This is a genomic window from Paractinoplanes pyxinae (genome assembly GCF_026626335.1).
Taxonomy (GTDB): domain Bacteria; phylum Actinomycetota; class Actinomycetes; order Mycobacteriales; family Micromonosporaceae; genus Actinoplanes; species Actinoplanes pyxinae.
In genome coordinates this window covers 167,527-224,250 of record NZ_JAPNTZ010000005.1, presented here as the reverse complement: position 1 = coordinate 224,250, position 56,724 = coordinate 167,527, and the positions used below count along the sequence as shown (strand labels likewise).

The following is a 56,724-nucleotide window of genomic DNA, read 5'->3' as shown; positions in this document are numbered from 1 at the left end:
GGGCAGGAAAGACTCACGGTTGTCAGCGGGGTGGCGGTGCTGCGGCTGGGGGAGCAGCGGATCGAGCTCGGGCCGGGCGAGGTGGCCCGGTTCGCCACGTCGACGCCGCACTTCGTAAGCGCCCTCGGGGACGCGGTGGACCTCATCTCGGTCCATGACGGTGAACCTTGCAGTTCTGGCAAGGCCTGATGCCGTACGCGCAAAACGCAGTTAGCTTTTCGGGCATGTCTCAGTCACCACGGCAGCTACGCGCGATCCTGATCGCCGTCTGCGTCGCCCTCATGGCGGTCGGCGTCTGGACCGGCGTGGCGGGCGGGGGCGGTCTGCTCGGCATGTACCTGTCGGCGCTGCTGGTCGACGTGGCCAGCTGGCGCTGGCTCTTCGCGCTTCCGGTTGCGCTGGTCGTGGTGGCCGGCATTTTGGCCGTACGGTCGGTCCCGAACTCGCGCGAGGGGCAGGGGTTCGACGTCGTCGGGTCGCTGACCTCGGCCGTGGCCGCCGTTTCGTTGATCTACGCGCTGCACGAGGGGCTTGACCGCGGTCGGCCGTTCGCGGTGGTGGGCGTGCTCAGTGCCGCCGCCTTCGTGTGGTGGGAGCTGCGCCATCCCGCACCCCTGCTCGACGTCCGCCTGTTCCGTGACCGGCGGCTGGCCGGCGGTTCCGTGGCGCTGCTGGTCGTCTTCGGTGTGCAGGCCGGCATCTTCGTGGTGCTGTTCCCGTACTTCCAGGCGGTTCTCGGCTGGTCGGGGCTGCGCTCCACGCTGGCTCTGATGCCGATGGCGCTGCTCATGATGGCCGGTTCCGGCCTCACGCCGCGCCTGCGGTCGCGTGCCACGATGCCCGCCGGCATCGCCCTGAGCGGCGCCGGTCTGGCCCTCCTGGCGGTTCTGGTCTCGGTCGACGGCGGCTATCTCTCGGTGCTGCCCGGCATGCTGGCCATGGGGCTCGGCATGGGCCTGGCCATGACCCCGGCCACCGAGGCCATCACGGCCGCCCTGCCCACCGAGCGGCAGGGTGTCGCCTCGGCCCTCAACGACGTGACCCGGGAACTGGGCACCGCGCTGGGCGTCGCTCTGCTGGGCGCGATCGTGTCCGCCGGCTACCGGTCCGCCATCGACTCCCGGCTCGACGGGGTCGCGGCGGGCACGGCCGAGGCCGCCCGCGCCGGCATCGCCAACGCCCTGGCCGCCGCACCCGGGAACCAGTCTCTGGTGCGGGCGGCTCAGGAGTCGTTCGTCGACGGCTGGCAGCGGGCTATGTGGGCCGGAGTCGCCGTCATGGCCGTCTTGTTCGTCTTCGTTCTGGCCCAGGGGCCCCGGCGGGTCTCTCGGCCGAGGGTGCGCTCCAGTTCGGACTGAAAGCGCTCGAGCTCCCACTCGACAGCGCCCAGGCGCTGGACGTGCGGGGTCATCATCTGGCAGTCGACCAGGTCGAAGTCCCAGGCCTCGAGCTGGTCGAGCAGGGTGAGCAGCGCGACCTTGGACGCCTCGGACTCGAGCCGGAACATCGACTCGCCGAAGAACGCCGCGCCCAGCGACACCCCGTACAGGCCGCCGACCAGCCGGTCGCCGTTCCAGGCCTCGACCGAGTGGGCGAAACCCAGCTCGTGCAGCCGGATGTAGCCGTCGATCATCGCCTCGGTGATCCAGGTGCCGCCGTCGTCGCGGGGCACGGTGGCGCAGGCCCGGATCACCTCGGCGAAGGCGCGGTCGTAGGTCATGGTGAACGGGTTGCGGCGCATGGTCTTGCGGGCGCTGCGGCTCACCGAGATGCGGCCGGGGATCAGGACCGTACGCGGGCTGGGACAGAACCACGGCAGCAGCGGCGTGTGCCGGCTGGGCCAGGGGAAAATCCCGTTCGCGTACGCCACCAGCAACCGCTCGGGGCTGAGATCGCCGCCGACGGCGAGCAGGCCGTCATCGTTCGCCTTCTCGACCGGCGGGAACCCGAGGGCCTGGCGCGCCCGGCGCAGCTCGAGCCCGATCACACCGGGAGCGTACTACCGCACCGGCCGGCGTCCGTCCGGGCACACTGCGGTTCGCGAAAATGTCTGTACCTGTTTCATTCTGTTGACATCACACATGTGAATGCCTGAATGTGATCGCAATGCGTCGTTGATCGAAGGGAAACACTCGATGCCGCGATCTCCCCTGCGACCACTCCTGCTGGCTGTGCTGCTCGTCCTGTCCGTCCTCGTCGCGCCCGCGAGCGCCGCCACCGCCGCCGTGACTGTCCACGGCCTCAAGGGCGAGTACTTCCGCATGTCGGCGCCCGGAGCGCGCGATTTCGCGGAACTGGGCGGCGTCGCGCTCGACCCCAACGTCGACCTGCCCGGGCTGGCCGGCACGTTCGAGTCGCTGACCGGGCGGACCGAGCACACGACGGCCCGCTGGACCGGCAAGCTCACGGCCCCGGCCACCGGCGACTACACGTTCTCGATGATCGGCGACAACGGGTTCCGCTTCTTCCTCGACGAGCAGCCGGTGATCGACCATTGGGTCGGCGACTGGGACGTCGAGCAGACCAGCGCCCCGGTGCACCTGGTCGCCGGGGAGGCCTACACCGTACGCATCGAGATGTTCCAGGACGTGGGTGGCGCGAACCTGTTCCTGCGGTGGGCCGGCGCCGGGCTCGAGAAGCAGATCGTCCCGGAGTCGGCGTTCACCCCGCCGGACGGCTTCCAGGTCTTCCCGGTCGCCTTCACGGTCGACAAGAGCGGCACGACGCTGACCGCCGAGTTCGACGCCCGGGTGACCACACTCGCGCAATTCGCTCAGAAAACGACGGTCGAGGTGGACACCACGCCGTTCCCCATCGAGTCGGTGCGCCGGGACGGCAAGAAGATCGTGGTCAAGCTGGGCGCGACCGTGCAGCAGAACCAGCGCGTACGGGTCAACTACGACGGCACCGGCGGCCTGGTCGTCGGTGGCGAGACGGTTCCGCAGGTCATTCACTCAGCAACGAACAACTCCACGCATCGCCTGACCACTCCGTGGGGCGACAAGGTCGACAAGAAGCACCCGCTGCCCGAGTACCCGCGCCCGCAGCTGATCCGTAAGGACTGGCTCAACCTGAACGGCCAGTGGGAGTTCGCCGGCGCCGAGGCGGGGGAGCAGCCGGTCTTCGGTAAGAAGCTCGCCGAGAAGATCACGGTCCCGTTCCCGGTCGAGTCGCAGCTGTCCGGTCTCGAGCGGCGCGAGGACCACATGTTCTACCGCAAGCTCGTGACTGTGCCCGGCGGCTGGAAGAACAAGCGGATCAAGCTGAACTTCGGCGCCGTCGACTACCAGGCCAAGGTGTGGGTCAACGGCAAGCTGGTCACCGAGCACACCGGCGGCTACAACGCCTTCACGGCCGACATCACCGACGCGCTCACGAGGAGCGGCCGGCAAGAGATCATCGTCGGCGTCACCGACGTGACCGGGCCGAACCAGCCCAAGGGCAAGCAGTCGCTCAACCCGGGCGGCATCGTCTACGAGCCGTCGTCGGGCATCTGGCAGACCGTCTGGCTCGAGCCGGTGGCGCCGGTCTCGATCGACCAGGTGGTCGTCACGCCGACGCTGCACTCGGCCACCGTCCGGGTCCAGTCCTCGGCCGCCGCGACTGCGACGATCGTGGCGCGGGACAAGAAGGGCAAGAAGGTCGGCGAGGTGAAGGGGGCGGCCAACGCCGATCTTGAACTGAAGATCAGCAACCCGCACCTGTGGAGCCCCGACGACCCGTACCTGTACGACCTGGACGTCAAGCTCGGCAGCGATTCCGTCCGCAGCTACTTCGGGCTGCGCACGGTCGAGGTCAAGAACGTCGGCGGATTCCCGAAGCTCGCGCTCAACGGCAAGCCGATCTTCTCGCTGGCCACGCTCGATCAGGGCTTCTGGCCGGACGGGCTCTACACCCAGCCCAGCGACGCCGCGCTCAAGTTCGATCTGGTCGAGACGAAGAAGCTCGGCTTCAACGCGGTCCGCAAGCACATCAAGGTCGAGTCGGCCCGCTGGTACCGGCACGCCGACGAGCTCGGCCTGCTGGTCTGGCAGGACTTCGTCAGCTCCGACATCAACAGCACGGCCGGCCAGGACGCGTTCCTCAGCCAGGGCCGCGAGATGATGAAACAGCTGCACAGCTACCCGTCGATCATCGGCTGGATCGTCTTCAACGAGGGCTGGGGCGAGTGGGACCGGGCCGCCACCGGCCGCATCGCCGACGAGATGAAGGCGGCCGATCCGTCGCGCATCCTCAACGCGCACAGCGGCGTCAATTGCTGCGCGTCCAAGGGCGACTCCGGCCGGGGCGAGGTGATCGACCATCACGACTACAACAACACCGATCCGGCCTACCCGGACGCCACCCGCATCGCGATGGACGGCGAGCACGGCGGTTTCACCCTGCGGACCCCTGGTCACATGTGGCCCGGGCCGCCGGCCGTGATCTACAGCGGGGTCGCCGACAAGGCCGCGCTGACCGCCAAGTACGTCGACAACACCGACCGGTTCTACCGCGAGGCGGCCGGGGCGGAGCTGTCCGGCTCGGTCTACACCCAGATCACCGACCTCGAGACCGAGCTCAACGGGCTGTGGACGTACGACCGGCGGCAGATCAAGGTCAACCCCGGTCCCGTACGCGAGATCAATGCCGCCGTCATCAAGGCGGGCGCCGAAGCGGCCTCCGACGCCACGTTCCCCGGGCGGGGCGACTGGAATCTCGACGAGGGCAGCGGCACGACCGCCCGCGACGGCAACGGCGGCCCGTCGCTGGGGCTCACCGGCGACACCGCGTGGGTGGACGGCGTACAGGGAAAGGGTTTGAAGTTCGACGGTGACGGCGACTCGGCCGACACTGCGGCGCCCGTGCTCGACACCACCAAGGACTACTCGGTGGCGGCGTGGGTGACGCTCGACAAGCTGCCCGGCAACTACGCGAGCGCGGTCAGCCAGGACGGGCGGACCCGCGAGAACCCGTTCTATCTGCAGTACGGGCAGGGCGCGTTCGCCTTCAGCACGCCCGGCGGCAACCGGGCCCGGCTGGAGATCACGCCTTCGCTCAACCGTTGGTACCACCTGGTCGGCGTGCGGAACCACGCCACCGGCGAGGCCCGCCTCTACGTCGACGGCAAGCGGGCGGCGGCGGTCCCGGCCGGCCCGGACGTGATCAGCACCGGGGCGTTCGCGGTCGGGCGGGCCAAGTACGCGGGCAACCCGACCGACTTCTGGTCGGGCTCGGTCGACCAGGTGCACGCCTACAACCGATCACTGACCGATGAGGAGGTCGCGGCGCTTTACACGGCCGAGGCGCCCTGACGGTCTGGTGAAGAGGGCCCACCCGCCTGGGTGGGCCCTTTTGCGTGTGGTGCTGCTCGGCGCCGTCGAGGGCTCTACCGAGTTCCTGCCCGTGTCAGGTCGTCGCGACGTCGTCGAACCACACCGTGCCGGTGTTGTCGCCCGACTTCAGGTGCAGTTGGACGCTGGCCGCCCCGGCCGGGACGGTGGCGTCGACGAACAGCTTCGTCCAACCGGTCGTGCCGGTGGGCAGGCGGTTGGACGTGTTCTGGCCGACCCACGTGCCGTTGATGTCGAACCAGCTGAGCGCGATCTCGGTGATGCCCGTGGCCGCGGTTCCCTTCGCGTACGCCTCCGCGTGCCACGCCAGCCCGGGCTGCACGGGCGTGATGGGCGAGGTGAGCAGCGAGGGGAGTCCGCTCGACGTGCGGGTGGTGCCGGAGAACCGGGCCGACTGACTGCCCGTACGAGCCGTGTCGTTGACGATGACGGCGGCCCCGGCCTGGGGAAGGTACTGCCGCCAGGGCGAATCATTAGCCGTGGTTTCAAAACCAAGGTTGAGTATCGAGCTGGAAATGTTTCCGGTCGTCCACGCAGCGCCAACCACGGAGGCGGCGAGCTTCGGGGTGCCGTCGGTGCGGTGGAGGCCGAACTTGTACTGGGCGGGCTGGGTCGAGACCGAGGAGTTGGACGGGATGGCGCCGGGCGCGAAGTCGTTGAGGATCCACGGCGCCACCGAGCCGACGTTCGCCTCCTGGGCGGCGCGGAAGACGCGGGCCAGATAGGCGGCCTGCTCGCCCTCGGTGGCCGACACGGTGCTCAGGCCGGTCTCGCCGATGACCATCGGGTCGGGCGCCACCGCGGCCTGGGCGCGGCGGATCTCGGCCAGGGACCGCTCCGACGCGCCGTAGAAGTGGAAGTCGTAGAAGTCCAGCGGCGTGGTGGTGAGCTGCGCCTTGAGGTTGGCCATCCCGGCGGCGCCGCTCGTGCCGTCGACGGTCAGGGTGAGCGGCATGGTGGGCGCGGTGGCCCGGATGGCCGGGATCAGCTCACGGGCCCAGGCGATCGCGGTGGCGTTGGCTGGCGGGATCTCGTTCTTCAACTCGACGGCGATCACCCGCGGGTCGTTCACGTAGGGCGACAGCAGTGTGAGGGCCCAGATGACACTGTTGTCCACGTCGGAATAGTTGGACCACCAGTCGAACAGGGTGAGCTTGACGTCCAGCCCGTTCTCGTCGGCGATGTCGACGACCATGTCGAGCTTCGTGGCGTAGGCGGCTGTCGGCTCGGGATAGCCGAACGTCTGCGGGAAGACGATGAGCCGCACGGTGTTCGCGCCCAGTGCGGCCGCCTTGGCCAGGTCGGCGTTGATGCGTACGGGATCGAAATTGACCCACATGTTCGTCCAGCCCGCGTTCGCCGGGTAGTAGTTGATCGTCTTGGCGGCCCGCACATCGGCCATCCGGCTGGCCAGAGTGGGTGCCGCCGCCTGAGCCGGCAGGCCGGTCAAGACCGTGCTCAGCAGCAGAAAAACGGCGAGAACAAGGGCACGTACGCTGATTTTGCGCATGCGAAACCCAGCCTTCATGAGGTGGGAAAAGGACACCGCCGTGGTGCCAATGAATGCCGATCGGCATCTATTGACGACGGTAAGTTCCCCCGCGCGAGATCGCCATGACTGCCGTGTGCCAAGGCGTGCGACCGGCCATCGGCTAATGATCTATGTAGATGGAACTGTTGTATTCCGGAACCAGCCGATCGAACGACGGGCGGGTACGGTCCACAGGCGATCGGACGGGTGATATCCGGTGAAGTCCGGCCGGACGGATGAGGTTGCCCGCGTCCTGTCCGTCTAGCGTCGCTGTCGTCGTTGACGGGTACTTCTGACCGAATTGGCCCCTGCATGAAAATGATCACGACATCGGTTCTGGTGCACTGCCCGGCCACCGATGACGAAGGGTTGACCGAGCTGACGAAGGACCTGCAGAAGGTCGTTCTCGACGAGTCGGATGTCGACGACGTGCGGCCGGCTTCCGCCGGTCCGGTGCCCGTGGGCGGCAAGTCCGGCGAGGTCGTCGCCGTCGGGGCGCTCGTCGTGACGCTCGCGCCGATTGTGCTCGAAGGGCTGGTGAGCGTGCTGGCGTCGTGGCTGAGCCGCCAGCCGTCGGACGTCGAGATCGAGGTGGACGGTCAGCGGTTCAAGGGCCGGGTCACCCGGGCGCAGCGGGACGCATTGGTGGCGGCGTTCACGCGCCGCCTGGGCGAGTGACGACCCGGCGGGCGCTGGCGCTCGGCTGCTGCACGTTCAAGGACGAATCCCTGGCGGATCTGCGTTCGCCGCGTCGCGACGTCCGCGATCTCCGTGAGGTGCTGAGCGACCAGCACTATTCCGTGCGGGCCGAGATCGACTGTTCCAGCCGGACGGCGCAGCGCGAGATCGAGGGCTTCTTCCAGGCGGCCTCGGTGACCGACGATCTCAACCTGCTCTACCTGTCCTGCCACGGTGTGCAGGACAAACAGGGGCGGCTCTACTTCGCGTTCACCGACACCGAATGCGACTATCTCGGATCGACCGCGGTCTCGGCGGAATGGGTGCGCGAGTGCATGCAGTCCAGCCGGTCGAAGTCGACCGTCGTGTTGGTCGACTGCTGCTTCAGCGGCGCTTTCATCAAGGGAATGAGCGTGCGGTCGACCGGGCCGGGCGTGGAGGCGCTGGTGCAGGACCTGCCGCGGGGCAGCGGCGTGGCGGTGCTGACCGCGTCCGGCGCCACCGAGGTCAGCTTCGAGAACCGCGGCGACGACCGGCCGTCGTATTTCACCGCGGCGGTCATCGACGGAATCTCCACCGGGGCCGCGGATCTCAACAGCGACGGGCGGATCACCGTCGACGAACTGTACGAGTACGTCCACGCGCGAATGAGTGCTGGGCCGTCGCCGCAGCGCCCACGCCGCCTCGGCGCCGGGGAAGGCACCCTGGTGATCGCCGAGACGGGCGGCGGGCCACGGCCCGTACCCACGGCGCCGGGACGGACGACGCGCCGGCAGGCGACGGTCCTCGGCGCGGCCCTGGCCGTCGCGCTCGTTTCGGGCGTCGCCTGGGCAGTTCCCCATCTGCCGGGCAAGACTTCGGATCAAAACGACAGGGCCCTGCCGCCGGCCGCTCCGCAGACCAGCACGCCGGTACCGCCCAGCGCCTCCGGGGCGTCGCCGTCCCCGCCGTCGCCCACCCCTGCCACCTCGACCGGTTCACCTCCGCGGCAACCCACTCCCGAACTCACCACTCCCAGGCCCACCACTGCCACTTCCACGGCGACGGCCGCGCCGCCACCGGCCTCGAAGGCGCCGGTCGTCGTCTCCAGCGGCCGGATCTCGTCGCCCGGCGGTGGCACCGGCGTCCAGAACTGCTCCTACTTCACCGGCACGGCGAAGCTGGCCGAGGGCAAGACGCTCGTCCTGGCCAACCGCAACCTCAGCAACGGGGACGCGCACCGCTACGTCCAGCAGGTGTTCGGCTGGCGGGAACCGCAGAACCTCGGCTCCTGGCGCGGCCACCAGTACTTCCCCGGTGACAACGGCCAGCACTACAAGGTCGAGCTGATGTCCGTCGACCTGGCCGCGGTCAATGCCGCGTACGGAGGCAGCGACGCCGAGTGGGATGCACTGGCCGATCAGGGCACCACGCTGGCCACCCGCGAGGTGGTCCGGCAGCCCGGCACTGTCGGCAACGCCTGCGAAGGACCGTGACGGCCGGCGCGTTTCCAGGCCCTGCGATCCTCTTCGCGTGGACTACTTCTTCTACGGCCGCGACCGGGACGGCGCGGGCGAGTTGCGGGCGCGGCTCGTCGAGGAGCACTGGGCTTTCATGGACAGGTTTGCCGAGCAGATGATCGCGCGGGGGCCGACGCTGACGGACGACCTCGAGGACGCCACGGGCAGTGTCCACATCGCTGACCTGCCGGACGCCGAGACCGCGCGGGTCTTCGCGTTCGAGGAGCCGAACTACGTCGCCGGGGTATACCGGCACGTCCTCGTCCGGCGGTACGTCGACCTGCTCGGCCGGACGATGTGGGACTTCCCGGGCCCGCGCGACGAGGGCGGCGGCCGCTATCTGATTCTCGCCCACGCCAAGCCGCTCCGGGACTGGCCCGGCGCCGAGCCGGAACTCGACCGCGAGCAGCTGATCGCGTACGGCCGCCTGCTCTCCGAGAACACCGAGGACTGGGAGGGCGCCGCCGTCATCGGCGAGTTCCCCGACCCGCAGGCGATCCGGGCCGTCTTCGCCGCCACCGGCGACTACGAGAAGGTCGAGGTCCACCCATGGACGTTCGGCGGGCGGCGCTGACATGCGGATCCTGCTGGTGTCTACGCCATTGCTGCGAACTGTTCAGTCGATGCTCCCGTTGGGCCGGGCCCTGCAGGACGCCGGCCATGAGGTGCTGGTGGCGACGGCCGGTGAGGCGGCGGTCGCGGACCTCGACGGGTTGCCGGTCGAGGACGTAGCGCCGCAGTTCAGCTATCTGTCGACCGGGCTGCGGATGGCCCTCCGGCACCCGCTGCTCACCCGGGCCGAGCGGAAGGGCACCGCCGGAACCCGGGCGGCCGCGCTCACCTTCGGCTCGGTGAACGACCAGCTCGCCGACGGCCTGGTCGCCCTCGCCGAGCGCTGGCGTCCGGACCTGGTCGTGCACGATCCGCTGGCCGTCGCCGGCGCCCTGGCCGCCGCGACGGCCGGTGTGCCTGCCGTGCTGCTCGACAACACGCTCATCGGCGGTCCGGACCTGGCCGCAGTCACCGCCGCGCGCTTCCGCCGGAGCCGCGGATTACCGCCGGCCGCGGCGACGATCAGCATCGCCCCGCCCAGCGTCGTGGGTTCCCGGCCCGGTTTGCCGATGCGGTTTCTCCCGTACGGCGAACAGGCCGACCTACCCGACTGGCTGACCCGGCCGCCGAGTCGCCCCCGCATCGCGGTCGACCTGGGCCGGCCGGGCAGCCGCCCGCTGATGAGCCGCGCGATCGCCGCCGTCGAGGCCATCGACGCCGACCTCGTGCTGATCGAGCCCGAGACGCACCTGCCGCAGCCGCCGCGGGCAGGCAGCGCCGGCCCGGTTCCACTGGCGGCGGTGCTCCGCCACTGCGCCGCCGTGATCCACCAGGCCGAGGCGTCCGGCGTCCTGGCCGCCCTGCACGCCGGCGTGCCGCAACTGGCCGTCAACGGCAACTCCGCCCACCGCCACAACGCAGCCGCGGTCGCCCGCCGCGGCGCCGCCCTGGCCGCCGACGACCTCGACATCACCACCGACCTGGTCACCCGCCTCATCACCGACCCCTCCCTGGCCACGAACGCGGCCGAGGTGGAAGCCGAGATGGCGGCCATGCCTGACCCCGCTCAACTGGTGAGTCACCTGGAGGAGGTGCGAGAGAGTGCGGCCCGCTGAACAAGGCTTGGCCCGCCCTCCGCTGTCGCTGGCGCCGGACCGCGGCCGTCATGCCGCCCAGCAGCCGCATCTTGCCCTTGCTGTACGGCCCCGGGCTCTTCGTCTCCTGAGTCATCGACCTGCCCCTCCGCCGACGTTGATCGCCATCCGTACCCGGGGCCTCTGACGCGAATATGCGAGCCCGCGTTCACAGCTCACGCCAGACGTGGGGTTCCTGGTAGGCGTGCCAGCTGCGGAAGAACCAGTCCGCCAGGTCTCGGATGCGTTCCAGGCAGTTGTCGTAGTACTGCTGCGGTTCCGGTCTCGGGAAGTTGGGGTGCGCCGTCCACTCGGGGATGAAGGTGGCCGCCTCCCAGAAGCCCTCGGCCACCCAGCGCGGCAGGTCGTCTCGGCCCTCGTGGTCGGCGCAGGCTGAGCGCATCGCTCGTTCGAGACGCGTGAAGGCTTCCTTGTCCCACCGCAGCTCGGTGCGCAGCCGCAGCATGAAGCTGCCCTCGGCGGACTCGAACTCGTGCCTCAGGTCGTCGGTCACGGCTGCATCTTGGCAGGGCGGTACGACATCCCGAACGGGGCTGGGCCGTTGGTCAGGTGACGGAGGGAAGTGGCGATGATCAGCCCGCAGGGTCAGAACGAGACGTATTTGCGTGATGTCGGGCGGCAGGGGGAGCGGAGCTGGGCCGGAACCCGCACGAGCACCACCACCTCGTGGTGGCTGCTGGCGCTGTTCGGGGTGATGGCGCTCGGGTGTGTGGTCTTCGCCGGTGCGTTGCAGAGCGCCGGCGAGGTGTGCCACGACATAGGGCGGAGAGCTTGCTTCTCGTTGGTGATCGACGACCTCACGGGGAAGCCGGTGCCCCATGTGCGGGGGCGGGGCGACTAGCGGAAAACGCGTGGAGTGGGGGCGGCGGGCGGCGGTACGGTGCGCCGGTGTCGAACTATCCGCCGTTGAACCTGCGGGTTCGCACGCCCCGGGTGACGCTCGAGGCGGCCACCGACGAGCTTCTGGAACGGCTCGTGCCGGTGGTGCGGGCCGGCCTAGTCGTGGACGGTCAGCCGTTGCCGTTCGACGATCCGATGACGCTGTACGACGAGAGCCCTCAGCGTGAATGGGGCTGGATGCGGCGGGTCTGGGCCGGCCGGTCGAGGGTGAGCGCCGAGTTCTGGCGGCTCTACTTCGTGGTGTGCGAGGACGGCGAGCCGCTCGGCATGCAGGATCTGATCGGGCGGGACTTCGCGGCACTCGGTACGGTGACGACCTTCTCGTGGCTGGCGCCCGGTGCCCGTGGGCGGGGGCTCGGCAAGGAGGCGCGGGCCGCGATCCTGCAGTTGGCCTTCGACGGGTTCGGGGCCCGTGAGGCGGGCAGCGAGGCGTTCGCCGACAACAAGGCGTCGAACGGGGTCTCCGCGGCGCTCGGCTACAGCCGCAACGGCACGGCGTGGGCCACCCGCCGCGGTGAACCGGCTCAGTTGCTGGGCTGGCGGCTGACACGGGACGACTGGGCGCCCCGCCGCCGCGCCGACATCGAGCTCTCCGGCGTCGAGGAGTGCCGCCCGGTGCTGGGCCTCTGATGACGGCGCCCCCGCCTCAGAAGTGAGACGGGGGCGACGTACGAGGGAAACTCAAGCCACAGTGGCCGGGAAGCGCTGCCAGACGCGGTGCTTGGCCAGCAGGGCCTGGAGCTCGGTCAGAGCGGTCGCACCGGCGTCGGCGGCCACCACTCCAGGCGTACCCGCAATGCCGGTCTGCTCGAGAACCGTGACACCAGCACCCCAGGCGCCGATGGCCTTGGCGTGCCGCCACGCCTCCTCGACCAGCAGCGTGACCCGGGGGTCGACGGCGGGGGAGGAGGGCGTGCCGGCCTTGGCGTCACGGGCGGGCAGGGCGTCGGGGGCCGGAGCGGGCGCGCCGGCCAGCAGGATCGCGTCGAACTCGATCGAGCGGGCGGTGGCGAACGTACGCTGCACCGTCACGCCGTCGACCACGCCACCGTGCGGAGCGATCACCAGCGGCACCATGCCGGCCGCGAAGATCGCCGTGCGTACCTCCTCGACTCCGTCCAGACCGGCGGCCGGGTCGACGACGATGCCGATCAGGCGACCGTCGGCCGGCCACTCGCCGCCGACCTGCGACAGCACCGGGCTGGCCTCGACCTCGGCGTCGTCGAACGGCACCGTCGGCTTCGGCACGGGCAGGCCGAGGCCGGTGGCCACCTGCTCGCACAGCACCGGGTCGATGTTGGCCAGGCACTGCACCTGACGTTCCTTGATGGCCTGCTCGTAGCACTTGGCCAGCTCGAAGGTGTACGCCCGGATGATGTGCTCCTTCTCGACCGGGCTCATGCTGCGCCAGAACAGGCGTACCTGGCTGAAGTGGTCGTCGAACGAAACCGGGTTCTCGCGCACCTTCGTCGACTCGGCCACCCGCACCGGGATGTCCAGGAAGCCGGTGTCGGTGGTGGACGGGTTACCGCCGTCGAGCGAATTCGGCCGGTACGGGGCGACGCCGCCGTGCACCGCGTGCTGGTGGAAGCCGTCACGGAGCATGTCGTTGACCGGCGCGTGCGGGCGGTTGATCGGGATCTGCGAGTGGTTGGGGCCGCCGAGCCGGGTCAACTGCGTGTCCAGGTACGAGAAGAGCCGCCCCTGCAGCAGCGGGTCATTCGTGACGTCGATGCCGGGCGGCAGGTGCCCGAGCACGAACGCCACCTGCTCGACCTCGGCGTGGAAGTTCGTCGGTACGCCATTGAGCACGAGCTTGCCGACCGGCTGTACCGGAGCCAGCTCCTCCGGCACGATCTTGGTCGGGTCGAGCAGGTCGATGCCCGCGAACGTCTCGTCCTCGGTGTCGGGGAAGACCTGCAGGCCCAGCTCCCATTCGGGGAAGGCGCCGGCCTCGATCGAGTCGTACAGGTCCCGGCGGTGGAAGTCGGGGTCGACACCACCCGCGAGCTGCGCCTCCTCCCAGTCCAGGGAGTGCACGCCCAGCTTGGGCTTCCAGTGGAACTTGGCCAGGACGGTCTCGCCGGCCTCGTTGATCAGCCGGAAGGTGTGAACCCCGAAACCCTCCATGTGCCGGTACGAGCGTGGGATGCCGCGGTCGGACATGTTCCAGATGGTGTGGTGCTGGGCCTCGGTGTGCAGCGAGACGAAGTCCCAGAACGTGTCGTGCGCGCTCTGCGCCTGAGGGATCTCGCGGTCGGGGTGCCACTTGCCGGCGTGGATGATGTCCGGAAACTTGATCGCGTCCTGGATGAAGAACACCGGGATGTTGTTGCCGATCAGGTCGAACGTGCCCTCGTCGGTGTAGAACTTGGTGGCGAAACCGCGGGTGTCGCGCACCGTGTCGGCCGAGCCCCGAGAGCCGAGGACGGTCGAGAATCGTACGAAGACCTGGGTCTCTTTGCCCTTGGCGAGGAACCCGGCCTTCGTGATCTCAGAAGCGGTTCCGTACGCGGTGAATGTCCCGTGGGCGCCGGCGCCCCGGGCGTGAACGACCCGCTCGGGGATCCGCTCGTGGTCGAAGTGCGAGATCTTCTCGCGGAAGTGGTGGTCCTGCAGCAGGGTCGGCCCGCGCGTCCCGGCCTTGAGCGAGTGGTCGGTGTCGCGCAGGCGCGCGCCCTGCGAGGTGGTGAGATAGGCGCCCTGCTGGCTCTTGCTGACCTTGGGCGCTCCGGTCTCGGCGCCGGTCGGCGTCACCGTCTCGGGCGCGTCCTGCTCGCTCTTGGGCGGCAGCGGCTCGATCGGGGTGGTCGGCTCGGCCAACGACGGCGTGCCGCTGCCCGGCGAGCCCGGGATGCGGTCGCCGGGCGTGACCGCCTTTTCGACGGCGTCCTTGATCTTCTTGACGGGCTTGCTGGCGTCCATCAGTCGGCACTCCTCCTGGTTTGTGATGCCGGCAAGGGCTACCCGCGATTGAGCCGGTCAAACTGGGCGCAACCGGTAAATATTGCCCAGGATTCTGCTCAGGCGGGCGGCCCGACGGGGCCACGGATGCCCCTAGGGGCCAAGATCAAACGAGGAAGGGTGAATGACTGACTTTTCACCAAGTTGCTTGCATGACGGCAAGCGAGGCGGGTAGGTCGAGGGCCGGAGGCGAAACGAGCGAAAAGGAGCCCCCCGATGATCAACCTCGAGCACGCCAACCGCCTGCACGGCACCGACGTCTACGACGCCGACGGCGACAAGATCGGCAGCGTCGGCCAGGTGTGGGACGACGGCAACGGCCGTCCCGCGTGGGCCAGCGTCAAGACCGGGCTGTTCGGCCTGAACGAGTCGCTGGTGCCGCTGGACAGCGCCGACCTGCGCGACGAGCGCCTGGTCGTGCCGTTCGACAAGGCGAAGGTCAAGGACGCCCCGAACATCGACGCGTCCCACGACGAGCCGCTGCAGGGCGAGGACGTCGACAAGCTGTACCAGTACTACGGCCTGAGCTGGGAGGACAGCTCCCGCGCGTACCAGGCCGGAGCGGCCACGGCGGGCGCCAACTACACCGGCTCGGAGTCCACTTACAGCGAGGGCCGCACGGCCGGCTACGCCTCGGACTCCAGCGCCGACTACTCCGCGGGCCGCACCGCCGGTTACGCCTCGGATTCCGCCGAGGGCCGCGCCGACTACGCCGAGGGCCGGGCGTCGGGCGACGACGCCATGACCCGTTCGGAGGAGCGGCTCAACGTCGACACTCGCGCCGAGCAGACCGGCCGGGCCCGGCTGCGCAAGTACGTGGTGACCGAGCAGGAGCAGGTCACCGTCCCGGTCGAGCGCGAGGAAGTCCGCCTGGAGCGCGAGCCGATCACCGACGCCAACCGCGGCGACGCCCTGGGCGGCCCGGCCATCACCGAGTCGGAGCACGAGGTGACCCTGCACGCCGAGCGCGCGACGGTCGACAAGGAGGCCGTCCCGGTCGAGCGGGTCCGCCTCGGCAAGGAGACCGTCCGCGACGAGGAGACGGTCGGCGGTGAGGTCCGCAAGGAGCGCATCGAGGCCGACCTCCCCGACGAGAACGGCAAGCGCAACTTCTCCTGACGTCCGCACATCAGTCCCACCCGCCGGGGCCTGCCCGAACGCGCAGGCCCCGGCACCAAACGCTCACCCCCGCCGACGGAACGAACCAAACGCGCAACAACCGACGACAAACGCTCACTTCGCGCAGCCGCCGCCGGCAAACGCGCACTAGCCGACGGCGAACGCTCACTTCGCGCAGGCGTCACCAGCAAACGCGCACTAGCCGACGGCAAACGCTCACTCCGCGCAGGCGTCGCCAGTAAATGCGCTGTCGTCGACGGCAATCGCTCACTTCAGCGCAGGCAGCGCCGGCAAACGCGCAACAACGGACGACAAACGCTCACTACGTGCCAGTGCACTCGGCAAACGCACATATCTGTACGGCGAACGTCTAACCGCGACGGCAAACGCTCAGTTCATGCAGGCTTCGGCCAGCACGCAAACGGCGAGCAGATGCACCGACGGCCATGAGGGTCGTTCCCAGGTGGTCTCGCGGGCCGTCCAGCCGCGGGCGCTCACTGTGTCGGCGACCCCGTCCGCGTAGGCGGCCAACGTTGCCGGGTGCACCCGTCCCCGCGAGTCGGCGACTACTGCGCGGATGTGCGCGACGTGCTGATCAACTGCCGCGTGCAGGGCCGGCAACGCGTGCATCGCGGCCATCCCGGCCCGTCCGACACGCTGCGCCCACTGCTCCAATGCGAGCGCCGACGCCGCCAGCACGGCCGTTTCGCTCTGCCGAGTGAGATCCATGGCGTCTCACCGTACGAACGTGATCGCCGCCTTTCAAGCTTTTGCCCGGTATTCAGCCCGTTCAGCCCGGGGCGGGGCCCGCCGAATCGCGGACCACCAGCGTGTGCCTGATCGAGCGAGCTCAGCTCCGGGCCGAACCGGTCGAATCGCTCCAGGAGCTGGTCGAGCGCCGTCAGTCCCGGCCGGACCGGTCGAAGCGGAACGCGTGCGTGTGCCTGGTCGAGCGCCGTCAGCTCTGGGCCGGACCGGTCGAAGCTGACCACAAGCGTGTGCTTGGTCGAGCGCCGTCAGCCCAAGCCGGACTGGTCGAAGCGAATCCAGCGCTTGCCCTATCGAGGGCTGTTCAGGCTGGGGCGGGGCCGGTCGAATCGCGGACCACCAGCGTGTGGCCGGTTGAGCGCCGCCGCGGCCGGGCGGCTGCTGGGCGCAGGGCCAGCGCCAGCGCCATCTTGCCCATTTCGGTCATGGGGAGGCGGATCGTGGTGAGGCTGGGGGCCAGGTCGGCCGCCACCGAGACGTCGTCGAAGCCGACTACCGACATCCTTTCCGGTACGGGGATACCGCGCGCCCGCAGCGTCGACAGCACGCCGATGGCCATCGCGTCGTTCAGGGCGATGATCGCCGTCGTCTCGGGGTGGTCGCGCAGGATGCGCTCGGTCGCGTCCACTCCGCCGTCGCGGGTGAAGTCGGTGTGCACCACTGGCAGATCGCTCATCGAAAGGCCGGCTTCGCTCACTGCGCGCGCAACCCCGCCTATCCGGTCGATGACCGTGTTCAGTTCGGGGCTGCCCGAGGCGATCGCGATGCGCCGGTGGCCGAGTTCGAGCAAATGCTGCCCGAGTGCGCGCCCGCCGGCTTCGTTGTCGGGCAGAACGGCGTCGACGCCCAATGTGTGGCGGCCGATGACGGCCACGCGCCCACCACCACGTACGAAACCGGAAAGCTCTTCCCGCGCGGCCGTCTCGTGCCTGGCGTCGGCGAAACCCGAACCGGCGACGATGATGATGCGCACCCGCTGATTGATCAGGTGGCGGATCTGGCGCAGCTCGTGCTCGGGGTCGCGGCCGGAGTGGCAGATCTGCACGAGCAGCCCCTGCTCGTCGGCGACCCGGATGACACCGCCCGCGATCTCGGAGAAGTACGGGTCGTCGACCTGGTGCACGACCAGCCCGACCGTCGAGCTCGCGCCGCCGGCCAGCGTTCGTGCGTACGGATTGGCGACGTACCCCATCTCTTCGGAGATCTGCCGGATGCGGGCCGCGACCTCTTCGCTCACCCCGTCCCGCCCGGCCAGCGCGCGCGAGGCGGTGGCCAGCGAGACACCGGCGCGCTCGGCGATGTCGACGAGCCGCAACCGCACACCGGGCTTGGGCATGTGTCCACTCTCCACGAGTCGTCGCGGGACGTGATCACCAGGCCGGGGGATCACCGGTCGGACTGCAAATAAGTTTCCGGGGTGTTGCAAGTCACGCATCGATCACTTTAGGCTACGTAAGCGCTTTCGCAAGCGCTTACGTCCCGGCAAAGGAGCTCCGAGGATGCATTCACCCGCGAGACGTACAACCTGGGCCGTCGCGCTCAGCGCCACCCTTCTCCTGGCCGCGTGCGGCGGGGGCGGGGACGACGAGGAAGGGGGAGGCTCCGGCGACCCGATCGTCGTCGGCATCTCCCTGCCCCTGACCGGCGACTTCTCCGAGCCCGGCAAGGGCGTGCAGGAGGGGTACGAGGCCTGGGCCAAGATAACCAACGACAAGGGTGGCCTGCTCGGCCGCCAGATCGAGCTGAAGATCCTGGACGACCAGTCCAACGCCGACCGGGTCGTCGCCGACTACGAGCAGCTGATCGGCAGCGACCAGGTCGACCTGGTCGTCGGCCCGTTCTCGACCCGCCTGGTGGTGCCCTCGGCCCGGGTCGCGCAGGAGTACGGCATGCTCTTCGTCGAGCCCGCCGGCGCGGCCGCCGAGGTGTTCAACCAGGGCTTCAAGAACCTGTTCTACGCTGCCCCCGCAGTGGCCGACGACCACTACAACCACCTGGCCGAATACCTGCTGGCGCTGCCGGCCGGGCAGAAACCGGCAACCGTCGCGTACGCGGCCATGGACGACCCGTTCGCGCAGGGCACGGCGTACGGGCTGAAGAAGAAGCTCGAAGCGGGCGGCGTCAAGACGGTCGTGAACGAGGTCTACCCGCCCAACACCACCGACTTCGGCAGCATCGCGGCGAAGATCGCGGCGGCCAAGCCCGACATGGTGGTCGGCGGCTCGCAGTACCAGGACGGCGTGAACCTCATCGTGGCCCTGCAACAGCTGAACTACCAGCCGAAACTCGCCGCGTTCTCGACCGCTCCGACCAGCCCGGAGTTCGCCAAGGCGATCGGCAACAAGACCGAGGGGATTCTCTCGCCCACCGGCTACAGCCAGGATGCCCCGTACGAAAGCAACAAGGAATTTGTCGAGAAGTTCAAGGCCCAGTTCGGCAAGGTGCCCGAGGAGGACCAGGCCAACGGCTACACGACGGGCCAGGTCGTCGCGGCCGCGGTGCAGGCGGCGGGCTGCGCCGAGCAGGGCGAATGCCAGCAGAAACTGATCGACTGGCTGCACGGCAACACGGTCGACACCGTCGTCGGCCCGCTGAAGTGGGACGCCACCGGCAAGCCGCAGGGCGCCCACATGATCCAGCAGTGGATCGGCGACGACATCAAGATCGTGCTGCCGGCCGACGCCAAGGAGGCCGACATGGTCTACCCGAAGCCGGCCTGGTGATCAGCTGATGCTCGTCTTCCAGAGCGTGGTCCTCGGTCTGCTCCTCGGCGGGCTGTACGCCCTGCTCGCCGCGGGGCTGACCCTCTACTTCGGCATCATGCGGGTGGTGATGATCGCCCACTCGGCGTTCCTCATCCTGGCCGCGTACCTGGCCTGGTGGACCAACGACCGGCTGGGGATCGACCCGCTGCTGTCGATGGTGGTGACCGTGCCGCTGTTCTTCGGCGCGGGGGTGCTGCTGCAGCGCGGTCTGCTGTCCCGGCTGCGCCCGGCCACGCTCACGATGATGTCGGTGCTCATCACGTTCGCTATCGCACTGATCATCGAAGGCCTTCTGGGGTACGCCTTCACGGGCACCCAGCGGCGCATTCAGCTCGGCTACGGAACGGCCAGTTTCGAGCTCTTCGGGGCCCGCGTGGCCGTGGTCAAGCTCATCGCGTTCGGCTTGGCGGTGGTTTCGCTTGCTTGCTTGTACGTGTTGATGAAGCGAACCCAATTCGGGTGGGCGCTGCGGGCCACGATCCAGCACCCCGACGCCGCCCGCCTGGTCGGCATCGACACCGAGCGGACGGCCGGCTTCGGCTTCGGCCTGGGCCTGGCCACCGCCGCAGTGGGCGGGACGGCGCTCTCGCTCGACACCACCATCTACCCGTCGCTGCACTGGCACTGGATCGGCCCGCTCATGGCCATCATCGTCGTCGGCGGCCTGGGCAGCGTCCCCGGCGCCGCCGCGGCCGCCCTGGTGCTGGGGCTCGCGCAGAGCCTGCTGCAGATCCCGATGGGCGCCACCTGGGCGCAGACCGTGTTCTACGTGGCCTTGTTCGCCACGCTGGCCGTCCGGCCACAGGGATTCTTCGGAGGCCGCCTTGCCCAACGCTTCTGACGCCGCCCCGCCCCCCGGCAATGCCCAAACGGCCGGCAACGCGCAAACGAGCAGCAACGCTCAATCGGCCAGCAATGCGCAAACGAGCAGCAACGCTCAAACGAGCAGCAACGCTCAAACGAGCAGCAACGCTCAAACGAGCAGCAACGCTCAAACAAGCAACATCGCTCAAACGAGCAACATCGCTCAATCGGGCGGCAACGCTCAAACGAGCAGTAACGCTCAAGGCGACGCCAACGCCCAAACGGCCGGCGGTGCGCGAACGGGCAGCAACGCTCATCAAGCGCGCAGTGCCGTCGCCGGGCTGTCCGGTCCGGGTAAGTGGGTGCCGCTCGGGGCGGCCGTCGTGTTGATCGTGGCGATCCTTGTGTTCCCGAGTCTGGCGCCGAACCCGTACATCCTGTCGTCGGGCGTCATCGTTCTGAACTGGGCGGTGCTGGCGACCTCCTGGAACTTCGTGGGCGGGTTCACCGGCTACATCTCGCTCGGACACGGGGCGCTGGCCGGGTTGGGCGGTTATGCGACCGGGCTGCTCATCACCAAGGCCGACATGCCGAGCTTCGTGGCGCTCATCGCCGCCGCCGTGCTCGTGGCCGCGCTGGCGGTGCCGATCGGGTTCGCCGCGTTGCGCGTTCGTGGCGCTTCGTTCGTGATTGTGTCCATCGCGCTCGTGCTCATCCTGTTGCTTGTCTTCCAAAGTTGGTCGTCGGTGACCGGAGGCTCGCGCGGGCTGGTCGTGCCTCGTCCGTTCCCGGGCATGTTGCGGCCCGAGCACCATCGCGTCTTCTTCTTCCTGTACGGCGGTCTGCTGCTCCTGGCGCTGGCGACGTGGTGGCTGCTCGACCGTTCCCGCTTCGGCATGGGGCTCAAGGCGATCCGCGAGGACGAGGACAAGGCGGAATCACTCGGCACGCCGACCTTCGCGTACAAGCTGACGGTGTTCGTCATCTCGGCCGCTTTCACGGCGCTGGCCGGCGGCCTGTATGCGCTGTGGTTCGGCGACCTCGACCCGGTCTTCCAGTTCTCGGTGCTCACCGGCTCGTACATCGTGCTCATGGCCCTGCTCGGCGGCGTCCGCAACCTGTACGGCCCGGTGCTCGGCGCGATCGTCGTCGGCATAGCGCTCGAGTACTTCAAGGTCGAGTTCGGCAACACGCCGCTGCACCTGGTCACGACGGGTCTGCTGCTCGGCCTGGTCGTCATGTTCATGCCCGACGGCGTCATCCCGTCCGTCACCGCCCTGGTCCAGCGCCTGCGCAACCGCGAACAGAGCTCGATCCGCGAGGTGACCGCAGCCGACCTGGCCGAGCAACGCAAACGCGAGCGCGAGGGGGCGAACTCATGACGCTCAGGCCGAAACGCGCATCCGACTGCGCGAAGTTGTTCGTGGCGGTCAAGCAGGACCGCGCGATGGTGGCGGTCGGTGGTTGCGCGTTTGGTGTGCGGTTGGTGCGCGAGTGTGAAGGAGTGTGCTCGTGACGCTTGAAACGCGGGAGTTGCGGAAGGCGTTCGGGGGCGTGGTCGCCATTGACGGGGCTGACGTCGAGTTTCTGCCGGGCAAGGTGAACGCGCTGATCGGGCCGAACGGCAGTGGGAAGACTACGTTCTTCAACTGCGTCACGGGCATGATCAAGCCGGACAGCGGGTCGGTTCTGTTCGGGGGGCGGGACCTCACCGGGAAGGCGCCGCACGTTGTTGCGCGGGCGGGGGTTGGGCGTACGTTTCAGCTCTGTCGTGTCTTTCCGCGCATGACGGCCGTCGAGAATGTGCTTGCGGCTGTTCGGCCGGGCGGGTTGGTGCACGGGCTGCGCAGTGCGCACCGGCGGAACGAGACCGAACGCGCCCATGGCTGGCTCACCCGGCTCGGCATCGAGCACCTGGCCGACGCCGAGGCGCGCAACATGTCGTGGGGGCAGCAGAAGCTGCTCGAGCTGGCCGGCGTTCTGATGGCCGAACCGGACACGATCCTGCTCGACGAGCCGGCCGGTGGCGTCAACCCGGCGCTGCTCGATCGCATCGGCACGCTCGTGCGTGAGCTGAACGCCGAGGGGCGCACGTTTGTGATCGTCGAGCACAACATGGACCTGGTCATGAGCATCAGCGATCACATCGTGGTGTTCGACCGCGGGCGGCCCATCGCGGCCGGGCCGCCGGCCGAGATCCGCGCCGACGAACGAGTGCTGGGGGCCTACCTTGGTGTCTGAGATCGAACTGGTCGACGTCCAGGCCGGGTACGGCCGGGCCGCCCCCGTGCTGCGCGGCTTCAGCGTCGAGGTCCCCGCCGGCACGGTGGTGTGCCTGGTCGGGCCGAACGGCGCCGGCAAGTCCACGGTGCTCAAGGTGGCCAGCGGCCTGCTCGGCCCGCGCTCCGGCAAAGTGATGGTCGGCGGCAAGGACATGACCGGCGCCGGCCCGCAGAAGATGCTCGCCGAGGGCGTCGCCTTGGTGCTTCAGGGCCACAGCGTGTTCCGCGAGATGACCGTCGAAGAGAACGTGCTGCTCGGCGGCTACACGCTCACCGACAAAGCCAAACGCGCGAAACGAGCGGCCTTCGTCAAAGAGCTGTTCCCCGTGGTGGGGGAGCGGTGGCATTCGCTGGCCGGCCTGCTCTCGGGCGGGCAGCAGAAACAGGTCGAGTTCGCGCGTTCGCTCATGGTCGACCCCAAGGTCGTGCTGCTCGACGAGCCGTCCATGGGGCTCGACCCCAAGGCCACCAGCACCATCTTCGAACAGGTCGTGCGGATGCGTGACGCCGGGACGGCGGTGCTGCTGGTGGAGCAGAACGCCCGGCGCGCGCTGCAGACCGCCGACCTCGGGTGCGTGCTCGACCTCGGGCGCGTGCACATCTCCGGACCGGCGGCCGACCTGCTGGCCGACCCCCAGCTCGGGGAGCTCTACCTCGGCGGCCGTCCCGCCGAGAAACCGCCCGTCGTCTGAGGCGGTCCACCGTACCGCAAAGCCGGCTCGGCCCACCGGTAGAGGAAGCGGACCGCCCGAGCAAGAAGCGCCGGGCGAATGCCAGGAGCCACCTGTCCCACAACGAGAGGTGCGTGTCATGCGAAGAACCGGACGCGTCGCCGTCGCGGCTGCCGCTGTCCTTGCGGCCACCGCGGCCGCGGCACCCGTCTCGGCCGGAAACCGGTCCGGCCCGGACATCGTCCACCCCGCCCTGCGATCGAGCCTGGTCGCCTACTACGACTTCGACCATCCGCTGCGCGGCGACCCCGCGCTCGAGCAGGACCAGGGCCGATCCAGCACCGAGATCGAACTGGTCAACGGCGGGACCGCCATGCGGGTCGCCGACCGCGCCTATCCCGGGGGTGGGCGCGTTCTCCTGACCAAGCAGGTCAACCCGGGCGTGACCGGGAACGACGACTGGAAGGCCGGCATCTATTCGGCCAGCGGCGTCCGTACGCTGCGACCCTTCAGCAACGCCGAGGGCGCCACGGTCATGGGCTGGTTCAAGCGTTCCATGGACCGCCCGGCGGCCGGCTTCAACGCGATCGGCCTGGCCGGCGTGCTCACCGGCGACTCCGACGGGCACGCCGTCCGGGCGCTGCTCGAACTCATCGACGTCAACGGCGAGCTGAAACTGGTCGCGCTGGGCCGCCGGATCGACGGCGGCAACTCGCAGACGTTCGCCGCGACCGAGGACTGGCGCACGCTGCTGCCCAAGGACAAGTGGGTGCACCTGACCGCCACGTTCGACTTCACCCAGGGGACGATGGCGCTCTACCGCAACGGGAAAGCGGTCCCCGGCTCGTACACCCGCAATGACGACCCCTGGCTGATCAACGGGCCCGGCCCGCACGTCACCAGCGCCGCCGACGCCCGCGGCATCAAGATCGGCGGGAGCTTCCCGCAGAACACGCTCGAACGCAATCCGTGCGACTGCCGGATGGACGCACTGATGTTCCTCGACCGCTCGCTCTCCGCTCGCGAGGTCGCGAACCAGTTCCGCCTCTTCTAGGAGTCTCCATGCGCAGGTTTGCCATAGCTGCCGCCGGTGCGGTGCTGTTGTCCACATTGGTCGGTGTGCCGGCGTACGCCGCCGACCCGGCCCCGATCTACGACCCGATTCCCACCGAGCCGGTCACCTCGAAGCTCGGCCTCGTCCTGACCGAGTACGCGCAGTTCCCCAAGAGCGAGACCAACCCGCCGCTGATCGACCAGCGGCTCAACCGGGTGGCCCGCATCAACACCATCATGGAGCTGCCCGACGGCTCCGGGCGCCGCGCGGTGCCCGACCTGAACGGCAACCTCTACATCGTGAAGAACGGCGTCCCCAGCGTCTATCTCGACGTGGCCGCCACCTTCGCCCCGCAGTTCTTCTCGGGCCGCGGGCTCGGGCAGGGCTTCGGCTACGTCGCGTTCCACCCGGACTTCAAGCGCAACGGCCTGTTCTACACGATCCACACCGAGCAGGCGTCGCAGACCACCGCGGTGCCCGACTACGCCCAGGCGAACGTGCTCTTCCACGGCGTCATCAACGAGTGGAAGGCCACGAACCCGGCCGCCGACACGTTCGCGGGCACCCACCGCGAACTGCTGCGGATCGGCTTCGGCGGGCAGATCCACGGCATCCAGGAAATCAACTTCAACCCGACCGCACGCAAGGGCACTTCCGAGTACGGCAAGCTCTACCTCGCCGTGGGCGACGGCGGCCAGGGTGTGAACAACACCGACCCGCAGAACCTGGCCATCCCGCACGGCAAGCTGCTGCGGATCGACCCGGCTGGGAACAACTCGCCCAACGGGAAGTACGGCATCCCGAGCGACAACCCCTTCGCCGGGCAGGCCGGCAAGGCGGGCGAAATTTACTCGTACGGCTATCGGGACCCGCACCGGTTCAGCTGGGACCGCGCCACCGGCCGGCTCTACCTCGGCCACATCGGCGAACACGCCATCGAGGCCATCTACGAGGTGCGGGCCGGCGACAACATGGGCTGGAGCGAGCGCGAGGGCGCGTTCGTCTTCGACAAGACGCCGGCCACCCCGTGCGACCGTCTGTTCCCGCTGCCGGCTGATGACAGCGGCTACACGTACCCGGTCGCGGCGTACGACCACAACCCGGCCCCCGGCTGGAACTGCACCTCCGACGTGGGCGTCGCGGTGGCCGGTGGCTTCGTCTACCGCGGCCACGACGTGCCGGCCCTGCTTGGCAAGTACGTCTTCGGCGACCTCGTCGACGGGCGGGTGCTCTACACCGAGGCGTCGGAAATGCGCCGGGGCCGTACGCCGGCCACGATTCACCGCCTCAACCTGTTCACCCCGGACGGCACCCCGGTGCGCATGCAGGACCTGTCCAGCCCCGGCGCGCCCGGCGACCCCAACCGCGTCGACCTGCGCTTCGGCACCGACGCGAGGGGTGAGCTCTACATCCTGGCCAAGGCCAATGGCAAGATCTGGAAGGTGACGGGAACCAGGACCTTCGCGGCGGCCTCGGCCGGGCACACCCGGATCGCCCCGGCCCCGCGGGCATCGAACTGGGCGCCGGTCACCCCGGCCAAGTGGCAGTTCACCAACGGCCAGGTGATCCTGGCCGAGGCGGGCAGCGAGCGCCCCGGCCCGCGCCGGCCGTTCGAGTACGCCGTACTGACCGCCGGCCCTGAATGGAAGTCGGTGGACATCCGCGCCCAGGTGCGGCTGGACGAGCCGGTGACGCTGACCAACCGCGACGTGATCATCGTGTTCGGCTACAAGTCCGACACGGAGTTCTACTACGCGCACCTGTCGACCGACAACACGATCCTGCCCCACAACGGCATCTTCAAGGTCAACAACGCCGACCGCGAGCGCATCGACTACCAGTGGAACGGCCGCTCCCGAGGAGCGAACCCGGCCATCGTCGACGAGCGCTGGCACGACGTACGGGTGAAGCACCTGCCCGCGACGGGGGAGATCGCGGTGTACGTGGACGGGTCGTCGGATCCGCTGATGACGGCCCGGGACACCACGTTCACGTCGGGGCGGGTCGGTTTCGGCTCGTTCGACAACCGGGGCCGCCTGCGCAACTTGACGGTCACGGGCACACCGGCGGCTTAGGCGCGGCTTTTCCACAGTTCCGGGTTGTCCACAGGCCATCAGCACGATCATGGGCACTTACGAGAAAATGACCACGGGGGCTCCCCCTTGGGAGTGGCGGGGTCGGATTCTTTATTGATCATGTGATGGTGCGATCTTGCACGACGGGCCGGCGCTCCAGCGGGAGCGTCGGCCCATGTCGATTCGGTACGCGGGTGGTCAGCCCACGGGCGCGGCGCCGGCGGTCGCGGGCGTTCCGGCGGTGCCGTTGAGCGTCGTCTCTGTGCCGGTGAGGTCCACGCCGGTGGCGTTCGGGCTCTCCGTGGTCGCCGGCTCCGTAGTCGTGCCGGTGGCGGTGTCGGCCGGCGGGTTCACGTCGGCGGGCGCTGCGGTGTCGGTCGGAACGGTTGCGCCGTTTCCTGCCGTGACCGGGGCCGTGGTGTCGACCGGGGCTGCGGTGTCCGTGGGCGCTGTGGTGTCCGTCGGGGCGACGTTGCCCGCCGGGGCAGTGTTGTCGGCGGGAGCCGTCGTGTCAGCCGGAGCGGTCGTGGGAGCGGTCGTGTCGGCGGGAGCTGTCGTGTCGGCCGGCGTGGTCGTATCAGCCGGGCTCGGCGTCGTTGTCGGAACGGGCGCCGTCGTGGGGTTCTGGGTCGGCTCGCCAGGAACGGCCGAGCCTGGCTCGGGCGCGCCGGCCTCATTATCGGTAGGGCCCGGGCCGCCAGGCTGAGAACTGGTCGGCGCCGGCCCGCCAGGCTGCGCCCCGCCAGGCTGCGCCCCGCCAGGCTGCGGGCCACCGGGCTGCGGGCCACCAGGCTGCGGGCCACCGGGCTGCGGGCCACCAGGCTGCGGGCCACCGGGCTGCGGGCCACCGGGCCAGCCGGGCTGAGAAGGCCACCCCATCATCTGCGGCAGGCCCTCCAGGCTGCCCAGGATGATCACCACGACGTTCGGGGCGTCGTGGGAGCCGCCTGCCGGGTCCGGCTCGTTGGCCAGCGCGGCCGAGGCCGGCCCCAGCGCGAGCACGGCTCCGGCCAGCAGGCCCGCGCCGGCGGTGAGCCGGCGATCTTTCTTGCGCATCTGCCTGATTCCTTTCGGGTTTCCGACTTCCTCGGGTCCGCAACAGCTCAGCACAGGAATGCGCTATTCGACGGCAATTATGGGGAACTCTCGAGACCGTGCATGACCTGCGCCGGAGCGGGTATTCCGGGCCTCCTCGGCGCGCTCGATTCGTACATTGAGGTCCGAAGTCGCACTCGGCCGAAAAGGCGTACGGCCCTGAAGTAATGGACGTCGCGTCTGGCCCGGTGTTTCCCATTTCGGCACCGGGGTACCCCGCACCCGGATTGGTGCTGCGGGAAGAAGGACCGGATGGCCTGGATCGACGAGGTACGCGAGCGGGCTCGGGCCCGGATGGAGCAGGCACGCTTGGGGGCGCAGCCGCCGCCCTTCCTCGACGAGTCGGCCGCCGCCACGGCCACGCCGGTTGTCATGGTCGACGCCTCGCCGCGTGACGAGGACGGCCTGCCCCGCCCGATCCGGGTGGCCGGCGCCTGGGCCTGGCGGATCGTTCTGTTCTTCGCCGTCGGCTGGCTGCTGTTGCAGGTGATCGCCCGGCTCGACCTGGTCATCATCCCGGTGGTGGTGGCCGTGCTGCTGGCCGCCATGTTCCAGCCGGTCGCGGCCTGGCTGCGCCATCGGGGCATGGGCCGGTCCTTGTCGGCCGCTCTGGTGCTGGTGACCGCGTTGATCGTGGTGTTCGGCGGCCTGGGCCTGATCATCAACACGTTCATCTCGCAGCTCGACGCGTTGAGCTCGCAGGTGGGTGACGGCGTCCGCCAGGTGCAGGACTGGCTGGCCCGCGGGCCGCTGCATCTGTCGCAGGATCAGATCAACAACGCGATCTCCGAGGCGCAGACCGCCATCACCTCGAACCGCGGGGCGCTGACCTCGGGCGCGCTGACCACGGCGACGACGATCGGCGAGGTCGGCACCGGCTTCTTCCTGACCTTGTTCACGTTGTTCTTCTTCCTGCGGGACGGCGACCAGATCTGGCGGTTCCTGTGCCGGCTGCTGCCGCGCGGCGCCCGGACGCCCACCGCCCGGGCCGGCCACTACTCGTGGCACACGCTGGTCTCGTACGTGCACGCGACCGTGCTCGTGGCCTTTGTCGACGCGATCGGCATCGGCATCGGCCTGTTCGTGCTGCGGGTGCCGCTGGCTCTGCCGCTGGCCGCGCTGGTCTTCCTGGGCGCCTTCATCCCGGTGGTCGGCGCCACGGTCAGCGGCGCCGTCGCCTGCCTGGTCGCCCTGGTCACGGTGGGCCCGGTGAAGGCGCTGATCCTGCTGGGCGTGGTCATCGCCGTCCAGCAGCTCGAGGGGCACGTGCTGCAGCCGCTCATCATGGGCCGGGCCGTCGCCCTGCACCCGTTGGCGGTGATCCTGGCCATTGCCGCCGGCGTCGTGCTGGCCGGCATCGTCGGCGGCCTGATCGCCGTACCGTTGCTGGCCGTTCTCAACACGGCGGTCCGCTATCTGTTCGCCCATCCGGACGGCGCGCCCACTCCGGACCGCGAGCCACCGGGCACAGAGGACCCCGGCGAGGACGACGAGCCGTCGACGGCCGAGCTGAACAACGATCCCGCCGTGCCGCCACCCGCGAGCACCAGCCTGCAGAAACCGGCGTAGACCTCAGCGCAGCCGGTCGGCGAGGTCGGTGCGGCCAATCTCGTCGAGGGCGCCCGGCATCTCGCCGAGGCGCCCGCGCACTTCGAGCCAGGCCCACAGCGAGCGCGGTTCGTCGCCGCGGGTGAACTTGTAGACGTCGAACGGCGGCACCCCGAGCAGGTCGGCCAGGTCGTGCCAGTCGTAGATCAGCCCGCGCAGCACCTGAAGTTTGGCGGCGCCCGGCACCTCTGCGGTGCCGTCGACCGGTAGCAGCCGGCTCAGCAAGGTGAACAGAACCTCGGCCGAGGCGCGCGCCGCGAACTCTTTGAAGCGGTCGTCCTTGCTCAGATCGGCGTGGTCCATCACGCCCTTGGCCACCAGCCAGTGCGGCACGTGGCGCTGATGAGCCACCGTGGCGACGGTCGCCGCCTCCATCTCGAGACCCAACAATTTGCGTACGCCCATCGAGCGCAGCCGGCTCCAGACGCCCTCGTCCCGTTGCACCGCGCTGCCGCTGGCCATCGGCCCGTCCAGCACGGCGAACGGCAGCCGGTCGGGCCCGTCCACGTCACGGGCCAGCAGGTGCCGGATGGTGGTGCCGCCGGCCGGGGTCAGCGCCAGCACCCCGTCGGCGAAAGTGATCAGCCCGGCTGCCGCCCATTTCTCGAGCCGGTGGGCCCACGTGCCCCGGGGGAAGTAGCGCTCGCGTGCCGGATGCAGGCGCGGATCCTGGCCGCGCAGAAGCCTTTCCAGCAGCCAGATCCGCGACGATTCCTCGGTGGCCGGCCCGTAGCTCGGCAGTTCGGTGGGGTCGAAGTCCTGAGCGGCGCGGATCCAGCGGGTGTCTTGTGGGTACTGCTGGTGGTCGCCCTGGAAGCCGCCCGCGGTCTGCAGACCCTCGTCGTACTCGTAAGCGGAGGACGCCACGATGACGTCGCCGGGCGCGCACTCGGCCGGGTTGCCCGCGCACACCCCGCTCATGGCCAGGCAGCGCGGCCGGAGCAGATCGGTCAGCGTGGTCGCGAGCGGGCCGGTGACCCGCGGGCCCATGCGCACCGGCCGGGCCAGGGCGATCGCGAGCGGCCCGAACTTGCCGGCCAGGTAGGGCAGCGAGCCGGCCGTCTGCGGCTGCCACTCGACGCCGCCGAGGCGATTGCCGGCCGCCTCGGCGGCTTCGAGCTCGCGGGGAAGCGCGGTGATGATCAGGGCGTCGATCAACATCGAGTCTGCGCTTCCTTCCGCGGGCAGCCCACGAGGCCGCCACCTCGTGAAGCAGAACCAGCATCCAGCCGCGACCTACCGTTTTCCTACCCGTGCTTGTCGGTCCGCAGGATCGGCGGGTTGAGGACGGTCGCCCCGCCCGCCCGGTAGAGCGCGGCCGGGCGGCCCACCTCGGGCATCCGCTTGCCGCCGGTGGCCTCGACGAAGCCGTCGGTGCCGAGCACCTTGCGGTTGAAGTTGCGCGGGTCGAGCCGCTGGCCCCACACGACTTCGTACACGTTGCGCAGGTCGCCGATGGTGAACTCGTCGCCGCAGAAGGCCGTGGCCAGCGTCTGGAACTCGAGCCGGCTGCGCGCCCGTTCGACGCCGCCGGCCAGGATCTCGTCGTGGTCGAAGGCGAGCCCGGCGGCCTTGGCGACCGGCGTCCAGGCGGCGCTGCTGGCGTCCGAGCCGGCCGTGGGCAGGGGCAGGTCGGGCATCAGGGCCAGGTAGGCCACGCTGACGATGCGCCCGCGGGGGTCGCGGCCGGGTTCCCCGTACGCATGAAGTTGCTCGAGATAAAGCCGGTGACCGTCGAGTCCCGTCTCTTCGTGCAATTCCCGGATGGCAGCCTGCAGCAGATCCTCACCCTCGCGCAGGAACCCGCCCGGTAAGGCCGCCTGCCCGCGGAACGGCTCGTTGGCGCGTGTGATGGTGAGAACCTGCAGCGCGTCGTCGCGAACGGTGAGGATCACCAGGTCGACGGCGAGCCGCAGGAGGAGATGGTCCCGCTTCGGCATCCCCCGAGCCTAGTGAAACTGTCTCTCTGACACAAAGACCGGCCGCCCGGCCGCCCAGATCTGGTCGAACTCGGCCCGGAAGTGCTGGTACCAGAGGTGGTCGCGGCCCGGATGCAGGGCCAGCGCCGGCTCGCGTCCCCCGAACGTGTGCGAGTAGATGTCGACGTGCAGGTGACCGTGCGGCTGGTGGGCGTCGACGGCGACCAGGCCGACCGCGGGCACGAAGTCGAGCAGCCGCACCTCGGCCCGGCCCGGCCCGGGCAACGCGCACAGGGTGGCCGCCAGGTCCAGAGTGGGCTGCAGGCGGTGGGCGAAGATTCCGGTGGCGCCGGGGAACGTGCTGCGCCGCGCCGCCTCGCCCAAGACCTCGCCGTCCGGGTCGATGACGGCGATGCGGACCGTGCCGCCACGCCGGACGCACTCGCGCAGCTCGACCGCGTGGTTGCGGACGGTCCGGTTGAGCGTGACGCCGATCAGCCCGATTTCCCAGGCCTGGGACAGGTCGACGTCGAGCCCGCTGCTGGAGGTGGTCAGCAGGCGGTCGGCCGACGGCGGTTCGGTGAAGTGGCGGCGGGTGATGTCGGTCAGCCCGTGCATCTGCACCCGGGCCGTGAGCGAGCCGGCGGCCAGCACTCCCAGGGTGGCCAGGGTGGCGCCGGCCAGCACGGACGAGCCGGCCAGGTTGAGCATGCCGAGCACGCCCACGACGAGCGCGACGGCCGAGGTGACGACGAGATCGAGGGAACGCCAGAGCCGCATGGGGATTCTCCGTCTCGGACGGTGGCGGGTTGATGCACCTAGCGTAAGGTAGAAAGTGTCAGTGTGACAATAATGATGTCCGGCAACGATCACCCGGCGCGTCGATGGCGTCACGCATCGCTCGCCTCTACGGTGGCGGTTCGGGGATCGCGTGTGGGAATAACTCTGGGGAACGACACATGATCTTTCGCATTCTCGGGGATCTCGAGGTGCGCCCGCCCGGCGGCGGTCCCGTCGTGCTGCCCGGCGGGCGTCAGCTGTCAGTGCTGGCGGCCCTGCTGATCAAGGCCAACCAGCAGCTGTCGACGGCCGAGCTGCTGCGGGCCGGGTGGGGCGATCCCGAGGTCAGCCCGGCTCAGCTGCACAAGGCCGTCTCGGCGTTGCGCCGCCTGGTCGCGCTGGCCGGCCGGCCCGGCTCGATCAAGACCCACAACCGCTTCGGGTACGAGTTGAAGGCCGCGACGGCCGACCTCGATCTTCTGCAATTCCGCTGGCACGTCGACCGGGCCGACGCCGAGCGCCGCGAGCAGCACATCCCGCAAGAGATCGAGCACCTGCGGGCCGCGATCCGTCTCTGGCGCGGCGCCAGCCCGCTGGCCAACGTGCCCGACGCTCCGTTCGCGGCCGAGATCGGCGCGCTGCGCAGCCGTCGCAAGCGGTCGGCCGTACGGCTGTTCACTCTGGAGCACGCGCGCGGCGAGCACGCCGCGATCCTCGACGACCTGGCCCAGTTCTTCGCCGAGGACCCGGCCGACGGGCAGCTGTGCCGGTTGCTGATGTTCTCGCTGTATCGCAGCGGCCACGCGGCCGAGGCCATGGCTGCTCTGGAGCGGCACGAGGAGGCGGTCGAGGGCGGCGCCGACAAGGGCCTGCGGCGCCTGGGCTACGCGATGGCGATGCACAACGACGAGCTGGTGGCCAAGGCCGACGAGGCGAGCGCCCGGACCCCGCGCGAGGTCCCGCTGCCCCGGCAGCTGCCGCCCGCCCCGGCGTCGTTCGTCGGCCGGGAGGATCTGGTGGCCGAGCTCGGCACGTTGCTGCGCGACCGGCGCCGTACGGTGCTGGTCATCTCGGGACCGGGTGGCATGGGCAAGACGGCGCTGGCCCTGCGCGCGGCGCACGACGCGGCCGATCTGTTCCCGGGCGGGCAGCTCTGGGCCGACCTGCGCGGCAGCTCCGACCAGCCGGTCGATCCGGGCGAGGTGCTGGCCGAGTTCCTGCGGGCGCTGGGCGAGACGACGGTGCCCGAGAGCCGCCGCGAGCGGATAGCCCTGTTCCGCACGCTCACCGCCGGGCGCAAGCTGCTGCTCGTGCTGGACGACGCCGGCTCGGTGGCCCAGATCCGCGATCTCATCCCCGGCGGCGGCACCTCGATCGTGCTGGTCACCGCGCGCCGGCGGTTGCCCGGCATCGACGCGGCGGTCCACCACGTACCCACCCTGGAAGCTCTCGATCAGCCGACCGCCGCGGCCCTGTTCCGCAACGTCGTCGAGGCGGCCCAGGTCGATGTCAGCGGCGAGCGGGAGGCGGTCGAGGCCGTGGTCCGGCTGTGCGGCGGGTTGCCGCTGGCCCTGCGGATCGCGGCCCAGATGCGGGTCGAGGACTTCCACCGCCCCACCGCCGAGCTGCTGGGCCGGCTGCGCGAGCAGGGTCCGGCCGCCTTCCGGCACGGCGACGAGAGCCTGGCCCGCACGATCGGCGCCGGGCTGGCCCCGCTCGACGACCTCGCCCGCCGATTGTTCCTGGGCCTCGGCCTGCTGGCCCAGCCCACGTTCGGCGAGTGGACGGCGGCCGCGCTGCTCCAGGAGCCGGGCCCGGCCGCCGGGGCCGCGCTGGCCCGGCTGGCGCTGGTCGGCATGGTCGACCCGGTGCATCCGGGCGCCCGCTACGGCTTCCACGACCTGACCCGCGACTACGCCCGCGACCGAGCCGCGGCCGAGCTGAAGCCGCCGGAGGAGAGCGTCGAGGCGCCGGCCCGGGTGTGCCGGGCCCTGCTGACCCTGACCCGCCGGGCCCACGACGCTCTCTACGGCGGACGGTTCGATGTGGTGCACAGCGACGAGCCGGATGTCGCCGTTCCGGAGGCCGAGACGGCGGCAATGGCCGGGGATCCGCGGACGTGGTTCGAGATCGAGCGGCTCAACATCAGGGCCGCGGTCGGCCAGGCGGCCGCACTCGGGCTGACCGGGGTCTGCTGGGACCTGGCCGTGTCGGCCCACGAGTTCTACGCGATCGGCCAGTACTTCGACGACTGGCGGGTCACCCACGAGATCGCCCTGGCCGAGTGCCGCCGGGCGGGCGACCGCCGGGGCGAGGGGGTCGTGCTGGTCGCCCTGGGTCAGCCGCCGCTGGTGGCCAGCGGCAGCCCCGGCGTCTCGGGCGTGGCCGAGCTGGAGCGGGCGCAGGAGCTGCTGGCCGAGGTGGGGGAGCGGCACGGCCGGGCGGTGGCCCTGCGGACGCTGGCCAACGCCCTGCGCCGCCGGGGCGAGATGGCCCGGCCGCTGCAACAGTTCACCGAAGCCCTGGTGCACTACCGCGAGAGCGGGGACGTGGTCGGCGTCCAGCAGACGTTGCGCTTCATCGGCCAGGCCCACCTCGACATGGGCCACCCGGACGCGGCCGTGGCCACCCTGCGCGAGGCCGAGCGGGTGGGGCGCGAGCTGGGCCAGCCGCAGGTGCTGGCGCCCACCCTGTACTGGATGGGTCACGCGTACCTCGCCCGCGGGAACCAGGCCGCCGCCGAGGCGGCGTTCGCCGAGGTGTACGCGATGTTCCCGGACGGCGGGATCGGCCACGCCTACGCGCTGCACGGGCTGGGCGATGTGGCCCTCGTCAGCGGCGACCTCGACATGGCCGCGGCCCGGCTCTCCCGGGCCGAGGAGTGCGCCCGGGAAGGCGCCGATGTCGTGCTGGAGGGCCGGATCTACCTGACCGCGGCGGCGCTCGAAGCAGCCCGGGGAGCCCGCATCGACCAGGAGGTTGATCTGCTCCGGGCGGTGGAGCTGTTCCAGTGGTGCGGCGCGGCCCATCTGGAGATCGCGGCCCAGGCGGCCCTGGCCGACGCGTACGCGCTGGCCCAGGACCAGCCGGAGGCCGAGGCCGCCGCCCGCGACCGCATCCGGGAGCTCGCGGCCGGCCTGCCGCCCGAGGACCGTCCGAAACTCTGACCCGGCATTAATGTCGCCTTGACACTAAGGTCTGCCGAGGGTTAACGTCATAGTGACAGTAAGACCTGCCGCGAAGGCCGGGACGTACGCCCGACCGGCTCGGCCGGCTTGCCGTCAACCGCGCGCACAGGCTCGCGCGGGGGAGGGAAGGCCACCCTCCACCGTCACCGCTCGGCCGGGCGGGACGGGCCCGCGAGCCCATCGTCCGAACACTCCGCAACCTTCCTCGAAAGGAAAGGTCATGCGCGCTCGCCATCGTCACTTCCTGGCCGCCCTCGTGTCGGCCGTCGCCATCGCCCTGTTCGCCCCGTCGGCCGCCTCCAGTGCCCAGGCCGTGACCTGCCCGGGCAGCACCAGCTGGGACAACATCCTGCAGCGCTGCGTCTGACGGGCCAGGTGCGCGCCGGGTCCGACCGGACCCCGGCGCCACCGGGCGACGACGGCAGGAAACCGGAAGGCTTCGCCGTTACCGTCCGCCGCAGCGCGCCCCTCATGGGAGAGAGAAGCTTGATGACACACCCCTTCCCGCGTTCGAGCCCGCCTCGCCTCGACCGCACGGTCCGGGCCGAGGTGGGGGTCCTGACCGTGCTGCCCGTCGAGATGCGGGCGGTCGTGAACGCACTCAAGCGCATGTACGACTACGGGCGCGCGCCCCTGGCCTACGAGGCCTGGCTGCCGGACTCGCGAGGGCGGCACGTACGGGTCGCAGCCGTCCAGTCCGCGCGGCCGGACGCCGAATCGGCCGCCCTCGCCTACCAACGCCTGGTCGAGGCGTACCAGCCCGACACGGTCGTCCTGGCCGGCATCGCGGCCGGGGTCGCGCCGCAGGTGGCGCTGGGCGACGTGGTCCTCTCCGACCGCCTGGTCACCGCCGGCCTGCCCCGCATCCCGGCCCAGGGCTTCGCGGCCACCCTCGGCTACCGCATCGAGGAATTCCTCACCGCGGTGCCGATCGTGCAGGAACGCCGCAACGGCGACTCGTTCCGCCTGCACCGCGGCCCGATCGGCGTCGGCGGCGCGATGACCGGGGACGCCGGCGCCGAGATCCGCCGCTGGCTGACCCAGGTCAACGACCGGGTGCTGGCCGTCGAGAGCGACGCCGCCGGCGTCGCGCCGGCCCAGCCGGCGGTCCCCGGCCGCGGCCCGGCCCGGCTCGCCGTCCGCGGCATCGCCGACACCGCCTACCAACACCGCAACGAGGACTATCGCGAGCTGGCGGCCCGCCACGCAGCCGAAGTGACAGCCATGCTCGTGCCGTTCCTCCACCCCGGACGGTGAGCACCGGCAAAATCGGCCGAAGACCCAACTTCGCCGGCCGGATCGACGACCTAACTCTCCCCGAGGTGACCAGGTGCACCAACCCCTTCGAGTGCTGGCGTCGATCGTTCTGGCCGTCGCGGCCGCCGGCTGCTCGTCGCCCGAACCGGACGTCGCGGCGCCGCCGCCGGCCGCGGTGACGCCGTCCGCGGTGGCGTCCGGGGCGGCCTCCGCTGTTCCCTCCGCGGCGGTCGGCGGCGGAACCGTGCCCGACGTGACCGGCCGCCGGCTGTCCGAGGCCGAACAACTGCTGGGCGACGCCGGCTTTTCCTCCGTACGGGCGGTTGACGGCACCGGAGCGGGCCGGCGCATCCTGCACAAGGACAACTGGGTGGTACAGAGCCAGGACCCGCCGGCCGGCAGCGAGGCGGCGGCCGGGCTCGCAATCACGTTGAGCGCCCGCAAGCCCACCGACGGCCAGGCCGAGCCGACCTCGGCCCGGGGCGTCGTGCCGGATGTCGTCTGCCAGAACCTGCAGACCGCCCAGGAGGCCTTGCGCGGCGCCGGCTTCTTCGTCATCACCTCGAAGGACGGGCTGGGTCAGGGACGCCTGGCCGTCGTCGACCGCAACTGGGTCGTGCTGGGCCAGTCGGCCGAGCCCGGCAGCAGCCCCGAGCCGACCGAGCTCATCACGCTGACCGTCGTCAAGTACGGCGAGCCGACCGGGACGTCCGGATGTCCGAGCTGACCCTTCCCGGCTGGGCCGAGTGCCGGGCGGCCGCCGAATCGGTGGAGTTCTCGCCCCGCGGGCGGCAGGTTCTCGCGATCGTCCGGCCGCGCGGGCCGTTCGGGCTGCTGCGCCGGCGCGGCCCGCTGGCCCTGCAGCTCTACGTGGCCGCCCGCGACAACCTGCTGGTCTGGCAGGGCCCGGACTCCCTGGCCCTGTTGCAACCGCCGGCCGAGAAGCGGTCGCCGCTGACCGCACCCGGCCTCCGCCTCGGCGTCCTGAGGGCGCTGGTGCGCCAGTGGGACACGATTCTCTACGCCGGACCGGCGCTCCTGCTGCTCGGCGGGGCCGGTGTCGCCGCTCTGGCCGTGGCCGGTGGCGCGGGCCGCGACGTGGGCTTGCTGGGCGTGGCGCTGGCGCTCGGGTCGATGCTCTACATCCTCGTCTGCATGGTCAGCGTGGTCGTCACCGCGCTGGTGCGGATGGTCGTGGGCCTTGCCCGGGGCGCGCCGAAGGCGGATCAGGTGGCCGTCGAGACCCTGCCCGGCCGCCGGTGGACCCTGGTGCTGGGCCACCACGTCGCCCGCGGTCCGGCCGGGCCGCTGCTCGACGCGGTCGACCGTCACCTCGAGCGGATCCTCGTGCGCAAGACCGAGGAGGAGGCCGAGGAGCGCGGTGTGAAGATCGTGACGGCCGTCGTGACCGAGAACGTGGTGGTGCTGCGCGGCGCGGCCACCAGCGAGCCGATGCGGGAAGCCATGGCCGGCTGGACCGAGCAGCAGCACGACGCGCCGATCGCGGTGCGTCTGTCGGAGTACCGGCCGGACGCCGCGCCGGCTCGCATCTTCGAGTCCGGTGGTTTCCTCGCCTGGTACCTCGGCGGCTCGGCCGTCGTGCTGGTGGTGCTGGCCTACGCGGTGGCCGAGTGGGAGCGCGAGGCATGCGGCAGCGACTGCGACGGGCGTCCGGCTACCTACGGCTCGGCGCTGCGCTGGCTCCTGCAACGGCTTCTGCTCTCCGACCCGTACGGTATCGGCCCGGCCAGTCGTCCCGCCTGGATCGTCGGCTGGCTGGTCAGCGTCCTGGCCGTCACCGGCCTGTTCGTCGCCGTGGCGGCGCTGCAACAGCGGCTGCGCCACCGCCGGGCCCAACTCGCCCTCTTCGACCGGAGGAACTCCGCTCTCATGCCCACCCACACGCTGATCATGGTCGCGACGGACGCCGAGCATCGGGCGGTGAGCGCCGCGGTGCACGCGGTGAACCACACTCCGCCCCGGGAGGAGTTCCAGCCGAGCCAGGTGGTGACCCGGCTCGGTACGATCGGGCGCACCCGGATCTCGCTGGCCCAGGTCGAACCGGGCAACGTCAATCCCGGAAGCGCTGCGATCTCGGCCGCCGCGCTGGTCACCCGGCTCCAGCCCGACTTCCTCATCCTGACCGGGATCTGCTTCGGCCTGCGCGAGAAGGAGCAGGAGATCGGCGACGTGCTCGTCTGCACCCAGTTGCGGGCGACCGGCCAGCGCAAGATGGCCAAGTCGGAGGACGGCGGGACCGTCGAGATCATCCGGGGCGACTCGGTGACGGCGTCACCGATGCTGCTGGGCCGGCTGCGGGCCGCGGCACGGCAGTTCGACGCCGGACCGGCCGTCCACTTCGGGCAGATGCTGTCGGACAGCGTCCTGGTCAGCTCCCGGCAGTATCGCGACGAGCTGCACGAGAAGCATCCGGACGCGATCGGCGGCGACATGGAGGGCGCCGGCGTCTACGCCGTCGCGGCGCAGGCCAAGGTCGACTGGGCCCTCGTGAAGGGCATCTGCGACTGGGGCTTCGACAAGACCGACGAGTTCCACCGGCTCGCCGCCGAGAACGCCGCCGCCGTGGTGGTGCAGGCGGCGGCCATGGGGGCTTTCGACCAGGCGCCGGCCCACGGCGCCCTCTGAGACACGTACGGGGAAATGGGAACTTCTCGAGGTGGTCACCACGCGTAGCCGGTACGCTGCGTCTATTGAAGAACAGCGATGGACACCATAGGTTCATCAGTCACGGGGAGCGGCGGCCCGACCACGGCCCCGCGTTCTCGCCGGATCACGAGCCGGATCGACGAGGAGGAACCTTTGGAGACGCACGAGCGCCCGTCCGCGGTCAGCCGCCGGCGCATGCTGTCCGTCGCGCTGGGTGGCGCGGCCGCGGTCACCCTGCCCGCGCCCGCCTGGGCCGCCACCGGGCAGCGTCCCGGCGCCGCCCGGCCGCCCGCCCTGACCGGCCGCGACATCGACGTGGCCCAGCGGGTCTCGGCGGAACGCGCCCTGGCCCACCTCAAGGTGTTGTCGATCGGCATCGGGCCGCGCATCGGCGGCACCCGGTCCGAGCTGGTGGCGGCCAAGTACATCGCCGGCGTGCTCGACGTGCTGGGCTACGACGTCGAGCTGCAGCCGTTCCCGGTCGCCGACAAGTTCCTGGCCCAGCTCGGCTCGCCGCGCGGGCTGCCCACCGACCTGAACTGGCAGTGCGGCGCCTCGCCGCACGCGGCCCTGGACGTCAAGGTGCGCGGCGACGTGCTCGACGCCAAGGCGGGCGGCGAGGCCGACTACCCGGCCGACGTCAACGGCAAGATCCTGCTCATCGACTACTCGGCCGACACGCGCGAGCAGGTCGTGGCCCTCGCGGTCGCCCGCAACGCGGCGGCGGTCATCTTCCTGCCGGTCGACCTGGTCGAGCCCCGCCGCGCCTCGGCCTTCAGCCCGCAGCTGCCGGGCCTGGCCACCACCCCGGCGCCCATCCCGGTGGTGGGCGTGGCCCAGGCCCAGAAACACCGTTTGCGTACGCTGCTCGCGTCCCGCCGCTTGACGCTGACCCTGTCCACGGCCGCCCACCGCAACCTGACGTCGCACAACGTGATCGCGAATGCGCCGCGCCGCACCACGGGCGGCCCGGTCGTGATGGTGAGCGCCCACTACGACACGGTGATCGGCGCCCCCGGCGCGAACGACGACGGCTCGGGCACCGTTCTGTGCCTCGAGCTGGCCCGCGCCCTGCGCAGGCTGCCGGCCAACGCGCAGCTGCGGTTCGCGCTGTGGGGTTCCGAGGAGCAGGGCCTGATCGGCTCCCGCTACTACGTGGCCCAGCTGCCCCAGGCCGAGCGGGACCGCATCCTGGCCGTCTACCAGAACGACATGGTGGCGACCAGCTGGGACCCGGCCACCCGCTACTGGCTGCTGTCGTTCGACGGCCTGGCCAACCGCGCGACCGACGGCGTGGCCGCGGCCGCCGCGCGTCTCGGCTACACCCCGCGGATCTCGCCGGTCACCCTGCGCGGCTCCAGCGACCACCAGAGCTTCCAAGAGGTGGGGATCGCCGCGGCCAACTTCTCGTGGCGTGGCGAGGAGTCGCCGGCTCTGCTCGAGCCGCCGTACCACAGCCCCGAGGACACGATCGCCAAGAACATCAGCCTGGAACGCCTGCAGGTGTCCCTGGAACTGATCGGCTCGGCCGCGTACGCCACCGCCACCGCTTAGTTCTCGGTGCGGCCACGCTCTTCCTTGGGGCGTGGCCGCAGCCGGGTTGCGGGCCGGTGACAGGCTGCGGTTGTGCTGTCGACGCGCGCCGCCCGGATGCTTCCGCTGGCGTGCGTCGTGGCGGCGGTGCAGATGGCCGTCTTCGTCACCGTGGCCGGTGCGGTGCGGCCGGGCTACGACTCGAGCCGCAACTGGATCAGCCAGTTGTCACTCGGCCCCGGCGGCTGGTTGGCCGATGTGAATCTGGCTCTGTGCGGGCTGTGGCTGCTCCTGGGCGCGGTGGGGCTGCGCCGGCAACTGACCGGCTCGGGCGCGGCGGCTGGGCTCGTCGGGTGGTGCGGGGCCTGCCTCGTCGTGCTGGCCGTGCTGCCGACCGACGCCGGCATCGGGTATCCGCCCGGCGTGCCCGAGGCGCACACCCCGATCGGCTTCGCTCATCAGCTGGTGGCGGTGACGCTCGGCCTGGCCGGCGTCGTGGCTGCGGCCCGGCTCGGGCTGGCCGTCCGACGACCGTACGCGGGAAGGGTTGTCGCTTGGATCATGGGGCTCACATTCGTGGCGGCCAGTGTGCTGGTGGTGCTCGACGACGCGGGCGTGTGGCCGGGCAATCCGAGCGGCGCGCTCGAGCGGGTCGCGCTGTTCATTGGCCTGGCCTGGATCGGCGTGGTCGCGCACGAGGTGACATCATCACCCGTTCGCGCGTACGACAGGAGTCCGCATGCCGCTGAACCTACGAATGTCCGCCCGCGCGATCATTCTCGACGAGGATGACCGCGTCCTGCTGTGCCGGTTCGTCGTCCCGCATCCCGCGGTTCCCGAAGGAGCACCGGCCGTCTGGTCCACTCCCGGCGGCGGCGTGGAACCGGGCGAGGACGGCTTGACCGCGCTGCGACGGGAGCTGCGCGAGGAGACCGGCCTGGTCACCGCTGCGGACCCGCCGCACGTCTGGCATCAGGTGATCGTCGACGCCGGCTTGATCAACGACTACTTCCTCGTACGCACCACTCACTTCGAGCCGCGGGGCGAGTTCACCGACGAGCAGATCGCCGCCGAGCACATCGCCGGCTTCCGCTGGTGGGCGCTCTCCGAGATTACTCGCTACAGCGGACCCGACCTGTTCTCACCCCGCGACCTGGTCACGCCGCTGACCGCCCTGCTCACGACCGGCGTACCCGCCGCCCCGATCCTGCTCGGCCTATGAGGCGTCATCCGGGCGCACAACGCGAGGCATTTCCGTGAGTACGATGCCGAAGTGTTCGCGATAGGCCGCGAGCACTTGTTCGTCGGTGCCGAGCGTCGTCTCCGTCCGCTCACCGCCGCCGGTCCGGATGAGCGTCCGCCCGCTGAGCGACACCCGCCCGTCCCCGTCGAGCCGCGAACACACCGTGCTACGCCCGAAGTGCGACTCCGGCGACGTCGCATGCCACCAACACGTCGGCCGGAAGTCGGCGAGCTCCCGCGCCCGCTGTTCGACCCGATACTGAGGCACCCCGTCCAGCACGACGTCCACATCACCGCCCGGCAGCTCGACCAACGTGAACACCCCAGCCGGATCCCCTTGGTTCACCCGGCTGCGAAAGTCGAGCGGTTCCACGCTGTTCCGCCCGAATCCCACGTCGGCCAGCCAGGGCCCGTCCCCATCGGCCGCCGTTACCAGCAGGGCCATGTGATCGAAGGGCGGCCCCATCCGCCCGCTCCCGCTGTGCACCCGCGCCCCGACCCGCTCGACCTGGAAGCCGAGCGCCTCGAGCAGGAGCGCAAACGTCCCGTTGAGCTCGTAGCAGAAGCCACCTCGCCGACGCCGCACGACCTTGTCGAACAGTGCTTCCGGCTCCAGCACGATCCGCTCACCCAGATGAATGCTGAGGTTCTCAAACGGCACGGTTTGGAGGTGCGCCCGATGCAACAAGCGCAACCCTCGCACGTCAGCACCCACCCCATCCCCGACGCCGATCCGATCCAGATACGCAGTGACGTCCATTTACCCACCCTAAGCGCGCCCCGCCTGTTCCTGGACGGCTCACCATCGAGCTGGTTCCGCCCGCCGTCCACGCCGCCCGTGCCGCTCGTCCGTGCCGCTCGCGCCGCTTGTCCGTGCCGCCCGTGCCGCTCACCTGTGGCGCTCGTTCGTGCCTTTCGTTCGTGCCGCTCGCGCCGGTTGTCCGTGCCGCCCGTGCCGCTTGTCTGTACCGCCCGCGCCACTTGTCCGTGCCGCCGCTCGTCCGCGCTGCCTGCGCCGTTCGTGCCGTCCGCGCCGCTCGCCTGTGCCGCTCGTCCGTGCCTTTCTTTCGTGCTGCTCGCGCCGCCTGCGCCGCTTGTCAGTGCCGTCCGTGCCGCTCGTCCGCGCTGCCTGGGCCGCTCGTGCCGTCCGCGCCGCTCACCTGTGCCGCTCGCGCGGCTTGTGCGTGCCGTCCGCGCCGTTCATGCCGCCCGCGCCGCTTGTCCGTGCCGCCCGCGCCGCTCGTCCGTGCCCTTCGTCCGCGCCGCTGGCCGTCCTGCCGTCCGCCCGCTGTGCCGCCGCCCGGCGTGGCCGCCCGGGCCACGCCGCCGCCTGCCCGCGCCGCCCCGGCCGGTCGGGGGAGCCGGGCCTTGGGGGAGCCGGCGGGGCCCAGGCCGGTTGCCTGTCCGGCGGACGTAGTGATGCGGCTCAGGGCTTACGGGCTACGGCGGCGTATTCGTCAGTCGCTCGAAGCTCATCAGGCGACGCGTCCTCCGGCGGTCGCCAACGGGCGCAGGGCACGAGCCCCGGCGGCAGCACTTCGAGACCTTCGAGGAAGCGAGCCAGCTCATCGGGGTGACGCAGGTGATAGGAGAGGGGCGCGTTAGCGTTCCAGACACCGATGGCCGCTTCGAACGCCGCCCCGTCGATAACGTTGGTGCCGTCCGCCGTGACCAGAAAACTCCCCGACGGCAACGGCGCCATCAGCCCCCGAACCACCGCCACAGCCTCATCCAGCTCAGCAACGTGGCCGAGGATGTTGGTCAGGATCAACCCCACCGGCCGCTCAAGGTCAAGCCCAGCCGACGCAATGATCGACCCCGGCTCACGCAGGTCGGCGTCCAGGTACACGGCCTCCCCGCCCAGCACGTCACGAGCGTGCGCCAAGACCAACGGATCGTTGTCCACGTAGACAACTTGAGCGTCCGCAGCAACACCCCGAGCAATCTGATGAGTGTGCTCAGCCGACGGAATGCCAGTCCCCACGTCAAGGAACTGCCGCACCCCTTCCTCTTCCGCCAGGTAGGTCACCGCCCGCTTGAGAAACGCCCGCGAGCTACGCGCCACCACCACGATGTCCGGGTAGAACGCCGCGAAGTCGTCCCCCACAGCCCGATCCGCCGCAAAGTTATCCGTCCCACCAAGCCAGTAGTTCCAAACCCGAGCAGAGTGCGGAACCCCGTTATCAAGCTGAGTCATGCGCAAAGTCTAGTTAGGACAAACGCCACGGTGAACGCCTACCGCGCGCCGCCCACCGATCAACCTCCCCACCGGCCCACCCCTCAACTCCAAGCATTGGCGCAAAGTGATCACCACGGCCATCCCGCCTTCTGCGACACAGCATCCATCCGCGTCTGAGCGTCGAGCCGGAGTCCGACCGTCCGCCATCGACCGTCTTGGACGAAGCTGAGCGTTTCGCTGTCCCAAACTGCACGCTGTTGAGCGTTTCCACGCGTGCGTAGGCCAATAGGCCATCCAGCCGGCCACGGCTGCACGTCGTTGCACATGAGAGCAGCCAGACGCCGAGCTTGCTGACCTGCGATTGATTGTTCGCGCGTGTACGAGCTGCGGCCGGCTGTCGAGTGGCCCCGGATGAGCGTCTTGCTCGAAGCTGAGCACTTGGCTGGTCGTCGAGCAGCCGGAGCTGAGTGTTTGCGCGTGGCTGAGTGTCTGGCTAATCGTCGAGTGACTGCAGCTGAGCGTTTTGCTCGAAGCTGCGCGTTTGGCTGGTCGTCGAGTGGCCGTTGTTGAGCGTTTTGCGCGTGGCTCAACTTCTAGTTGTTCGTCGCTGCACGCTCGAGAGCGTCGTTGGACGCGGGGCGTGTTGTTGGCCGTCTGGCTGATAGCGGCTGCTGCAGGTAGGAGCGGCCTGTCGCCATGAGTTCGGCTACGGCCTTGCGAGCAAACTGTGGCCGTGCGGGCGGGCTGGCCGTCGGGTCGGCTGTAGTTGTGCGAGTGGCTGTGGTCGTGCGGGTGCGCTGTGGGCTGTGCGGGCGGGCTGGCCGTCGGGTCGGCTGTGGTTGTGCGAGCAAACTGTGGCCGTGCGGGCGGGCTGGCCGTCGCGTCGGCTGTGGTCGTGCGAGTGGCTGTGGTCGTGCGGGTGCGCTGTGGCCGTGCGGGCGGGCTGGCCGTGGGTCGGGTGTGGTCGAGCGGCTGGGCTGTGGTTGTGGGTGAGCTGTGGCCGTGCGGGTGGGTTGTCGCCGTGTGAGCGGCTGTTGCGGTGTCGACGGCTGGCTGGTTGTCGGCAGTCCGCGGTTGCGCGTTGCTGTTCGTGTGACCGGACCGGTGGCTTTGGGGGCGGCTGTGGCTGAGGATTTGTGGGTCGTGGAACAGAGAGTTAGCCGAGCCGTGGGCGGTCACGATTTCTGACGGCGGTGAACCGTGCGATCGGGCGGTCTTCGCCAGGTCGCGACCGCGACCGGCACGGTGCGAACGCGCGACCCACCACCCAGGTCCGCCCGGGTGAGAAAGACGCCCAGCTTCGTCCACAGCGCGGCAGCCAGACCACCCCGCCGTACGGGTTTCCCCAGCTGGGCCATGCAGTCAGAGAAGCGCCGACCACGACGCTAGGGCGAGATTAGACCATGCAAGGACGGGTCCGAGGGTGAGCACGCAAGGCGTAGAGACGGTTTTCCAGCCTGGCGTGCTCACCCTCGGACCCGTCCGTCCCAGCGTAAGAAACGCGGTCTTGACCGACGCCACCGCAAGCGATTTGCGGTGTTGACCGACGCCGGCGTGAGCGATTCGAATCGTGACCGGCGCCGGCGCCGGCGTGAGCGAGTCGCGGTGCTGACCGACGGCTGACGTCGGCGCTAGCGGGACGCGGTGCTGATCGACCGGCGACGTCGACGATTCGCGGTGTCGATCGGCGGCTGACACCGAACCGAGCGAGCCGACCGACGCCCGGCGTCAGCAAGCGCCGGCTCGATGGAGGCCGGAACCGCAAACCCAGAACTCAGGCTCGCATTACCGTGGCGATCGGAATGCCGGCCGCTCGCAGCGCCGGGATGAAGCCGCCCAGCACCCCCGCTACCAGGCCGGCGATGATTCCGGCGACCCCCGCCTCCCACGGGAACTGCACGTCTTGCAGGATCGGCTCGGAATTGCCGACCATCATTGACACGACTCGCAGCCCGGCCACGCCGACCCCGATCGCTGCTGCCGCCGTGAACAGGCCGGTCAGCAGCGTCTCGACCAAGACGATGCCGGCCAGCAGGAACCTTGGCGTCCCCACGGCCCGGCGCAGCGCGAACTCTTCGACCCGCTCGCCTACGGTTGCCAGGCCCACGTTCAGGATGCCGGCCACGCCGATCAGCAGCACCAGCCCGGCCATTGCGAAGAACACGAGCTGCATCAGGTTCAGGGTCTTCTGCTGCTCTTTTCTGGTTTCGACCGTGTAGACGTACGGCTCGTTGCCCAGGGCCTTCAGTTTGCTGACCACCACCTGCTCGACCGGTGAACCCTGCACCATCATCATTCTGAGTTCGCTGTTGGTGTTCGGGTCGGCCAGTTTCGATGTCGGCAGCCAGGTTGCGAGCTCGTCCATGCGTACGTAGACCCGGGGTTGACTGTCTCCGTCGTCGACCACGCCGGTGAACTGGGGCGTGACGTTGTTCGCCGCTCCGCCTACTCGCATCTCGGCCGGCACCTTGTGGCGGTCGAACGCCTTGGCCGCCTCGCGGTTCAGCACGAGCCTGGGGGCCATCGCCGGCACCGTCGTGAAGTTGAGCCATTGGCCCGAGACCTGGTGGAACGGGCGGAACTGGCGGATGTCGCCGGTGAGCGCGGTCAGCCTGACCTCGACCGCCTCGCCTTTCGGGCCGCCCAGGGGTACGCAGCCGTTCTGGTCGCATTGCATCGGCGGGCCCCAGTCCTCGTCGATGGGGGAGCCGCCCGGGTTGACCGGTTGCACGCCGGGTTCGCCGATGATGCCGCTGACGGCCACCATCGCCACCGCGTCGGAGCGGCCGGCCACTGTGGACGTGACGATGTCGGCCGCTTCCTGCTGGGGCGGCATGTCCATGACTCGGGTGCCGTCGTAGCCGGCCGTCAATTCCAGGTCGGCCAGCAGTGCGCGTTCCGCGATGCTGGCGCCCGCCTGCACCACCACGACGGCCAGCACGCCGAGGAACAGGCTGATCATCGACAGGAGGGTGCGCAGTTTGCGGGCCCGGATGCCTTGCAGGCCGATGATCAGCGAGGACCGGAACCGGCCCGAGAACCTTCTCATCGCACGCCCGCCCGCTCGGTCAGCACCCCGTCGACGAGGTCGTGGATGCGGCCCATGCGCGCCGCGTGGTCGCGGTCGTGGGTGACCAGGATGAGGCCGCAGCCCCGGCGGGTCGCGGCCAGCAGGGCGTCGATGACGAGGGTGCCGGTTTCGATGTCCAGCGCGCCGGTCGGCTCGTCGGCCAGCAGGATCTTGGGGTCGCGGACGAGGGCCCGGGCGATGGCCACCCGCTGTTGTTCTCCGCCGGACATCTTGGCCGGCCGGCTCTTGGCCAGGTGCGCGATGCCGACTTCTTCGAGGGCCGACATGACCCGGTTCCGCCGCTGCCGGCGGGGCAGCCAGCCTTGCCCGTTGACCAGCGCCATCGCCACGTTCTGGGCCGCCGTCAGGTGTTTGAGCAGGAAGAACCGCTGGAACACGAAGCCGAAGTGGGAGCTGCGGAGCCGGGCCGCCCGCCTTTCCGGCAGCCGCCCGATCTCTTGCCCTTCCAGCTGGTAGCTGCCGGAGTCGGCCCGGTCGAACAGACCGATGACGCTGAGCAGCGTGCTTTTGCCGGAGCCGGACCGGCCGACGATGGCCAGGCTCTGCCCGGCTTCGAGGGTGAGGCCGACGCCGTCGAGGATGGTGCGCGGCTGTTCCTGGCCTTTGAGCACCTTGGTGATGCCGGCCAGTTCGATCAGCGCGCTCATCCGTTGGGGCCCTTGCCCGGTTCGGCGCCTTCCGCCGCCGCGGGCAGGTCGGGGCCCGGCACGGCGATGGTCTCGTCACCCTTGAGGCCGGACTTGATCTGGACGACCTTGCCGTCGGTGAGCCCGAGCACCACGTCCACCGTCTTGCGCTGCTGGTCCTTGCCTACGATGTCGACTTTGCCCTTGCCCTGGGTTCCGGCGACTGCCTCGACCGGCAGCACCAGCACCTTGGCCGCCTTGGCCGTCACCACCTGCAGTGTCACCGAGGCTCCGTTGATGAGTTTGACGTCCGTCGTCGGTACGCAGACCAGGCGCATCCCGGTTGCTTCGGAGCCCTCGCTGCCGCCTTGTTCCGGTTGTTCCGCCTCGGGCGGGGCCACCACCGGGGGAGCACCCGAGGCGCCGGGCGACGGCGTGGTCACGACCGGCGGCGGGGGCTCGGGGATGGTGCCGGCCGGCAGCGCCGCTATGGTGCCGAGCGCCGTACAGGAAAAGGGTCCGGGGCCGTTCTTGATCTGGGCGCGCACGTCGGTGACGGCGCCGGACACGCGGTAGGCCTGGGCGCTGTCGATCTCGGCCACGATGCCGTAGCCGGAGTGCCGGGCCGAGACGATGGGCATGCCGGTGGTGACGTCGGTGCGGTCGTCCATGAGGCGCCCGGCCAGGATCGAGTCCTTCGGGATCATCACCTTGCGCGGATCGCCGCTGTCGTCCCAGACGGTGGCCACCCACTTGGGCCGGACCGCGGCCGTGGTCGACGGCTTCTTGTCGAGGTAGCGCAGTTCGCCGTCGGCCGGGGCGACGATGCCGAACACCGGGTTGATGGCCACCGTGCCGCTCAGGCTGATCTTGTTGCTGAGGTCCTGCCGCTTCGGCTTGACCGTGGTGAGCACCGTGCCCCGCGCTTCCAGGCCGGGGGTGGACACGCTTTCCTCGCCCGAGTCGCACCCGCCGAGGACCGCGGCGACCAGCATCGCCACTCCCGCTCCGGTCACTCTGCGTGTGTCCACGTGTACCCCTTATGTCCGACCTATGGATCTCTCGGCGAGACCCGGCCGGGCAGAGGTTACAAGGACGGCGCAAGTGTCGATGTCCCAGCGGCGGAAGGCGGACGCGAAATACCTTCAGGTGATGACGAGGTGGCTCCGCGTGCTCGCGGATCTGGGCGTCCGGACGAAGATTCTCGGCGCCGTCTGTGTGGCCATCCTGGTGGCGGTGGTGGTCGGCGCGGTCGGGCTGAGCGCGTTGAGCCGGTCGAGCGACTCGGCCGAGACGATCTACGTCAGCAACGTGGCCGGGGTGAACGAGCTCGGCGATCTGCGGACGTCGCTGGCCAGCGCGCGGATGGACGCGGCCAACTTCATGATTTCGGCCACGGCGACTCTCAAGGAGCAGTACCGGCAGGCGTTCACGGCCGACTTCGCCGAGCTGCAGGACGCGTTGTCGGCCTACCGCAACAGCGATCCGGTGGTCGGGGACGCGGCGATCGCCGAGCTGGCCGACGACTTCGAGAACTTCCGGCAGATCGTGGAGAACCGGCTGTTCCCGGCCGGGGCCCGCAACGACCTGGCGGCCTGGCAGTCGGTGCGTGACTCGGAGCTGGCGCCGCTCATGAAAGAGGTCGAGGGCGACCTGATCGGCATGCGGGCGGCCGAGAACGCCGACGCCAAGGCGAATGCGGGCGCGGCCCGCGACGGTTACCACTCCAGCCGTACGGTGTCGCTGGTGCTGCTGATCGCCGGGGCGCTCATCGCGCTGGCGCTGGGCGCGGTGGTGGCCCGCCAGATCGTGCATTCGATGTCGCGCGTACGGCTGGTCTGCGAGGGCCTGGCCGAGGGCGACCTCACGCGGACGGCCGGGCTGACGTCCCACGACGAGCCGGGCCGCATGGGTCAGTCGCTGGACGCGGCGGTGTCCCGGCTGCGGGACACGGTGATGACCATCGACGGCTCGGCGGTGGCGCTGCGGGGCGCCTCCGAGCGCATGTCGGACGTGGCCACCGAGATCGCCGTCTCGGCCGACGCCTCCTCGGAACGGGCGCAGACCGTGTCGGCCGCGGCCGAGCAGATCTCGCGCAGCGTGGCCGCGGTCTCGTCCGGCAGCGACGAGATGGGCGCGGCCATCCGGGAGATCTCGCAGAACGCGTCCGAGGCGGCCCAGGTGGCCGGCGAGGCGGTCGGGCTGGCCGTCAGCACCTCGGCCACGATGACGAAGCTGGGCGAGTCGTCGGCCGAGATCGGCAACGTCATCAAGGTGATCACCGCGATCGCCGAGCAGACCAACCTGCTGGCTCTGAACGCCACCATCGAGGCCGCGCGGGCCGGCGAGGCGGGCAAGGGCTTCGCGGTCGTGGCGAGCGAGGTCAAGGATCTGGCCCAGGAGACCGGCCGGGCCACCGAGGACATCTCGACCCGGGTCGAGGCCATCCAGGCCGACACGTCGGGCGCGGTCACCGCGATCGAGGAGATCAGCCGCGTGATCGCCCGCATCAGTGACTTCCAGACGACAATCGCCTCGGCCGTCGAGGAGCAGACCGCCACCAGCGCTGAGATGAACCGGAGTGTGAACGAGGCTGCGGCCGGGACCGGCCAGATCTCCGGGAACATCGCCGGGGTGGCCGACGCCGCCCGCCGTACGAGTGAAGGCATCTCGCAGTCCCGTCAGGCGACCGCCGAGCTGGCCTCCATGTCGGGCGACCTGAGCGCGTTGGTGTCGAAGTTCCGGTACTGACCGCGGCTGAGTTCCCGCCCTCCCACGTGCGGGCGGGAAGTCGTACGGCTAGATCTTGCCGGTTCCCGCGCCGGCCGTGACGGTGGCCTTGACGGTGTTGTTGGCCTCGGGTGTGTACGAGTAGGGGATCGCCGCGACAGAGGCGCCGTTGCGGACCTGCTCGGTTCCCGAGTTCACCTTGTAGTTGTCGAGCACCTTGATGTTGCCCGGGTCGGAGTCGCCGGTCTGGGTGACCGTCGGGCTCTTCACGTTCTCGAAGTAGTTGCGCTCGACGAAGACGCCCGCGTTCTCGGTCGACGCGACGCCGTACGACCCGATGTTGCTGTAGTAGTTGTTGAGCACGTGCACCGGGTTGGCGAACCGCACGCGCGGGTGCCGCTGGTTGGTGCCCTCGAACCAGTTGTGCACGTAGGTCACCCGCAGGTGGCCGATGTCCTGCGAGCCGTTGCCGTCGTCGTGCCCGAGCAGCATCGACTTGTCGTGGTTGTGCAGCCGGTTCCACGACACCGTGATGAAGTCGGAGCCCCGCTTGATGTCGATCAGGCCGTCGTAGCCGCTGGCCAGGTCGTTGTGGTCGATCCAGACGTTGGTGGTGTTGGTCTGTACGTTGATCGAGTCGTCACTGGCGTTGCGGAACACCAGATTGCGGATGATCACGTTGCGGACGCCGGACAGGTTGAGCCCGCCGCCGGTGATGCCCGAGCCCGAGCCGACGCCGATGACCGTCTTGTTCGAGGCCACGTTGTACATGCCCGAGATCGGGATCAGGCCCGAGACGCGGACGGTCTGCGAGGTGCTGGAGCTGAGAGCCGACTTCAGCGCGGACGCCGACGTCACGGTGACGACGGTGCCCGACGATCCGCCGGACGTGCCGCCGTTGAGACCGGCGTAGCCGACCGGGCTGCTCTCGGCGGCCGACGCCTCGAGCTGGCCGACCCCGACGAGACCGCCGACCAGCAGGGCGCCGGCCGAGATCAGTGTCGTGCGGCGACGCCAGCCGGAGCGGGTGGTTGTGGACATGGACTTCCTCCGTACCTGGGGGGTGGGGCCGGCGCCGCGCGTCGGTGGAGGCGGGCGACGCCGGGCTGATCACTGCCAGGTAAGCGCTTACCTCGGCCGACCATAGGGCAGGCATTTATGAGTGTCAATGAAACTCGGAGGGCCTTTGCCGGCTGGTTCGACCAACCTTGTTAAACGGCGTGGTCAATCGGTAGCGGCCCGATCGGGCGACGGGTGTCGTTTGAGCGGCGCCCCCGGCGGGGAAGAGGATCAAGGTCAGAATCCACCGATTCGAGGAGTTGTGATGAGTGCGGTGACAGACCCCGCGACCGTGGGCCAGTGCCTGCGGGTCGGCGCCGGTTTCTCGCAGGGCGACCTGAACTGGATCGCCGAGCAGTTCGCCACGCTCGACGCGCGCCTGGCCGGCTTCCACGCGGACTCGACCGAGCTCGAGGTCTCGGTCAAGGACCGTGAGGCCCGCGGCCAGAAGGTCACGCTGGAATGCTGGATCGCCGGCCGTCAGAAGATCGTCACCACCTCGAGCGAGGAGGACCTGCACGCGGCGCTCAACGACGTGCGCGACGACCTGCGCCGCCGGCTGAACGACTCGAAGACCAAGCAGGAGCCGCGCCACAACCGCCACCTGCGGGAGCACGCGGACCTCGAGGGCGAGCCCGAGCTCGTCGAGTAGAACCCGTCAGCGCGGCCGGGCCAGGCCCAGGTCGTAGGCCACGATGGTGGCCTGGACCCGGTCGCGGACGCCGAGCTTCGGCAGCAGGGCGTTGACGTGGGCCTTCACGGTTCCGGCGGCGATGCCCAGCACCTCGCCGATCTCGGCGTTCGACCGGCCGGTGGCGATCTGGGTCAGCACGTCGCGCTCACGCGGGGTCAGGCCGGTCAGACGCGGGTCGTCGTCGCGGGCGGCGGTGACCGTGCCGGTGGCGAACGCGTCGATCAGGCGTTTGGTGACGGCCGGGCTGAGCATGGCCTCGCCCGCCGCGACAGTGCGGATCGCGGCCACCAGGGAGGCCGGGTCGGCGTCCTTCAGCAGGAACCCCGACGCACCCGCGCGCAGCGCCTGGAACACGTACGCGTCCTGGTGGAAGGTCGTCAGCACGATCACCCGCGGCGGGTTCTCGCCCGCGGTGAGCCGCGCGGTGGCGGTCAGGCCGTCCATGCCGGGCATGCGCACGTCCATCAGCACCACGTCGGGGCGCTCCCGGGCGACCAGGGCCAGCCCGGCCGCGCCGTCGCCGGCCTCGCCCACCACGTCGAGGTCGTCCTGCGAGGCGACGATCGCGCACAGGCCGGCCCGCACCATGGCCTGGTCGTCGACGACGATCACACGGATTCCGATGACGGCACCTCCGGGTTCCGCTGGGCCGGGCGCAGATCGTCGAGCAGGCCGCGCATCGCCGCCAGGGCCGCCTTGGCCGCGCCGACCACCCCGTCCAGATCCTGCCGGCCGGCCGCCTCGGTGACCTGCGCGGCCGAAGCCAGCACCGAGGCCTGCAGACCGGCCGCGACCCGGGCCCTTTCCGCACGGGCCCGCTGCTCGGCGTCGGCCGACACCACGGCCACCGCGCCTTCCTCGCTGCGCAACCGGTTCTCCCGGCGGCGCCGGGCACCCCAGCCGGCCAGCCAGGCCACGCCGAACGGCACGGCTAGAGCGAACCAGGCGCACACGGCGGTGAACACCACCAGCATGAGCGCCGGGGCCGGGCTGTCCGGGGGCGGCGTACCGGAATAGGCCTCGCCCGAGACGGCGAGCAGGACGGCGAAACCGGCGGCGGACGAGAACAGGACGGCGACGAGGCCGATCCAGGTGAGATCGAATCGGCGCGCGTACGCCGCAACCGCGTACACCGCGGCGGCGTCCGCACCGACGTTGAACACGAAGATCCACGTCTCGGCCGGCGGCACGACGTTCACGGCGGCCAGCAGCGGCCCGAGCCAGACGGTCAGCGCCACCGCGATCGCCGTCGTCCACGGGCGCTGCCGCCGCCACAGCAACGGAACGGCGTGCGCGACCACCGCCAGCAGCACCAGCGTGGCTGCCGAGCGGGAGACGGCCATGACGGCCACCCCGGACAGCGGCAGGAGCAAAGTCAGCAGGATCAGACCCGCGTCCAGGACGACCTGACTGCGCAGCCACACCCGGAGTCGCACCGGAGCCGCGACGGCCGGGAGCACCGCCCGCACCTGCCACCCACCCGCCGTACGGGGACCGGCCGTGACCGTCCCGCCCAGAGCCGCCGCCCGTTCGCGCATGCCGGTGAGCCCGCGGCCGCTGCCCAGCCCCTCGACCGGGGCCGCGGCGCCGTCGTCCTCGACCACCAGCGTCGCGCCCTTCTCGTCGTACGTACGGGAAACGCGCACAGTAGCCCCCGGCGCGTACCGCAGCGTGTTGGTCAGCGCCTCCCGCGCGATGCCGTGCAGCGCCTCGGCCTGCTCCGGCGGCGGTTCGCCGGTCACCTCGAGCTGCACGACCTGACCGAGCTGGCGGAAGTCGTCGGCCAGATCGGCCAGGCTGGTCGCCTCCTGCGCCTGGGGCAGCACGGCGACCAGCTGATGCAGGGCGGTCAGCGTCTCGCGGCCGGTGCGGGCGGCGAACTCGAGGGCGTCGGCGCGCAGCTGCGGCGTGCCGACGAACTGGGCGGCCGACGCGTTCACCACGATCGAGGTCAGGTGATGGGCGCTCACGTCGTGCAGCTCGCGGGCCAGGCGGCGCTGCTCGGCCGCGGCCGCGTCGCGCCGGGCCTGTTCGGCCTGCTCGAGCCGGTGGGCGGCCGCGTCCCGGTCGTCGAGCCAGCGCCGCCGCACCCGGCCGCCCGCCGCCACGATCGCGTAGAGGGCGAGCGAGACGAGGATGTCGAGCGGTTCGTCGTCGATGACCAGCACGGCCTGCACGACGAGAAGGCCGGCCACCACCAGCAGAGTCGTTCGGCGGGAGGTGCGCAGGGCCACGTGGAACAGGGCGACCGATTCCGCGGCGGCCAGCACGAGAAGGGCGTCGCCGGGGACGAAGTACTCCTGCTGCGGCGTGGCCCAGGTGCCGAGCGCGAGCGCGCCGGTGACGACAGCGGCCGCCACGACCGGCCGGCGCCGCCGCAGAACGAGGCCGCCGCAGACGACGGCCGTCACGGCGAGCCCGGCCGCCATCCGGGTCGGGTCGGCCCGGCCGAGGACGGGGGCGGGCCAGTACGCCAGCTGCGCCACCGCGAGCAGCGCGGGCAGCACCCAACTCCTCCAGCGACCCATGATGCGGACACCCTATCTATGCCCTGGGGCAGGGGTCGGTTTCCGGCCTCGGCCTGATTTGCCCACGCGCGGGCATCGACAGACTTCTCGCATGGACTATCACCGCCTTGCCCGCACCTCCGTCCACCGCTGGTGGCGGACCGTTCTCGGCACGTTGTTCATCCTCGTCGGCGGTCTGTTCCTCGCCGTGTTCGCCTATGCGGCGGTCACTCTGACCGTTCGCCTCGGCGCGCGGGCGGATCTCGCGGTCGCCTTCCTGTCCGTCGCGGCGCTGCTGCCGCTCACGCTGCTGGCGGCCCGGTGGATCCAGCGGCGGCCGGCCGGCACGCTGTCGTCGGTCACCGGGCGGCTGCGGTGGCGGTTCCTGCTCACGTTGCTGCCGGTGGCGCTGGTCGCCGTGGTGGTGCTGCTGGCCGGTGGGCTCGGGCTGGCTTCGCTGACCGGCGTCGAGGACACGGGATTGACCGACGAGCCGGCCGGGTGGGGGCCGTTCGCGCTCTCGATGGGGCTGTTGCTGCTGGTGGTGCCGGCGCAGGCGGCTGCCGAGGAGTATCTGACCCGGGGCTGGCTGCTGCAGGCGGTGGGCGCGTGGTTCCGGCGGCCGTGGGTGCCGATCGCCTTTCAAGCGCTGGTGTTCGCGGCCGCGCACGGCTGGGGGACGCCGTGGGGCTTCGCCGACCTGTTCGTCTTCGGGGCGGTGACCGGGTGGCTGACCGTGCGCACCGGCGGCCTGGAGGCGGCCATCGCCCTGCACGTGATGAACAACCTGCTCGCCACGGGGGTGGCCGCGGCGTACGACCAATTGACCATCACCGAGACGGCGGCCGACATGCCGTGGCAGATGTTCGCCGTCGACCTGCTGGTGCTGCCGGCCTACGCCTGGGTGGTGCTGAGGCTGGCCGCCTCAGGCCACGTGGCGCGCCGGGCGCAGCATGGTGAGGGCGCGCAGGGCCTCGGCGCGGGAGATGGGCTGGTCGTCCTCGGCCTGGACGGCCAGGGCCATCTCGATCGCCTGCCGGATCCAGGTGGTCTTGGGCATGTCGGCCGCCTTGGCCGCGGCGGCGACGGCCTGCTCGAGCTCGACCGGCAGCCGCAGCGAGCGGACCACCATGACCGGTGAGCCGGACGGGGGCAACGCGTCGAGCAGGGCCTGCTCGTCCTGCGGCGGGGGCTCGAAGGTGAGGCCCTGCATGAAGTCGTGAAGCTGCTCGGGGGTCCGGGGCACATCGTTGTCGTGACTCATCGGGACTCCTCCCACCGGCTGAGTTCCTTCAGCTCGTCGTCCGCCATCTCCCGCGCGCCGATGACCTTCCAGGTGAAGCCGGTGGTCTGGTAGACCGCGACGATCAGCGGCCGGCCGGCCACCGTACGGCTCCACACCGTGAGGACCGGGACACCGGTGGCGCTCATCGCCTGCCGGGGCCACCGGCGACGGGCGTCGAGCGCCTGCCACACCTCGTAGGGCTCGATGCCGGCCAGGGCGGCCAGCGCCCAGTCCTCCCATTCGTACGGCACCTGACCAGCGTACTACGCGCGTGGTACGAGGCGGCGAGCTCGATGGGCGGCCATCCGCACCGGGTCGTTGGCGAAGCCGTAGCCGCGGTAGCCGCCGATCCGCTGCACGACCTCGATGAACACCCGGTGGCCGAGCACCGGCGTGAAGAGCTGCAGGTACCGGCCGTGGGCGTCCTCGTCGTAGAGGGCGCCCAGGGCGCGGGCGGTGCCGTCCGGGCGGTCGATGCGGGCGTCGAGGTCGTCGTAGTAGTTGGCCGGGACGGCGACGGTCTCGAGGCCCTCGGCGGTGCGGGCGAGGTCGTCGGTGAGCAGGGTGAGGCTCTGCGGGTGGGGGACGGCGGGAGCCCAGTCGCCGCGGCGTAAAAGGGGGACGCTGAGCGCCAGCCGGACGCTGCGGTCGTCGTTGCGGACGGCCAAGGTGCGAACCAGGCCGAACGGCGCCGCGAACTCGCCCGCCTCGTCGTCGGTGAGGCCGAGCACGCTGCGGTAGAACAGCGCCGCCTCGTCGTAGCGGTCGAACGGCTGGGCCAGCGAGAGGTGGTCGATCCGGGTGATTCCCGATTGCCGCGTACGTGTCTCGCCCGTCGGCAGGAAGTCGGCGAGCCACCCCTGGTCGCCCCGGCAGAAGAACACCTCGGTGCCGTCCGGAGCGGCCACGGCGGTCAGGTCGGCCTCGCTCCGCCGCCGGCGCCGGGGGAGCGGCCGGGCCAGAAGTTCGGCCGCGCGGTCGGCGGACGCGGCGGGGTCGGTGCTCTCGAGCGCGAACGCCCGGATGGCGGTGTCGCCGCCGGCGCCCGAGTTGAGCAGCACCCGGGCGTCGCCCTGCTCCCACAGCTGCACGGCCTTGGAACGATGCTGGCCGGT

The 56,724-nt window shown here is 70.4% G+C and carries 48 protein-coding genes and 1 pseudogene (2 of these 49 cut by a window edge); 29 read left to right on the top strand and 20 right to left on the bottom strand.

All coding sequences use genetic code 11. The annotated features are described in order from the left end of the window. Both OWR29_RS15370 and OWR29_RS15365 read left to right on the top strand, forming a co-directional pair. Positions 1-189 carry the 3' end of a helix-turn-helix domain-containing protein gene (locus tag OWR29_RS15370; protein ID WP_267563496.1) on the top strand. 348 nt of this gene lie to the left of the window's left edge, so the window shows 189 of its 537 coding nt (coding positions 349-537); the start codon falls outside the window, past its left edge; the stop codon is at positions 187-189. 35 nt (positions 190-224) lie between these two features. Then, positions 225-1,358, top strand: a complete 1,134-nt coding sequence (locus tag OWR29_RS15365) for an MFS transporter (protein ID WP_267563495.1) — start codon at positions 225-227, stop codon at positions 1,356-1,358. 32 nt (positions 1,359-1,390) lie between these two features. Here OWR29_RS15365 and aat read toward each other — a convergent pair. Then, positions 1,391-1,987 (bottom strand): annotated as a pseudogene (gene aat, locus OWR29_RS15360) (leucyl/phenylalanyl-tRNA--protein transferase); the annotation flags it as partial. A 148-nt stretch (positions 1,988-2,135) separates the two neighbouring features. Here aat and OWR29_RS15355 point away from each other — a divergent pair. Continuing rightward, on the top strand, positions 2,136-5,294 hold the full coding sequence (locus tag OWR29_RS15355) for a LamG-like jellyroll fold domain-containing protein (RefSeq protein ID WP_267563494.1): 3,159 nt from the start codon (positions 2,136-2,138) through the stop codon (positions 5,292-5,294). A 94-nt stretch (positions 5,295-5,388) separates the two neighbouring features. On the opposite strand, the gene OWR29_RS15350 is transcribed toward OWR29_RS15355, so the two are convergent. Beyond that, a complete protein-coding gene (locus OWR29_RS15350) occupies positions 5,389-6,843 on the bottom strand; it encodes a cellulase family glycosylhydrolase (protein WP_267563493.1) in 1,455 nt (484 codons plus the stop codon). 339 nt (positions 6,844-7,182) lie between these two features. On the opposite strand from OWR29_RS15350, the gene OWR29_RS15345 reads away from it, so the two are divergent. From OWR29_RS15345 to OWR29_RS15330, 4 genes are read left to right on the top strand one after another with little or no spacing between them, the layout of a single operon-like run. Then, positions 7,183-7,542 carry an effector-associated constant component EACC1 gene (locus tag OWR29_RS15345; protein ID WP_267563492.1) on the top strand — a complete coding sequence of 120 codons (360 nt, stop codon included), beginning with the start codon at positions 7,183-7,185 and terminating at the stop codon, positions 7,540-7,542. After that, positions 7,539-9,017 (top strand): caspase family protein, encoded by a 1,479-nt coding sequence (locus OWR29_RS15340; protein WP_267563491.1) that lies wholly within the window; start codon positions 7,539-7,541, stop codon positions 9,015-9,017. The genes OWR29_RS15345 and OWR29_RS15340 overlap by 4 nt, the downstream gene beginning before the upstream one ends. 37 nt (positions 9,018-9,054) lie before the next feature. After that, positions 9,055-9,615, top strand: coding sequence for a YciI family protein (locus tag OWR29_RS15335; protein WP_267563490.1), 561 nt, complete (start codon positions 9,055-9,057; stop codon positions 9,613-9,615). A gap of 49 nt (positions 9,616-9,664) precedes the next feature. Then, positions 9,665-10,708 carry a nucleotide disphospho-sugar-binding domain-containing protein gene (locus OWR29_RS15330; protein ID WP_267563489.1) on the top strand — a complete coding sequence of 348 codons (1,044 nt, stop codon included), beginning with the start codon at positions 9,665-9,667 and terminating at the stop codon, positions 10,706-10,708. Between the two features lie 187 nt (positions 10,709-10,895). On the opposite strand, the gene OWR29_RS15325 is transcribed toward OWR29_RS15330, so the two are convergent. After that, on the bottom strand, positions 10,896-11,240 hold the full coding sequence (locus OWR29_RS15325) for a hypothetical protein (protein WP_267563488.1): 345 nt from the start codon (positions 11,238-11,240) through the stop codon (positions 10,896-10,898). A gap of 75 nt (positions 11,241-11,315) precedes the next feature. Here OWR29_RS15325 and OWR29_RS15320 point away from each other — a divergent pair, with 75 nt between their 5' ends. Both OWR29_RS15320 and OWR29_RS15315 read left to right on the top strand, forming a co-directional pair. After that, positions 11,316-11,588, top strand: coding sequence for a hypothetical protein (locus OWR29_RS15320; RefSeq protein ID WP_267563487.1), 273 nt, complete (start codon positions 11,316-11,318; stop codon positions 11,586-11,588). A gap of 47 nt (positions 11,589-11,635) precedes the next feature. Beyond that, positions 11,636-12,277, top strand: coding sequence for a GNAT family N-acetyltransferase (locus OWR29_RS15315; protein ID WP_267563486.1), 642 nt, complete (start codon positions 11,636-11,638; stop codon positions 12,275-12,277). Between the two features lie 51 nt (positions 12,278-12,328). Here the strand turns inward: OWR29_RS15315 and OWR29_RS15310 are convergent, their stop codons facing one another. Beyond that, positions 12,329-14,572, bottom strand: a complete 2,244-nt coding sequence (locus tag OWR29_RS15310; protein ID WP_267563485.1) for a catalase — start codon at positions 14,570-14,572, stop codon at positions 12,329-12,331. Positions 14,573-14,827: 255 nt separating this feature from the next. Here OWR29_RS15310 and OWR29_RS15305 point away from each other — a divergent pair, with 255 nt between their 5' ends. Next, the gene (locus OWR29_RS15305) at positions 14,828-15,730 is read left to right on the top strand and encodes a DUF2382 domain-containing protein (RefSeq protein ID WP_267563484.1); all 903 of its coding nucleotides are present in this window, start codon (positions 14,828-14,830) and stop codon (positions 15,728-15,730) included. A 390-nt stretch (positions 15,731-16,120) separates the two neighbouring features. Here the strand turns inward: OWR29_RS15305 and OWR29_RS15300 are convergent, their stop codons facing one another. After that, positions 16,121-16,459 carry a DUF6401 family natural product biosynthesis protein gene (locus OWR29_RS15300; RefSeq protein ID WP_267563483.1) on the bottom strand — a complete coding sequence of 113 codons (339 nt, stop codon included), beginning with the start codon at positions 16,457-16,459 and terminating at the stop codon, positions 16,121-16,123. 343 nt (positions 16,460-16,802) lie between these two features. After that, positions 16,803-17,834, bottom strand: a complete 1,032-nt coding sequence (locus tag OWR29_RS15295; RefSeq protein WP_267563482.1) for a LacI family DNA-binding transcriptional regulator — start codon at positions 17,832-17,834, stop codon at positions 16,803-16,805. Between the two features lie 163 nt (positions 17,835-17,997). On the opposite strand from OWR29_RS15295, the gene OWR29_RS15290 reads away from it, so the two are divergent. The 7 genes from OWR29_RS15290 (at position 17,998) to OWR29_RS15260 (ending at position 26,149) form a co-directional block, all read left to right on the top strand. Beyond that, positions 17,998-19,221: an amino acid ABC transporter substrate-binding protein gene (locus OWR29_RS15290; RefSeq protein ID WP_267563481.1), complete on the top strand. Its 1,224-nt coding sequence runs from the start codon at positions 17,998-18,000 to the stop codon at positions 19,219-19,221. A 7-nt stretch (positions 19,222-19,228) separates the two neighbouring features. Further along, the gene (locus OWR29_RS15285; protein ID WP_267563480.1) at positions 19,229-20,104 is read left to right on the top strand and encodes a branched-chain amino acid ABC transporter permease; all 876 of its coding nucleotides are present in this window, start codon (positions 19,229-19,231) and stop codon (positions 20,102-20,104) included. A gap of 355 nt (positions 20,105-20,459) precedes the next feature. After that, positions 20,460-21,449, top strand: coding sequence for a branched-chain amino acid ABC transporter permease (locus OWR29_RS15280; protein ID WP_267563479.1), 990 nt, complete (start codon positions 20,460-20,462; stop codon positions 21,447-21,449). 130 nt (positions 21,450-21,579) lie between these two features. Further along, a complete protein-coding gene (locus tag OWR29_RS15275) occupies positions 21,580-22,308 on the top strand; it encodes an ABC transporter ATP-binding protein (RefSeq protein WP_267563478.1) in 729 nt (242 codons plus the stop codon). Further along, positions 22,301-23,041: an ABC transporter ATP-binding protein gene (locus OWR29_RS15270; protein WP_267563477.1), complete on the top strand. Its 741-nt coding sequence runs from the start codon at positions 22,301-22,303 to the stop codon at positions 23,039-23,041. The genes OWR29_RS15275 and OWR29_RS15270 overlap by 8 nt, the downstream gene beginning before the upstream one ends. Positions 23,042-23,159: 118 nt before the next feature. After that, positions 23,160-24,074 (top strand): LamG-like jellyroll fold domain-containing protein, encoded by a 915-nt coding sequence (locus OWR29_RS15265; protein ID WP_267563475.1) that lies wholly within the window; start codon positions 23,160-23,162, stop codon positions 24,072-24,074. A gap of 8 nt (positions 24,075-24,082) precedes the next feature. Continuing rightward, a complete protein-coding gene (locus tag OWR29_RS15260) occupies positions 24,083-26,149 on the top strand; it encodes a PQQ-dependent sugar dehydrogenase (RefSeq protein WP_267563473.1) in 2,067 nt (688 codons plus the stop codon). 198 nt (positions 26,150-26,347) lie between these two features. Here the strand turns inward: OWR29_RS15260 and OWR29_RS15255 are convergent, their stop codons facing one another. Beyond that, positions 26,348-27,205 (bottom strand): hypothetical protein, encoded by an 858-nt coding sequence (locus tag OWR29_RS15255; RefSeq protein ID WP_267563472.1) that lies wholly within the window; start codon positions 27,203-27,205, stop codon positions 26,348-26,350. A gap of 291 nt (positions 27,206-27,496) precedes the next feature. On the opposite strand from OWR29_RS15255, the gene OWR29_RS15250 reads away from it, so the two are divergent. Beyond that, positions 27,497-28,813: an AI-2E family transporter gene (locus OWR29_RS15250; protein ID WP_267563471.1), complete on the top strand. Its 1,317-nt coding sequence runs from the start codon at positions 27,497-27,499 to the stop codon at positions 28,811-28,813. Between the two features lie 3 nt (positions 28,814-28,816). Here OWR29_RS15250 and OWR29_RS15245 read toward each other — a convergent pair whose 3' ends face one another. The 3 genes from OWR29_RS15245 to OWR29_RS15235 form a co-directional block, all read right to left on the bottom strand. Beyond that, the gene (locus OWR29_RS15245; RefSeq protein ID WP_267563470.1) at positions 28,817-30,013 is read right to left on the bottom strand and encodes a 5'-methylthioadenosine/S-adenosylhomocysteine nucleosidase family protein; all 1,197 of its coding nucleotides are present in this window, start codon (positions 30,011-30,013) and stop codon (positions 28,817-28,819) included. 86 nt (positions 30,014-30,099) lie between these two features. Next, positions 30,100-30,792 (bottom strand): NUDIX hydrolase, encoded by a 693-nt coding sequence (locus tag OWR29_RS15240; RefSeq protein ID WP_267563469.1) that lies wholly within the window; start codon positions 30,790-30,792, stop codon positions 30,100-30,102. A 9-nt stretch (positions 30,793-30,801) separates the two neighbouring features. Beyond that, complete coding sequence (locus OWR29_RS15235) at positions 30,802-31,551, bottom strand: hypothetical protein (RefSeq protein ID WP_267563468.1); 750 nt, start codon at positions 31,549-31,551, stop codon at positions 30,802-30,804. Positions 31,552-31,730: 179 nt separating this feature from the next. Between OWR29_RS15235 and OWR29_RS15230 the strand changes: the two genes are divergently transcribed. From OWR29_RS15230 to OWR29_RS15195, 8 genes are all read left to right on the top strand, one after another. Beyond that, complete coding sequence (locus OWR29_RS15230) at positions 31,731-34,718, top strand: AfsR/SARP family transcriptional regulator (protein ID WP_267563467.1); 2,988 nt, start codon at positions 31,731-31,733, stop codon at positions 34,716-34,718. A 241-nt stretch (positions 34,719-34,959) separates the two neighbouring features. Continuing rightward, positions 34,960-35,106, top strand: coding sequence for a hypothetical protein (locus OWR29_RS15225; protein WP_221374643.1), 147 nt, complete (start codon positions 34,960-34,962; stop codon positions 35,104-35,106). A gap of 122 nt (positions 35,107-35,228) precedes the next feature. Next, complete coding sequence (locus OWR29_RS15220; RefSeq protein WP_267563466.1) at positions 35,229-35,996, top strand: 5'-methylthioadenosine/S-adenosylhomocysteine nucleosidase family protein; 768 nt, start codon at positions 35,229-35,231, stop codon at positions 35,994-35,996. Positions 35,997-36,069: 73 nt separating this feature from the next. Continuing rightward, positions 36,070-36,723 (top strand): PASTA domain-containing protein, encoded by a 654-nt coding sequence (locus tag OWR29_RS15215; RefSeq protein ID WP_267563465.1) that lies wholly within the window; start codon positions 36,070-36,072, stop codon positions 36,721-36,723. Then, positions 36,711-38,642 (top strand): 5'-methylthioadenosine/S-adenosylhomocysteine nucleosidase family protein, encoded by a 1,932-nt coding sequence (locus tag OWR29_RS15210; RefSeq protein WP_267563464.1) that lies wholly within the window; start codon positions 36,711-36,713, stop codon positions 38,640-38,642. The genes OWR29_RS15215 and OWR29_RS15210 overlap by 13 nt, the downstream gene beginning before the upstream one ends. Positions 38,643-38,816: 174 nt before the next feature. Next, positions 38,817-40,217 carry a M28 family peptidase gene (locus OWR29_RS15205; RefSeq protein WP_267563463.1) on the top strand — a complete coding sequence of 467 codons (1,401 nt, stop codon included), beginning with the start codon at positions 38,817-38,819 and terminating at the stop codon, positions 40,215-40,217. A gap of 72 nt (positions 40,218-40,289) precedes the next feature. Continuing rightward, positions 40,290-40,988, top strand: coding sequence for a DUF998 domain-containing protein (locus OWR29_RS15200; protein ID WP_267563462.1), 699 nt, complete (start codon positions 40,290-40,292; stop codon positions 40,986-40,988). Beyond that, the gene (locus OWR29_RS15195) at positions 40,936-41,418 is read left to right on the top strand and encodes an NUDIX hydrolase (protein ID WP_267563461.1); all 483 of its coding nucleotides are present in this window, start codon (positions 40,936-40,938) and stop codon (positions 41,416-41,418) included. Before OWR29_RS15200 ends, OWR29_RS15195 begins: the two co-directional genes overlap by 53 nt. On the opposite strand, the gene OWR29_RS15190 is transcribed toward OWR29_RS15195, so the two are convergent. The 5 genes from OWR29_RS15190 to OWR29_RS15170 all read right to left on the bottom strand — a co-directional run bounded on the left by OWR29_RS15190 (position 41,413) and on the right by OWR29_RS15170 (position 48,365). After that, the gene (locus OWR29_RS15190; RefSeq protein ID WP_267563460.1) at positions 41,413-42,198 is read right to left on the bottom strand and encodes an arylamine N-acetyltransferase family protein; all 786 of its coding nucleotides are present in this window, start codon (positions 42,196-42,198) and stop codon (positions 41,413-41,415) included. The genes OWR29_RS15195 and OWR29_RS15190 overlap by 6 nt on opposite strands. Positions 42,199-42,864: 666 nt before the next feature. After that, positions 42,865-43,635, bottom strand: coding sequence for an SAM-dependent methyltransferase (locus tag OWR29_RS15185; RefSeq protein ID WP_267563458.1), 771 nt, complete (start codon positions 43,633-43,635; stop codon positions 42,865-42,867). Positions 43,636-45,391: 1,756 nt separating this feature from the next. After that, complete coding sequence (locus tag OWR29_RS15180) at positions 45,392-46,666, bottom strand: ABC transporter permease (RefSeq protein ID WP_267563457.1); 1,275 nt, start codon at positions 46,664-46,666, stop codon at positions 45,392-45,394. Beyond that, positions 46,663-47,355 (bottom strand): ABC transporter ATP-binding protein, encoded by a 693-nt coding sequence (locus OWR29_RS15175; RefSeq protein ID WP_267563456.1) that lies wholly within the window; start codon positions 47,353-47,355, stop codon positions 46,663-46,665. Before OWR29_RS15175 ends, OWR29_RS15180 begins: the two co-directional genes overlap by 4 nt. Beyond that, the gene (locus tag OWR29_RS15170) at positions 47,352-48,365 is read right to left on the bottom strand and encodes an efflux RND transporter periplasmic adaptor subunit (protein ID WP_267563455.1); all 1,014 of its coding nucleotides are present in this window, start codon (positions 48,363-48,365) and stop codon (positions 47,352-47,354) included. The genes OWR29_RS15175 and OWR29_RS15170 overlap by 4 nt, the downstream gene beginning before the upstream one ends. Before the next feature lie 121 nt (positions 48,366-48,486). Between OWR29_RS15170 and OWR29_RS15165 the strand changes: the two genes are divergently transcribed. Next, entirely contained in the window at positions 48,487-50,085 is a 1,599-nt protein-coding gene (locus OWR29_RS15165) for a methyl-accepting chemotaxis protein (RefSeq protein ID WP_267563454.1), read from the top strand. A gap of 48 nt (positions 50,086-50,133) precedes the next feature. Here OWR29_RS15165 and OWR29_RS15160 read toward each other — a convergent pair whose 3' ends face one another. Further along, positions 50,134-51,105, bottom strand: a complete 972-nt coding sequence (locus OWR29_RS15160; RefSeq protein ID WP_267563453.1) for a pectate lyase family protein — start codon at positions 51,103-51,105, stop codon at positions 50,134-50,136. A gap of 283 nt (positions 51,106-51,388) precedes the next feature. On the opposite strand from OWR29_RS15160, the gene OWR29_RS15155 reads away from it, so the two are divergent. Further along, positions 51,389-51,775, top strand: a complete 387-nt coding sequence (locus tag OWR29_RS15155) for an HPF/RaiA family ribosome-associated protein (protein ID WP_267563452.1) — start codon at positions 51,389-51,391, stop codon at positions 51,773-51,775. A 6-nt stretch (positions 51,776-51,781) separates the two neighbouring features. On the opposite strand, the gene OWR29_RS15150 is transcribed toward OWR29_RS15155, so the two are convergent. Continuing rightward, complete coding sequence (locus OWR29_RS15150) at positions 51,782-52,405, bottom strand: response regulator (protein ID WP_267563869.1); 624 nt, start codon at positions 52,403-52,405, stop codon at positions 51,782-51,784. A gap of 20 nt (positions 52,406-52,425) precedes the next feature. After that, complete coding sequence (locus OWR29_RS15145) at positions 52,426-54,345, bottom strand: sensor histidine kinase (protein WP_267563451.1); 1,920 nt, start codon at positions 54,343-54,345, stop codon at positions 52,426-52,428. A gap of 91 nt (positions 54,346-54,436) precedes the next feature. Here OWR29_RS15145 and OWR29_RS15140 point away from each other — a divergent pair, with 91 nt between their 5' ends. Beyond that, on the top strand, positions 54,437-55,465 hold the full coding sequence (locus OWR29_RS15140; RefSeq protein WP_267563450.1) for a CPBP family intramembrane glutamic endopeptidase: 1,029 nt from the start codon (positions 54,437-54,439) through the stop codon (positions 55,463-55,465). Between the two features lie 119 nt (positions 55,466-55,584). Here the strand turns inward: OWR29_RS15140 and OWR29_RS15135 are convergent, their stop codons facing one another. Beyond that, complete coding sequence (locus tag OWR29_RS15135) at positions 55,585-55,860, bottom strand: hypothetical protein (protein WP_267563449.1); 276 nt, start codon at positions 55,858-55,860, stop codon at positions 55,585-55,587. Between the two features lie 12 nt (positions 55,861-55,872). Next, positions 55,873-56,724, bottom strand: partial view of a sugar phosphate isomerase/epimerase and 4-hydroxyphenylpyruvate domain-containing protein gene (locus OWR29_RS15130; RefSeq protein ID WP_267563448.1) — the final stretch only. The gene runs 912 nt beyond the window's last position; 852 of the gene's 1,764 nt are visible here — the last part of the coding sequence; its start codon lies off the right edge, out of view; the stop codon is at positions 55,873-55,875.

What these genes read in the sequence shown, in the direction of transcription:
- OWR29_RS15365 (WP_267563495.1), top strand. Translation starts at nt 225, where the DNA reads ATGTCTCAGTCACCACGGCAGCTACGCGCGATCCTGATCGCCGTCTGC.
- OWR29_RS15310 (WP_267563485.1), bottom strand. Translation starts at nt 14,572, where the DNA reads ATGGACGCCAGCAAGCCCGTCAAGAAGATCAAGGACGCCGTCGAAAAG.
- OWR29_RS15260 (WP_267563473.1), top strand. Translation starts at nt 24,083, where the DNA reads ATGCGCAGGTTTGCCATAGCTGCCGCCGGTGCGGTGCTGTTGTCCACA.
- OWR29_RS15155 (WP_267563452.1), top strand. Translation starts at nt 51,389, where the DNA reads ATGAGTGCGGTGACAGACCCCGCGACCGTGGGCCAGTGCCTGCGGGTC.
- OWR29_RS15305 (WP_267563484.1), top strand. Translation starts at nt 14,828, where the DNA reads ATGATCAACCTCGAGCACGCCAACCGCCTGCACGGCACCGACGTCTAC.
- OWR29_RS15245 (WP_267563470.1), bottom strand. Translation starts at nt 30,013, where the DNA reads ATGTTGATCGACGCCCTGATCATCACCGCGCTTCCCCGCGAGCTCGAA.
- OWR29_RS15240 (WP_267563469.1), bottom strand. Translation starts at nt 30,792, where the DNA reads ATGCCGAAGCGGGACCATCTCCTCCTGCGGCTCGCCGTCGACCTGGTG.
- OWR29_RS15345 (WP_267563492.1), top strand. Translation starts at nt 7,183, where the DNA reads ATGATCACGACATCGGTTCTGGTGCACTGCCCGGCCACCGATGACGAA.
- OWR29_RS15355 (WP_267563494.1), top strand. Translation starts at nt 2,136, where the DNA reads ATGCCGCGATCTCCCCTGCGACCACTCCTGCTGGCTGTGCTGCTCGTC.
- OWR29_RS15295 (WP_267563482.1), bottom strand. Translation starts at nt 17,834, where the DNA reads ATGCCCAAGCCCGGTGTGCGGTTGCGGCTCGTCGACATCGCCGAGCGC.
- OWR29_RS15320 (WP_267563487.1), top strand. Translation starts at nt 11,316, where the DNA reads ATGATCAGCCCGCAGGGTCAGAACGAGACGTATTTGCGTGATGTCGGG.
- OWR29_RS15145 (WP_267563451.1), bottom strand. Translation starts at nt 54,345, where the DNA reads ATGGGTCGCTGGAGGAGTTGGGTGCTGCCCGCGCTGCTCGCGGTGGCG.
- OWR29_RS15140 (WP_267563450.1), top strand. Translation starts at nt 54,437, where the DNA reads ATGGACTATCACCGCCTTGCCCGCACCTCCGTCCACCGCTGGTGGCGG.
- OWR29_RS15330 (WP_267563489.1), top strand. Translation starts at nt 9,665, where the DNA reads ATGCTCCCGTTGGGCCGGGCCCTGCAGGACGCCGGCCATGAGGTGCTG.
- OWR29_RS15350 (WP_267563493.1), bottom strand. Translation starts at nt 6,843, where the DNA reads ATGCGCAAAATCAGCGTACGTGCCCTTGTTCTCGCCGTTTTTCTGCTG.
- OWR29_RS15150 (WP_267563869.1), bottom strand. Translation starts at nt 52,405, where the DNA reads ATGGTGCGGGCCGGCCTGTGCGCGATCGTCGCCTCGCAGGACGACCTC.
- OWR29_RS15210 (WP_267563464.1), top strand. Translation starts at nt 36,711, where the DNA reads ATGTCCGAGCTGACCCTTCCCGGCTGGGCCGAGTGCCGGGCGGCCGCC.
- OWR29_RS15290 (WP_267563481.1), top strand. Translation starts at nt 17,998, where the DNA reads ATGCATTCACCCGCGAGACGTACAACCTGGGCCGTCGCGCTCAGCGCC.
- OWR29_RS15195 (WP_267563461.1), top strand. Translation starts at nt 40,936, where the DNA reads ATGCCGCTGAACCTACGAATGTCCGCCCGCGCGATCATTCTCGACGAG.
- OWR29_RS15190 (WP_267563460.1), bottom strand. Translation starts at nt 42,198, where the DNA reads ATGGACGTCACTGCGTATCTGGATCGGATCGGCGTCGGGGATGGGGTG.
- OWR29_RS15250 (WP_267563471.1), top strand. Translation starts at nt 27,497, where the DNA reads ATGGCCTGGATCGACGAGGTACGCGAGCGGGCTCGGGCCCGGATGGAG.
- OWR29_RS15220 (WP_267563466.1), top strand. Translation starts at nt 35,229, where the DNA reads ATGACACACCCCTTCCCGCGTTCGAGCCCGCCTCGCCTCGACCGCACG.
- OWR29_RS15225 (WP_221374643.1), top strand. Translation starts at nt 34,960, where the DNA reads ATGCGCGCTCGCCATCGTCACTTCCTGGCCGCCCTCGTGTCGGCCGTC.
- OWR29_RS15285 (WP_267563480.1), top strand. Translation starts at nt 19,229, where the DNA reads ATGCTCGTCTTCCAGAGCGTGGTCCTCGGTCTGCTCCTCGGCGGGCTG.
- OWR29_RS15235 (WP_267563468.1), bottom strand. Translation starts at nt 31,551, where the DNA reads ATGCGGCTCTGGCGTTCCCTCGATCTCGTCGTCACCTCGGCCGTCGCG.
- OWR29_RS15230 (WP_267563467.1), top strand. Translation starts at nt 31,731, where the DNA reads ATGATCTTTCGCATTCTCGGGGATCTCGAGGTGCGCCCGCCCGGCGGC.
- OWR29_RS15185 (WP_267563458.1), bottom strand. Translation starts at nt 43,635, where the DNA reads ATGACTCAGCTTGATAACGGGGTTCCGCACTCTGCTCGGGTTTGGAAC.
- OWR29_RS15160 (WP_267563453.1), bottom strand. Translation starts at nt 51,105, where the DNA reads ATGTCCACAACCACCCGCTCCGGCTGGCGTCGCCGCACGACACTGATC.
- OWR29_RS15175 (WP_267563456.1), bottom strand. Translation starts at nt 47,355, where the DNA reads ATGAGCGCGCTGATCGAACTGGCCGGCATCACCAAGGTGCTCAAAGGC.
- OWR29_RS15300 (WP_267563483.1), bottom strand. Translation starts at nt 16,459, where the DNA reads ATGGATCTCACTCGGCAGAGCGAAACGGCCGTGCTGGCGGCGTCGGCG.
- OWR29_RS15165 (WP_267563454.1), top strand. Translation starts at nt 48,487, where the DNA reads ATGACGAGGTGGCTCCGCGTGCTCGCGGATCTGGGCGTCCGGACGAAG.
- OWR29_RS15265 (WP_267563475.1), top strand. Translation starts at nt 23,160, where the DNA reads ATGCGAAGAACCGGACGCGTCGCCGTCGCGGCTGCCGCTGTCCTTGCG.
- OWR29_RS15180 (WP_267563457.1), bottom strand. Translation starts at nt 46,666, where the DNA reads ATGAGAAGGTTCTCGGGCCGGTTCCGGTCCTCGCTGATCATCGGCCTG.
- OWR29_RS15255 (WP_267563472.1), bottom strand. Translation starts at nt 27,205, where the DNA reads ATGCGCAAGAAAGATCGCCGGCTCACCGCCGGCGCGGGCCTGCTGGCC.